Consider the following 54,300-nt stretch of genomic DNA (forward strand, 5'->3'; position numbering starts at 1 on the left):
CGTCCGGGGTGAGGTCGGGCACAGGGCTCCTTGGATTTCGGGGTCAGCGGCGGGTACGGAAGGCGCCGGATGCGGCGTGGGGGCGGGGTGTGGTGCGGGGGCGGGGGCTGCGGACGGAGTTGCGCGCCCAGGTGGAGGCGCGGGCGGCGGCGTTGCGGGCGTGCTGCCAAGCGCTGAGCTGGGAGGGCAGGACGGAGACGGACGTGGTACGGATCTGCGCGCTGTGCGGGACGCGTCCGCGTGGGCGCATCGCGGGCTCTGGACTGGCGAGCGCGGTTGAGAAGGCTTGGACGAGGTGCAGGGGGGTGGTGGGGGCGAACTGGGCGGTCCAGCCGTTGCCCTGCCGGTCCTTCGCGCCGGTCCACCACAGGGCGTTGCCGTGGCCGTCCTGGCGGTAGTGCATCCACGCCGCCCCGTCGGGGCTGGTTGCGGTGTAGTGCCTGCCCTCGGGGCGTGTCTGCCAGTGCTGCTCTTCCAGGGGCGCCCACACGTTGGGGGCGTGTGCGGAGCGGGGCTGGGTGAGGGCGTCGGTCAGTCCGGCGATGATCTCCACCGGTGCCTGCCGGCCCAGGACTGCCCACCATTCGGCCTGGTGCCCTCGTGCCGTGCCGTGGATCGTCCATCCACCCGGCTGGATGTGGGGGTCGTAGGAGATCCGGACCGCGCGGTCGGGGCTCTCCATGGCTAGGGGGCCGCCGGGCTTGGACTTGTCCCGCCAGCCGGAGGCACGCAGGAACTCGCTGACGTGGCGGATGTCGCCGCCGCCGGCGAGCGTGCGGGGCTCGACGAGGTAGTGCTGTTCGGCCTGCTCGGCCGGGCCCCAGCCCTGCCATTTGGTCTTCCTCACCGGCGCCGCCGGGCGACGAGCGGGGCGGGGGCCGGGGGTTTGGCTGTTGCCGTGCTGGTCGGTGCGCCGAACTGCGCGAGGATGTCGGTGTGGTCGTCGAGGTCGAGCCCGATGTCGTTGAGTTCGTTCGCGGTCCGGCCCAGAGCCAGCCATACCTCCGCCGGCAGCGAGCCGCGCTCGGCCTGGTCCTTGGCGATGCGGGACCCGGTGCCCACGAGCTGGGTGAAGGCGCCGAGGACTCCGTTGTCCGGGTCGAGGATGCGTGCGGTCACCTGCATGGCCTGGTCTGCGGGCAGCCGGTGAAGATCATTGGAGAGCTGTCCGAGCTGCCGTGTGATCTCGTCGGCCAGCCGGACGGCGTACGGGGTCGGGTAGGTCATGCTCCTCCAGGAGAGCGGCGTCGGGGTCAGTGGTGGTGGCGGGTCCGCCGGGCCTCGGTGAGGGCGGTCTCGGGGCGTGCACCAGCCAGTGGGGAAGTGCGGTCGGGGCCGGTGGGGATGCAGGCGCGCAGGTAGCGGCGGAACAGCGCGGTGGCGAGGCGGGGCGTGAGGTGGCGGCTCATCGACGGCGGTGTGCGGGGTGTTACGAGGTTCTCCGGGTGATCGTGTGGTGCGGGTGGCGGCGGCCCCGGCCCGGGGTGCTGGGGCCGCCCCTCTGGTCTTACGGTGAGCGCCGGGCGGACGGGTGCGCGACGCTGGGGGCGCCGGTGGGCGCGTCGGCGTGCAGCGCGGGGGGCCGTGCCCTGCGGTAGATCTCGACTTCGGTGCCGTACTCGTCAGCGCGGTTGCCTACGGGGCTCGAGTTCAGCAGCTTCGGGATGCGCCCGCAGTCGGAACTGTCGTGTCTCACGCAATCGAGTCGTCTTCTCAACGAACCGGGTCGTCTGCGCTTCTGGGCACTAATCGCGAAGCTGAGTTTCGGGGAGCATCTGGACGTGCTTGGCTACGTCGTCAAGCACATCCCTGGCCAAGCCGAGAAAAGCCTTTCGCTCCGCTATGAACCCCATGCCGGCCTCATGCACGTTGTCGCCCCCGTTGCCAAGGCTGTTCGCCGCGACTGCTTCCGCGTACTCCCGAACGTCTTGGACGAGAGAAGACAACTGATCGACGAGGTTCTGGGCTGCCTCCGCGACAGCCTGGGGACCTTCCAGGGTCACCACGAGTCCCGCGCTCTCGGCATCCTTGAACTTCAGCCTGATCGCGGCGATCCGCGTCTCGTCGAGCGGGACCGGAGCGCGCTCAGCGCGCAGCTCACGGAAGAAGGCTTGGTTGTCCCGGTCGGCAGTACCCAGCGCTTCGAGGAATGAGAGGTAGGCAGCTTGTCGGCGTTCACGACGCCACCGCTGATGCTCGACCCGCAGGTCATTCAACTGCACACGGTCCTGTGATCTTTCTCTGCGCTGTTCCGTGCGAGCTGCGACAAAGGCGGTGAGGGCGGCCCCCATGACGGTTCCCAGCACGCCCACGACCGATACGAAGATAGCGGTCATACCGAGGTTTCTTCCCCGAGGAGGCGCGCACGTACGCCCACATGGGTCGTACAGCATCAGGCGCATGGGCCTGATCTGGCCCGCGACTTGCCGTCCGTCTCATCGAACCGAGTCCACGCATCGCATTTAATCCGGTCCAAGCTGGTCAGTGCCTTGTGTTCGCCTGACTTCGTTGAGACCGGATAGGAACCTTGCCATCAAGGATGATGACCAGCCACGGTATTTGGTGTCCTGTGACAGCGGATCTTCCTTCTTGTCATTGGATCTTGACGGAAGGTTGGTCTTTGACGCCGCACTTTGCTCACGGTGAGCGCCAGCATCCCGCGTCTCTGCGGAAGTCCTTTCGACCTGTGGTTCCATGAGCCGCTGGATGCGTGAACAGGCAAGATCGGCTGTCGATGTCGGCCACCGCCGACGGCGCTCCGTCAGTCTCGGTGACGCCACTTCGCCACTCAAATTTCCTCACTGCAGGTCAGCGCCCAGCAGCCGAGGAAGATCTCAAGTCACCGGGGCCATTGCGATGGTGGTGTCTTTCAGGACGTCGAAGTAGGGCCCGTCGTGTTTCACCGCGTCCTGGATGCTGCCGCGCGGGATGCCGCGGGAACCGGCGGCATGGCTGGGGCCGTGGCGGTGGGGGCGATGCGGCCGGGGGGGTGTTGCAAGGCGGTGTCGATGCCGTGGGTGTGCAGCCGTCGGCCGGTCTCTCGGACGGCGCGGGCCTGTTCGGTGGTGTCGTCGCCGCTGAGGCGGTAGATGCCGGTCTGCTGGTCCTGGACGAAGCTGTTGGCGACCAGCACGGCGGCGGCCCTCTCGTCGGCGGGCGCGGCGGCGAGGCTGCCGTCCGGCTGCCACGTCAATACGACCCGGTCCGGCTGGGACGGCATGACGTCGTCGAGGGCGTTGTGGCGGACCTGGGCGAGGGCAGTGTCGTAGCGGGCGAGCAGGTCACCGGCGACCTGCTCGGCCCCCAGGAAGGGATCATCGCTCACTGCGATCCCGTTGGGCTCGCGCACGCTGCGGTACGCCTCGTCGGGAAGGTCGCGGGGGGCGACGGCCGCGATGAGGAAGCCGTCGCCTTCGTCGTGCCGGTCAAGGACGACGAGCTGGGCGCCGTCCGGGCGGGACAGGACGGCCGCCTGCCGCAGCGGGTGCTGTGCGAGGGACTCGGCGACGAGGTCCAGATCCCAGATGCGGTCGGCCAGTTCGGTGAGATCGTCCTTGTGGTCGGTGGGGTGGTGGGTGCTGCTCCAGGTGCCGGGGAGTTCGCCGGCGAGGACGTCGGCGAAGGAGGCGAGGCGCTCGGAGTCTTCGTGGTGGTGCATGGTGTCCTTGGGCGAGGGGTGGGGTGGTGTCATCGGCGCGGTCCGGCGGCCACAGGGGGAGGGGGGACGGGGATGGCGCGTGGCGGGGGTGGGCAGGCGCACACGGCGGAGCGTTCGACCTCGTCGGCGGGGACTTCTTCGGTGCAGGTGGCGCGGCCGGGGTGCGGGGCGTGCAGATCGGCGAGGCGGTTGCGGGTGTGGATGAGGTCGGTGCGGATGAGGTGCAGGCGGTCGTCCACGAGGTAACGCAGACGACGGGCGGTGTAGGGGGCGGAGGTGGCGTCGAGGTGGTCGTGGAATTCGGCTGCGGCAGCGAGGACTTGCTCGACGGCGGCGAGGATGCCGTCGTGAGGGGCGGTCAGTTCGGTCAGAGCGTCGGCCACCTCGTCGGTTGTGGTGGCCTGTCGGATGCACTCGGCGAGATGGGTGACCGATGCACCGAGCGGTAGATCGCGGATGGGGCGGCGGTCGGTGTCGAAGACCGGGTCGCAGTCGACGTGGTAGCCGACGGCCCGAAGCCGGGCCACGGCCTCGGTGGCGAGGCGTGTCTCCTTGTCCTCCGCGAGAGCGGATGGGGCGCGGTGGTAGGTCTCGTGGACGCGGACGACGGGCACGAAGCCTGTGCGCTGGAGGATGCTGTGGGCCTCGTCATCGCCGCCGCGGGCGAGGACCTCGGCGGAGTGTGGATCGCGGCGGATGGTCAGGAAGCGGTCGGCCAGGGGCAAGGGAAGCGTTTCTCCTACGGTGAGCGGCGGGCGGAGGCCCGGACGACGGCTGGCGCTGGCGCAGCCGCAGCGGTGGGCAAGTGGGGCTGGGTGGTCAGGCGGGTGGCGGTGGTGTCGAGGTCGTGCTGGATGCTGTGGAGGCGGCGGGCGATCAGTTCCAGGCGGTGCGCGGTGTCGGGGCCGGTACCGGGCTGGAGGGCGGCGCGGTGGGCGGTGTGTTCGATGAGGCCGCGCACGGTGGCCAGCGGTCCGGACCGTTCGTCGGCGAGCTGAGCGAGGATGTCGGTGAGTTGAGCTGACGCAGTCGGGATGGAGCTGGCTCGGCCCTGGTGGTCGGCTGTGGTGGTGACGGGGGTGAGGTGCAGGTCCTGCTCGATGCTGCGGGCCTCGTCCGAGAGCCGTTGCAGCAGGTTGGCGGGCTGGTGCTGCCAGGTGCTGTCCAGCCGGAGGAGGTTGGCGATCAGGTCCAGGCGTCCGGGCTTGGCCTGGACGGCGATCCACCGGCAGCCGTGCGCATCGCCGGGGATCTCGATGCCGGCCGCGCGGGCGAGGCGGTGGGCTACCTCGGCCCATTCCGCGCCGCTCAGGTCACGGTCGTCGGGATGGAGCCGGACATCGATGTGGGCGATGGCCTGCCGGTCCCCGCGGGGGCTGGCGGTGAACGGGTTCTCGAACAGCGGGCCTTCGAGGTGCTCGGCCCACTGGGCGGCAGTCCACACCGCCTGCTCATCGTCCAGGGTGTAGAAGTCCAGGCCCGGCCAGTAGGCGACCACGGTGTGCTCGGTGAGGCCCTCCTCCCCGGTCACCGCGCGCCCCAGCGCTTCGCTGAGCGGAGCGAGCGGGGTGCCGGCGGGTACGTTCAGGCGAGGGATCATGTCGGTGTGGCTCCGATCGCGCGGGTGTGGTGGTACAGGTCCCGGACGGCGATGGTCAGGGTGCGCTCGCGTACGAAGTCGGCGTGGACCGCGACGTCCCCTGGAGGAAGAAGATCCAGAGCGCGGTCGATGGCCGCAAGAGACTCCTCGTACCGGGCGAGTCGGCGCAGGGCACCGGCCTTGCGGAACAAGACGATGGGGTCCGTGCCGGTGTCGAAGGGCGGGCGTGTGCTGAGAGCGAGGAGCCGCTCCGCGCCCTGGTCGAGATCCTGGCCGAGCCACAAGCCGTGCAGCAGAACGTGCAGGGTTTTCGCGTGACCGCCGGCCTCGTCGAGGACCTCGTCCATCAGGGTCAGGCCCTCGGGGCGGGACTGGCTGAGCAGGGCGAAGGCATACAGGGCCCGGCTGTAGCAGTCCAGGCGCGACCGCTCCTCTTTCGGGAGCTGCTCGATGAGCTGCTGGAGGGCGGCGCAGCGGAAGTCATAGCGCAGCGTGCTCAGTTCCAAGTGGCGATAGGCGCGGGCGGTGACCGGGTCGAGGCCGATGGCGGTGATGACGTGGTCGGGACGCCGCAAGCCGAGGATGCTGTTCCCGTCGGCGCGCGCCCTCCAGGCGGCATCGGCGCAGATCTCGGCCGACTCCTTCCAGTCGGCTTGGAGTTCACTCAGATCGGCCGCCAAGCGGGCCGGCCACAAGGGGAACGAGGTGTCCTTGGTGGCCCGGGTCCGTGCACGCACCAGGGCGAGGGCGCGGCCGGGGCGGCGGAGGGGCAGGCTCACCGGCCGCCCCGGGCGTCTGCGATGTGCACGAGCTGGCCCAGGGCCGTGGTGGTGTACCAGCCGCAGTCGATGACCGCGTCGTCGTGGCCCGTGAACTTCGGCAGCAGGTGATCGGCCATGGCCCGCAGATAGATCAGGCAGTCCGGGCAGTTGCCAGAGAGGTGCACCAGGTAGCGAGGGTGGGCGGTGATGTACGTCTGGGCGCCTCCGTCAGCGTTGCGCAACCGCCAGCCGTCCTCATCAGTTGGCGTATGCCAGGACGGAGCGACAACTCGCATCGCATCCCCCCACAGCTCGCTGCCGGCCACGCCCTTGAGGACGACGATCTGGTCACCGGCGTGGAAGTGCTCGTGCGTGATGTCCCGGGCGGGTGTGAGGGGGTCGGGAGTCGGCGCGAAGGCCGGGGTCGACGGCGGGGTCCAAGAAGGCGGGAGCATGCAGATCCTTCCACGCGGTGCGGGGTGGCGGCGGGAGGATCAATGGTCCGCAGGATCGCCGGTTTGGCTAACCGGCGATCTGCGGCTATGTTCCGTCCGAATCAGCGGAACGGGTTCTCCGTCCCGCGGTCCTGCTCCGTTGCGGCGTCGAGGAGTTCGAGCAGGTCAGGGCCTTCTGCGTCGCGTTGGTCGATCCACCATCCGGGCCGGGTGATCGCGCGGGCCTTCTCTTCCAGCTCCGCCCAGTCGGCCTCGTCCCAGGTGCCCTCGACGACCAGCGCGGTGTGCGCGGCGGTCATCAACTGGTGGCGGGAACGTTCACCCCAGTCGAGGGCCTTCTCGGGGCCTTCCAGCGGCGGCATGTCGAAGCGCTTGGCCCACTCAGCGGCGGCCTGCTGTTCTTCGGCCCGCTTCGCGGCGAGCCACTGCTCCTTGGATTCGGTGTCGGCGTCGCGGGTGGCCTTCCAGCAGTCGGTGCAGTCCTTGGCCGCGAGCCAGCGGGCGAACCCGGCCCGCTTGTCGGCGGGGCGGTTGGACAGGTCGTGGACGACCTCGTGGCCGCAGTCGTGCGAGATGGCCCACTGTGTGCGGACAGCCATGAGGGGATCTCCTAGGGGTTGGGGGTACTACGGGCGGCGTGCGGGCGCCGAGGCACGGTGCGGTGGTGCCGGGGGTGTGGTGCCCAGGGCTGGCCGCGGGCGGATTCGCGGCGGCTGTGGCGTGCGGTGGGGCGGAAGGACGGCGACAGTGGCGCCGAGATCCTCCGCGGCCTCCTGGACCTCACGGGTGAGGAAGGCGAGTTGTCGGCCCAAGCCCTCGAGCCGGGCGCCGATCTGTCGTCCCCGCACGGTCTCCAGCGCGTGGGAGAACTCGGCCGCGGCGTCGAGGAGATGCTGCAGCCGGACCATGGGACCAGCGTCGAAGCCTTCCTGCGTGGCGCCGAGCAGGGCTTCGGAGACGTCGCCGGCCGACTGGCCCTCGTGAACGTCCTGGAGGAGTTCTTGCAGGGGCCGTTCCGGTGCGGGCTCCGGCCGGTTGAACCGTGAGGCGGCCTCCGGTCGCAGAACTCCAGGCGAAACCGGTCGCGGCAGCGCCTGCCCGGCCTCGTACACGTCGGCGTAGTGCCCGACGACCTCCCAGCCCGGCGCGTCCGGATCACCGGCGAGGGCGATCACGGTCGAGGTGTCGTCCTCGATGAGATCGGCAAGGGTGATACGGCGGCCGTCGGCGGCGAACCAGGACTCGATCAGGTCCAACTCCCCTCGATGCTCTGCGGCTTGGGCGAACTGAGTCCATGTCCGCCGTTCTGCACCGGTCAGTTCTGGCGCGGGCTGATGGTGCTGGTCGGCCAGGTCGGCTGCCATGGACCCGTAGTCGGCCCAGGCGGCGAGGTGGAGCCAGAGCGCGGCGTGCTGCTCGCGTTCGGCGGGTGAGCCGTGCGTGGCGGGACGGTCGAGGAATCGGAGGATCTCCGCGTGGGAGGCTCCGAGGGCGGCGAGCAGGTCTCGCCAGGCGCTGATGTGCCGCGCGGCTGGCAGCTTGTCGAGGCTGCTGTGGGCCGCGTCCAAGAGCTGGTCGGCGTGCTGTGCGAGGTATGCCGCGTACGTTTCCAAGGCCGCGGCGTTACGGCGGGTACGAGCGGTTGCTGCGGCGTGATGGTCCACGGTTCGCCCGTAGCGGTCGCGGACCGAGTCGAGCGCGGTCTCGGTCTGCCGGTCGATGACCGCCATCCGCAACCTGAACTCACGGGCTCGAGCGGCAAGTTGCGCCGCGCCAGGCATGGGTGTGTCCGGGATCGGGTTCTCCTGGTGGTCGGCGTCAGCGACGCACCCGTCGCCCAGGCGGAGCCTGCGCGGTCATGGCCGGCGAGCGGGCCGGTGCGCGGGGCGTCGACGACTCGGAGGCGCCGTGGCGCAGGTCGGGGTCGAGATGTACGGGGTAGCGGGCGGCGGTGAGCATGTCCGCGGCCCAGGTTGCGTGCTGGTTCTCCCAGTCGCGTCCCATGTCGAAGGGGAGCCGGATCCAGTGGCCGCGCAGGGCTGGTTCAAAGCGGAATCCGGCGTGGCGCAGGATGTCCGCGGCGAAAGAGTCGAAGCGGCCTTCGACTTCGACTTCACCTCCTGGGCCGCGGGTAATGCGGATCGGCTTGCTGTCGGGGTTCACCGGGACCGTCCCGCGGCGGAAGCGGCCAGATGAACGGTCGGTGCGTAGTCGGGCTTCGGCGGGATGGGACGTGCGGACGGCGGTGAGGTTGTCGGCGCCCGCCGGTGCTGCGGGGAGAGAGAAGCGGCGGCCCGCGCGATGCGGCTGCGGCGCTCGGCCAGCCCGTTCAGGCGAGTCGGCCCGGACAGCGCGGCTGTCTGCGCGGGGTCGAGGCCCACATCGGCGTACACGGCGTATCCGTGACGACGCAGGTCCTGCACGGCCTGCCGGGTGCGGCGCGGCCCGTCACGCTCGGGGTCGGTGAGCCGGAAGAGACCCGGCGTGCCAGGTACCGGTTCGAACTGCTCCCGTATAAGGAACCAGTGGGCCAGGTGGGTGGGCATCGAGGAGGTCATAGAGGCGACGAATCCGTGATCTTTGTGGGTGCCGAAGACGAAGTGCGTGCCAGGGTCCAAAAAGGAGATCTCCTTGCGGTGGAAAGCGGGGATGGGTCAGCGGCGGGGTGCGTGTTGGCCGCGCTGAAGGGCTTGGCGCGGTGGGGCGACGGCTGAGACTGTGTGCTGCCGAGGGGGAGTTGCCGCGCGAGCCTGGCGCAGGAACGGCTCGCTGTGGGTGAGCCAGGTGTCGAGGGCCGCCCAACGCTGTGCCGCCCGCTCCGCTCGCGTGAGCAACGCATCCTCCTCCAGGCCCTCGGCCTCGGTGAGTGCGTCGGCAAGCTGCCCGAGGACGCGAGCGTCCTCGGGCCAACTGGTGGCCGCAGGGCGGCAATGCTCCAGAAGGGCGGGAGCATGCTGCATGACGCTGCGGAACTCGCCCCAGGCCCGGTTCAGGAATTTCTCGCTCGCCTCGCCGAGTCCGGTGGCGCTGAGTGGGCTCGCGTCGCTGTACCGACCGGAGGCGACGATTGCCGTCCAGGTGGCGTGCTCGGCACGGATGTGGTCAAGGGCCTCGGCGACGGTTGCGATCCGGCGGGCGTGGACGGCGCTCTCGTAGGCAGGCAGGAACCGGTCCGCTATGGTCCGGGCCGCGCGGCCGGCGAACGGCGGCAGGGGCATGCTGCGCGGGGCATGCGGGTCGCCGTAGCCCTCCTGGAAGGTTTCGGGCGCGAATGCTCCTACCAGGTAGTCGAGCTGGTGGCCGGGGCGTTCGACGAGCAGCAGGCTCGTTTTGGTGGCTGTGTCGGTGAGGGTAGCGGCGTAGGGGATTCGCACGTTCTGGACGGCGTGGGCAAGTTCGCCGCTGTCCCACAGCCACGGCACCAGGTCTTCCTGCCACACGGGATGGGAGTAGATCTCGATACTTGCGTCCCATTGGCCGGGCAGCAGGCGGGCGATGTCCCGGGCGGCGTCGCCGATGAACCGCCGGCTGCTGGCTGCCACTTCCGCCCCGTGCGCCGTGGCGTGGCGGACCAGGTCGTCCACGGTGGCACGGGAGGCGTCCTCCTCCCCGGCGGTCAGGCGGTACACCCCGTCGTCGCCGCAACGGAAGCCCGACGTGCGGAGCACCGAGTTCGCCACCTTGTACTGCTTGCCGTGGCCGATAGCGACGATCCCGGTGTCGCGGCTGTAGGCGAGGACGATCTGCGCGTCAGCCACTGGCCGGTCCCTGCCGGTGGATGGCGGAGCGTAGGGCGCGCCCGTACCGCCAGGCGTGTTCCCGGGCTGCGGTTTCCAGCTGGTTGTATCCGTGCTGGGCGGTCATCTGCCCTGGGTGCTTGCGGTATCGGTAGACCGGTAGGGGCAGCAGGATCCCGGGGGAGAGGCTGGTGATGCCGACGGCCGTCATGTAGTCCTCGCCCTGGACGAGGCCGCCCATGGGGGCCGCCCGTACCAGCTCGGTGCGGGCGAGGATGGTGGTCGGGCCGATCGGGATGGTGTCGGTCGGCGCCTTCCAGTATGTCCAGACGTCTCCGGCCTCGTGTCGGCCGGGTGGAGTGGGGCAGCGCCACAGGTTGGTCGTGCCGTCGGGGTGGAGGTCTTCGCTCCACCCGGCGCACCACCCCACCCCGGTGGCCTCCAGGGTGGAGAGTCGGGTCTGCATGGCGATGTCGGTGAATTCGTCATCATCGTCGGCCCAGTTCACGTATCGGGTGCGGACTTCGTTGAGAGCGAGGTTGCGGGCGCACGCGGCGCCGACGGGCCGGGACAGGGGGAACGTGCGGACGCGAGGATCGGCGGCGAGCTGGGCCGGTAGGCGGTCGGGGCTGGCTCCGTCGAGCGCTATGACGGCCTCCCAGGGCACGGACTGCCGGGTGAGGCTGGCGTGCATGGCGGTCAGGTAGCCGATCCGGTCCTCGCGCAGGCGGCTGGCGATGACGACGGTGATCAGGGGGGTTGCGTGCGAGGGCAGGAAAAACTCCGGAGAAGGAGAAGCGGGGACTAGCGGCGCGTGGCGGGGCGCTCGGCGACCGCCTTCGCCGGCGACGCGGCGGGAGCGCTGCAAGGCGGCGTACCGCGTACGGGCCTGACGACCGGTGAGGGAGCCAGGGAGGACCAGGCCCCAGGGCGGTCGGTGAAGCCGGTGCGCGGGTCGGTGGCCCAGCCCACGACCGGGCCGATGTCCTCGTGGAGCAGGCTGATCACCTCGATTCCCCGCTCGTGCAGCACGTAGCCCCACCCCATGTCCTGCGCGCCGACGGTCGCGTCGGTGACCGTCATACGCACCGGCGGGGAGCCGTCCGGGGTGATCAGGTTGTCGAGCGTGCGGCTGGGCCACTGCTCGCCGCCGGTCAACGCGGTCACCAGCGCCGACGGGGCGCCGTCGAGGAGGTCGGTGCCCAGCTCGTCCCAGCCGACAGCGACGTCGTCGATGAGGTGGCGGGACATGGCGTCCAGATCGCGTCCGAATTTGTGCTGGTAAGCCGCCAGGAGTAGAGGCAGGTGGTGGCTGGGGAAGCCGTCGAAGCGAACGTAGATACCGCTGTAGCCCGTGTCGGCGGGGCGGGCGATGAAGGAACGTGTGGACAGGAAGGTCTCCAGGTCTCAAGTCGGCCGATGCGGAGTTCGGCGAGGCGGGTGTTACACACGGTCCGACTGCCAGGAGGCGACCGGCGGGCCGGAGGCGTCAGTGCGAGCGCACGTGTAGCCGATCAGGCGGGACGGTTCGGCCTTCGCGGGGACGGTGGCGGCGTCGTTGCACACGAACGTGTATGTGATGGACGTGCGTGGCACGTCGTGGAGCCAGGCTCGGTCGTCCTTGCCGGGGTTGATTTGCAGGCCGGAGTGGGCGACGGCGTCCGTCTGGGTATGCGTGTGGGAGAAGAGGATCAGCGCGCCACCGTCGGTGGTCTTGAGGGCGTAGGTGTCCTTGTGGCGGTTGGCGGCACCGGCGAAGACGGTGGTGCCCTGATCCCCGTAGCGGGTGCTGGCCTTGTCGTGGACCTTGACCTGCTGCTTACTCGCCTTGGTCGGCGCGAAGACCTTCGTCCCGGTGTTCGTGCCGCCGGTGGCGAAGTTGTCGAGCACCGCGGCGCGCAGCAGGTCGGCGCCGGCTGCCAGCTGCTTGTTGCCGTCGGCGGCGACGGCCGTCGCGTATCCGACTCGGTCGAGGGCGACGTCGGGCAGCGCCTGGCCGTCGAGGTCGACGACGGACACGAGCTCCCAGCGCTTGTGCTGGGGGCGTTCGGCGAACACCGCCAGACGCGAGAGAGCCTTGCCCTTGTCGTCCGAGAGCGCGGCGGCGAACCATCGACCCTGCCCGCCGACCAGCCGCGGGATGTACAGCTTGGCGCTCGCGGCGTCGTAGGACCACGGCTTGTACGGCTTGCGGTCGGCCTTGGGAAGTCCCTCAGTCTCGGTGTAGTCCGAGACGGACATCGCATACATCGGGCCGTCCTCGACCGTGTCGAGCAGGCTGCGGTCTCGGGAGGCGTTCGCCTCGTTGTTGATCTTCGAGTATCTGGTGATGACGTCCTGGGCCTGGGCGGCGGTGAGGGCCGGCGTCGGATTCGGCGCGGTGCTGGCGCTGGGTGCCTGCTTGGCGTCGGATGTGCCGTCGTCGTTGGCGCAACCGGTGAGGGCCAGGGTGAGGCAGGCGGCGCTGGCGATCAGCGGCAGGGTACGGCGGGTGATGGGGATGGAGGCTCCAAGGGTTTGCAGGAGGAGGGTGGGTCAGCGCGTACGGCCGGTTGAGGGTGCGGCCTTCGGCGACGCCGGCGGCAGGCCGGCACTGGTGGTGGGCGCCGGGTGGCGCAGGTTCACGCCGATGCCCTTGGTTGTGAGCTGCTGGACCACGGCATGGACACGAAGAGCGCGATCGCTCACCCCGTACGCGGTGGGCAGGAGAAACGCTGCCTGGTGCGGGTGGTACTGGAAGCCGTGGGCGTACAACGCCATGCGCGCATCGGGCGGCACGCTCTCGTACGGCGCGCCCAGGGCCCCGTCGCTGTACAGAGTCAGGGTGAGAACCTGTGCCACCCGCGGTGGGGCGGGCCGGTGCGGGGGGTCGGGTTTGTCCACCGCGTTGTTGAGCACCGCCGCCAGGGCCTGCTCGTAGCGGGGCAGCACCCGCCGGGAGACCTGGGCCGCCGCCCGAGCTGGATCGTTGGGGACGACGATGCCGTTGGGCTCCTCGACACCGGCGAAGTGGTGGGGCTTGATGCCGTTCTTGTCTGGGACGAGCGGGGCGATGACGAACTGGTGCGGGTGGCGGGGCCGGTCGCTGACGTAGAGCCGTTGGCTGTCCGGGCCGTGGAGGACAGCGTCGTGGGTGAGGACGTACTGGCTGACGATGTAGTCGACGTGGCCGACGTCCCAGAGCTGCTCGGCCAGGGGGAGCTGGTCCTCGTACCGCGCGTGGCGTTGGTACTCGCTGCTCCACGCGCCGGGCAGGCGGGCGGCCAGACCACTGGCGAAGTCGGACAGGTCGGTTCGGGTTGGGGTCATGGAGTCCTGGGGGGAAGTGGCGATGTGTCCGGCGGCATCAGCGTGTGCGTCCTGGCTGTGCTGGCGGGAGGACAGGCGGGGGAAGGTGTGACGTACAGGGTGGGGCAGCTGAAAGCCGAGGTGCTGGCGGTGGCGGGGACAGTGCCCGCATCCGGTCCTCGGCCACGTAAAGGACTTCCATGAGCTTGCGGATTTCGGCTGCGGTGTCGGCGAGGCCGTACGACAAGTCGAAGCCGTCGTCCTGCTCGGCTTCCTTGGCATTCTCACCGGCTGCTTCGAAGAAATCGCCGAGCCGCTCCAGAAGACCACTGGTCGGATCCGAGATCTGGTTCAGCAGGACAGCGGCGTCCGCATACGACTCTGTTCCATCGAGCCGGTCAGTGAGAGCGAGGAGCGCGTCGCCGTAGACATAGATGGAGGTCCGATCCGTGTGACCGGGAGGGGTCCGACTTTGGGCGCGTGGGGCTGCGGGGCCGTGGACACGAGCGGGGCTCCGATGGACGGAGAGGGGGCGGGCAGCGGCCCGAGCTGGGCGAGCCGCTGGCCGATTCCCTCGGGTAGATGCGTGGCAGTGCCGCCGTTGCGTGCCTCGGGTCGCTCAGGGACACCGGGGTCCGTGGAGGGGGACGAGCTGTAGATCACCTCGCACAGCGCCTGGTCATCGGGGTGAGGGTGTGTCACTGGTCAAGCGGGGTGTCCGGGCCCGTGCTCGTCAGGATTCGGGAAGGGCGGCCTGGTCGGTGTGGTCTTCTGTCCAGCCGAAGACCACACGCTCCAGGTCTTCGAGGTAGACGATGTCGGTATGGGCGCGGAAGGCGTCGAGGACTTCGTCTGTGTAGTCCTGGACCTCGTTGTCCGCCAAGTCGACGCGCGCCCGGTTTCGCCTCGATAGCCGGCGCCACTCAACGATGTCGGAGTCGGTGGCGCGGGCCATCCATACCCAGATTCCGTTGCCCAGCTTGATGACGTCCTGGGGATGGAAGAGGCGGTTGGTTCGCCTGCGGCGAGGGTTGCGCTGCTCGCCGAACCCGGTGACGAGGCTCTGGGCGAGCTTGTCCAGGGCGGCGGCCTTGATGTGCGGGTCGAGGTCTTCGCGTGCGAGCTGTTCGCGCACGGCATCGGTGAGGTGGCGTTTGTGGAACCGGCCGGTGGCATCGGTGAGAGCAACCGCGCTCTGCTCGACAATGTGCTGCAGACGGAGGTCGGCGGTGCTCGTCACGGCAAGTCACGCTCCTGCCAGACCTGGTCCATCTCGGCCAGCGCCGTCATGGCATGCGCGATGATCTCGCGGGTGATGGGGGCGCCACTGGCGAACGCGGGATCGTACCGGCTGAATGTCCGGGTGCCGCGGGCCTGGGCGAGCGGCGGGACCACCTCGTCCAGCAGGCGGGTGGCCACGCGGCGCTGCCGCTTGTCCTCCTCGACACGCTCGGTGCGCTCTGCCCATGCGCCGGCCAGGGTCAGGTGGCCCTCGACGACCCGTTCTGCCAGTTCGGGGTCCTCCTCCCGCAGGCGGGCGAGCTGGACCTCGGCGGAGTTGGCCTTGGCCTTGTTCTCTTGGGCGGCGGCGTACGCCTCGTTGAGTCCCATGGCACCGCTGATGACTGGGTCCACGAGGTCGGGTGCGTGCTGCAGGACGGTACTGGCGCGTCCCATAACGGCCAGGGCGACTCCGAGTTGTTCCTTTAGGGAACGCGCGGTCTGTTCCTTCGGGGAACGGCTGTCTTGTTCCCTGAGGGAACAAGCCTTGACGGTGATCATCGCGGCCTGTCCCTTGGTGAGACTGCGGCGCCGGAGGTTGACGGACAGGATGTAGACGTCTGGGGCATCGCCCTCGTAGGTGACGAAGGCTGGTTCGATGCCGACGCGTTCGCATGCGGTGAGTCGGGCGCGGCCGTCAAGGATTCGCTGTTGATGGTCGAGGACGATGGGCTGCAGAAGCCCGTTCTCCTGGATGTCGTTGGCAAGGGCGGTGAGGTCATCCTCGTCGAGCAGGGGCAGGAGCGAGGTAGTCGGGTGGGGTTCTATAACGGTCTCCTGGGGTTGGTGAATGGAGGAGGGGATGCGGCCGGTATGTCTGGCCAGGCTGAGGGGGATGGTCGTCCGTAGTGAGGTCGGTGCCCCAGACCTGGGGGCTACCTGCGACGTGGCTGTCGAGGTGCGGATACTGGCGGCGCTGGACGTGACACAGCGGATGGGGGACGTCCGGGTGCGGCGGAAGACGGGTGCACAGGTGTCGATGGGGTGTACTCCCAGGTGAACTCGTACTCGTCGTAGGAGTCGATGACGCCGAGTTCGACTTGGGTTTCGCGTTCGGCGACCTGAGTCATCAGATCGTCGTGTTCGGCTTGGCAGCGCTGGTATTCCGCCCAGTCCTCGTCACTGAGGTTCGGGGGCCGGATCAAGAGAGTTCCTCTTCTTCGGTGGGCAACGTATGGGTGTGTGATCGGAATTCGTGAACTCGTCGTAGTTTTCAGTGCATGCGGGCGTCTGTGTCGAAGAGCGCCAACTCGTGTGCATGCAAGAGGTGTTGAATGATGAAGCTCCTGCCTGCGACTTTCCACAGGCCGCGTCCGCGGTTGAGGTGTGCGATGGCTTCCATCTCGACGGAGGTCAGGCCGAGCAGGGACGCGGCGGCGTGGAGCTGGTCGGTCTCCTGGCGGTAGATGATGCGGGTGCTGCAGTCGGCGAGGAGGCCCTCGGCGAGAGCGCGGCCTTGGGATCCGGCGTCGCCGGCGGTGAGCAAGTCGCTGAGCCTGTGGATCACCATCAAGTTGGCGATGCCGAGGCCGCGGCTCAGCTTCCACTGTGCCTGCATGCGCTGCAGAAGTCCGGCATGCCTCATGAGGCGCCACGCCTCGTCGTACACGATCCAGCGTCGGCCGCCGTTCGGGTCGGAGAGGGCGGATTCCATCCAGGCGGAGGCGCAGGTCATGGCGAGGACGAGGGCGGTGTCGTCGCCGGATCCGCCGAGCCGTGACAGGTCGATCGTGAGCATCGGCGCGGTGGGGTCGAAGCGGATGGTGGAGGGGGCGTCGAACATGCCGGCCAGGTCTCCGTGTACCAAGCGGCGCATGGCGTGGGCGAGGTCGCGGGCTGCGTCGCCGAGTTGGTCGGACATCATTCCGGCGGCGTCGGCGAGCTGGGCGGGGCTGTTGAGGGTGGCGGTCACGTCGCCGAGCAGGGGGGTGCGGTCGGTGTCGGCGGCTCGGGTGACCACGATGTCGAGGGCGACATCGAGAGCGGTGTGTTCCATCGGCATGAGGTCCCGGCCCAGGACGGTGCGGGCCAGGGAGCCGAGCAGGAGGAGGCGCCTCTTGCGGATCTCACCCTTCCAGTCCCCCTCGGAGATGCCTGTTGGGCGAGGGGCCGCGTCCAGGGGATTGAGGCGGCCGGGAAGGCCGGGACCGAGGGCGACGGAGGCGCCGCCCAGCGCTTGCGCGACCGGCGTCCACTCGCCCTTCGGGTCGCAGGGGACGTACACGCGGTACCCGAACGCCACGGACCGAAGGGCGAACGACTTCGCGAGAGCGGACTTGCCTTGGCCGATCACTCCGGCCAGCAGGAGGTTCGGGTTGGTGAAGCCCTCGACCTTGCCGTACAGGGCGAACGGGTCGAAGACGAAGGAGGCTTCGGCGTGGACGTCGCGGCCGATGTAGATGCCTTCGGCGCCGAGTCCGCCTTCGGCGAGGAAGGGATAGGCGCCGGCCGCGACCGCGGTGGTCATGCGGTGGGCGGCGAGCTTCAGCCGGGCCCCGCGGGCGGAGGCTCGCCCGGGGCGTCCGCCCGGCGGGTATAGCGGCGGGGGCGTGTCGTGTCCGGCCGGTGTGGCGGTACCGGCGGTCGGATGAGTGATCTCGGTGCGTGCTTTCGCGGCGGCTTGGGCGAGCTGGCGGCGGGCGGCGCGCCGGGTGGCGCGGTCGGTTCCGTGCGGGGTGAACAGGGGGCTGGCGGAGGCGCGGCGTGCACGGCGGGCGGGCCGGTGATTCATCGGGGGCCCTCGTATTCGTGGTGGTGCTCATCGCACGCATGCGGTGGTGTGCGGGCGATGGAGGTCGGTGGGGGTGGTCTTGCGGCGGACGATGTGGCTGGCGGCGAGGTGGCGCTGGCAGATGGTGAGGAAGGGAGGTCCTTCCGGGGGCTGGTCGGGGCGGCATTCGGTGGAGTCGGCGGACGTGACCGGCAGGAGGTGGAAGGCCGCGTGGATTTCGGTGGCGGACTGCCACAGCCAGGTGTGCGCGGCGGCGAGATGCCGGCCCGCTGCGGGATGCGGGGGCCGGGCTGTCTCGGCCAACTGATCTATGAATAGGTGCAGTTCGGTGAGATGTGCGTGGAATGCATCGAGCTGCGCGCGGTCCACCGAATTTGGTGAGGTAGAACGGCTCAGCGCACGAGCGTGGTGGCGGATGCCGGCGGTGGCGGCGCGCAGGTAGGGGTGCGAGTCGGTCACGGTGGTACGGGGCTGGTTCAATGGGAGGTCCTTGCCGCGGGAGCGGGGGCCGGTGGTGTGCCGGTGATGGGAGCGGCGGGGCGGGCGCGGGAGGGATGCGTGGGCCCGGCCGGAGGCAGCGGGGCAGGGTTCTGCGCGCCGCGCAGGTCGACGAATTCGCCCGAGGACGGGATGCCGGCATGGCTCTGTTCCGGCACATAGACGATGTCCGCGCCATCCTCGGAACTGGCGGCGTCGGCTTGGTACCAGGCATGGAAGTCGGGGAGAGTGGCCAGCACGCGGGCGGCGTCGTCCAGGCCAGTGGCGGTGACGACGAAGCTGATCGGAGCCTGGCCGTCGTGGCGCTCACGGCCGGCGAAAGTGAGGGTGAACGCCCGGGGGAAGGATGGGTCGACGAGGGCGGTGAGACGTTCGACGACGCCATCGAGGTGGTCGCTGGCCTCGATGGCGGCACTGGTCCGGGCCTCGTCGTAGTCGGCGAAATGTTCCTCGATCACGTAGCCGTCGTCATCGCGGTACTGGCCGAGGAGGGACTGGTGGCGGGCGGTCAGCTCCTGGCAGGAAGTGAGGAGGTCCCGCAGTTCGCGTACCAGATAGTCGTGTTCGGTGATCGGTTCAGCGGATGTCCCGGTAACTGGGTGGATTACAGCGTGGTGCGGGCGAGGGGGAGAGCGGCGACGGTGAAGGCGGTGGGCTGCTGGAAGAACAGGCGGCGCAGGTCGACGCCTGCGGTGACGGCGGCGGTTTCGATCTGTGCGCACGCGGCGTCCAGGGCCGTGTCGGTGTCGGCGGTCACGGTGACCAGGCCGGTCAGTGCGACGTCGGCGTGGCCGGCGATGAGTTGCCGTTCGCGGTTCTTGACGTCGGCGTACTCGATGGAGTCCTCTTCGCTGTCGACCTGGCCGCGACGGGCGCGTTCGGAGGCGTCGGCGATGATCGCGGCCTTGCGGCGCTGGACGTCGCGCAGTGCGGACTCGAGTCCCTGGGGGACGTAGGTGAGGGAGAGGGTGCGGCGGACTCCGGCGGTGAACATCAGGCCGTGCAGGAAACCTGCGCTCATCTCGGTGCGTGGCCAGTTCTCCACCCAGTAGGTGGCGTGGGTGGCGCTGTCGGTGGTGATCCGGTCGTACCCCTCGACCTGGACGACGGGTCCGGCAGCGGCTGGGTGGGCTTCCGCGTGGCCGGTCGGGGACCACTGCTGCAGCGCGGCGAGGGACTTGGGGTCATACGACGTGCGGATGACGGCGGCGATCTCTGGGGCGGTCAGCCAGCCGGTGACCATGAGGCCGGCGTTGCGGGCGGCCTGGGCGATGGAGGAGGTGGTCTGCTGCATGACGGTGAACGCGCCGGGCAGTCCGCCGCCGGCTTGCGAGATGAGCCGCTTGGCGGCCTTCAGGTCGAGGGATATGGCGAGGTAGGTCTCGTGCGGGGCGGCTGCTGGGCCCGCGGAGGCGACCAGCTCCGAGTAGATCTGCCCTGCGACTGGGGCCTCGGGCCGCCCGTGCTGGGTCCAATGGCGGGAGAGGGTGTCACCGGAGTCGGGGACGGTGCGTTCGAGGACCTGCACGGTGGCGACGTGGCCGGTGCGGGCGATGCCCGCGAGAGCGCGCCCCCACCCGTTGACGTTGTGGTTCTGGGTGGCCGCATCGAGCAGGGCAAACGCGCGGGAGGAGACGCGGGCGACGGCGGTGAGGGTCTGCTGATGGGGGTCGTGGACAGCGGCGGCGCCGTTAGCGGAGTCGCCGGGGGTGACGACCTTGAGGGAGGCGGCGGCGCCGGGCAGATGGAGGATGCCGTCCTGCCGTGGCCGGGTGACGGGCCGGGCGAGCCACAGGGACTGCCCGCTATGGCGGCGCCGGACATAACGGGCGACGATCGGCGCCCAGTCGATCAGAGAGCGGCCCTGGCGGCGGATGGCAACCACAACGACGACCGCCGCCCACAGCGGGGACAAGGCGATGGCACCGAGCAGGCCGGTGGAGATGACCATCACCAGCAGCAGCGCCAGCGCACCAGAGACGCAGAGGAGTTGGGGGAGAGTGAGGCCGAACAGGATGCCGCGGCGAGAGCGGTGCGGGAACTTCACCGTTGCCGGGGCCGCGGCCATAGAGGGGTCAGACAAGGAGAGTGGTCCTGAAACGAGGGGCCTGGGGGCGGAGAGGTGAGGAACCTCCCCGCCCCCGGGGATCGGGCATCGGGTAGGGGGTCAGAAGCCGGCCGGTGCAGGCGGCGGCGAGGCCGACCCGTTCGTGCTGGAGTTCTGCATGCCGACGGACTGCGTACCTGCAGAGGGCGGAGCGCCCTGCGGCGGCGGAGCCGTCGTCGGCGAAGACGACTGCCAACCGCCCGCCTGGCTGCCGACTGCGGCACCTTGTCCGAATCCACCGCCGGTGTCGGGGCTGCCACCGCTGTTGGGGCTGCCTCCCACCTGGCCGCTGGTGTCGTCGGCGACATGGGTCGGTGGCGGCTGGACGGCCTTCTCCAGGCCGGACTTGGCAGAATCTGCGCCCGGCGGCATGCTCGAGCCACCGGACTGCCCGCTTTCCTGGCTGCTGCCTTGGCTGTTTGAGCTGGAGGCGATGTCGCCGGGGAACCCACCGCTACCGGGGATCGAGTCCGGTCCCTGCGGAGCGGCCCCGGCTACCGCGCCTGCTCCGGCTGCCGCACCGCCGCTTCCGGCGGTGGCAGCCATCGCGGCGGCCCGTTTCCAGGTGCGTTCGGCGTGCTGCTTGGCAAGCTGCGCACCGGCGCCGCCGGCACGGTGCAGCGTCTCGCCGTCGGACCCCTCGGCTGCCCAGTGCACGAACTTGAAGGTCGCGTAGGGGCAGAGAAGCACCAAAATCATGATCACGATGCCCGCGAGGACATCGGCGAGCGCGGACAGGCCGTCCTTGGCCTCGGTCTTGCCCATGGCAGCGATACCGAGGACGAAGACGATGGTCATCAGGAGTTTGGAGACGACCAGGGTAGCGGTGGCCTCGATCCAGCCCTTGCGCCAGCGCCGTGCGACTTCCCAGCCGCCTCCGGCCCCGGCGAAGACTGCCAGAGTGACCATGACCAGGATGCCCACCTTGCGGACCATCATCACGCACCAGTACAAGACGGCACCGATGGTGGCTCCCAGGGCGACGAAGACGGCGACGAGCCAGCCGAGCCCGGCCAGCCCGGGTATCTCGTTGATCTTGATAATGCGTCGGACCGCGGAGGCGATGTCCGTGTTCGCGGCTTTGAACAGGCCAGCGGACAGGGCATCGACCACCTCGATCGCGACGGTGGTCAGGGCGATGGCGGCGAAGGCGAAGATCACACCAGACGCGGTGCCCGTGAACGCCTGGGTCAGGGCTTGTCCGTCGCGCCGGATTGCGGCGCGGACGAGCTGGGCGCAGAAGGTGGCGACGAGGACAACCAGTCCGATCGGCAGGATGGTCTCGTAATTGTCGCGGAACCAGCCCGCGTTGAGATCGACTCTGGTCGTGATGTCGACCGCCTTGGACGCGAGGTCGGCGGCTGCGGCGGCGAGTTCGCCGGTGCTTTTGGCCATCCAGTCGCCGATCGCCTTGCCTGGGTTGGAGGCGAAATCCACGGCTTCGCCGACCGTGCAGACCATGTCCGCGAGGGGAAGGTCACAAAACCCCATGGGGACTCCTTTCGGTCAGGGCGCGACGTTCGGGGCGATGGCGACAAGGGAGCAGTCGGCCGAGGGACGGCACTGCACGGCGAGGGTGATCGAGCGGTCCTCCGCGCCTTCGCCGCCCTTGGCCCAGGTGATGGTCTGCTTGCCCGTGACGGTCACGGCGTAGATGTACGCCTTGGTGATCGCGGAAGGGTCCTCGGCCAGGGCTTGCTTGAAGGCGGCCGGGTAGTGCCCCTCGGTGGCGATCGCGTCGGCGTGCTGCTTCTGGTCCGCCATCCGCGACCACAGCACGGGGTCGGGTATCTGTGCCGAGACCGATGCCCAGTCGCCGTACTCGCTCTCCTTCGTCATCCACGCCTTCATGCCGGCCAGCTGCTGGGCCTGGCTGGTGGTGCGGGTGTCGTACGACCAGAGCATCTTCGCGGCGGCCTTGGCGAACTCGACCGGGTCGGAGATCCTCGGCGGCCGGGGTACTGGGTCAGTCCCGGAGAACGGCTCGCCGGTCTCGGAAAGAGCGCTGTGTGTCGGCGACGGGGCCGGGACAGCGGCGCGAGGGCGGTCGCTGCGGCCGGTGAAGAAGGCGGATGCAGCGGCCAGGGCCAGCAGGCAGGCCAGGGCGATCGCGATCACGGTAATGCGGCGATTCGGTGACCAGCCGAGGCCGTACTCGAAGGGGCGTTTCAGCATCAGTGGACCTGCGACCCCAGGCTGCTGAAGAAGGCGACGATGCCGTTGGCCGCTCCGAGGCCGAGGGCGGCGCCGGCGGCCACGGTGGCGCCCTTTTTGCCGTTGGCCTCGGCCTGGTGGCCACCGGTGTGGTGGCCCCACGCCCAGACCGCGAGACTGACGGCGAGGGCGCCGACGACAGCGATGATGCCGAACAAGTTGATCGAGTTGACGACGTTCTTCAGGACGGACAAGCCCGGCAAACCGCCGCCCTTGGGGGAGATGCCCGGATCGTAGGCGAGTTGGATGACACGGTCAGTCAGTGAGGACATGGGTATGGCAGGCTCCTTGCGTGCGCAAGCCCAAAGGCGCGGGCAATAGGCGGAAGTTCAGGAAGAGGGGAAGGCGCGCGAGCGGGGTGAGAGCGGCTGGCGTCAGACGACGCGGCGGGCGGCGAGGACGTCCCAGTCCTTGATCGGCGTGATCCGCACGGGCTTGCCAGTGCGAGGCGCCTCGATCACCAGGCCCTCGCCGAGGTACATGCCGACGTGATCCGGGCGGGCCGCGGTGCCGCGACTGAAGAGCAGGTCACCGGGGCGGAGGGCCTTGGGCGAGATGGCCTTGCCCTCGCCGACCTGTGTGTACGTGGTGCGGGTGAGGGTGATGCCGGCGTGCATGTATGCCTGTTGCATCAGTGAGCTGCAGTCACAGCGGGCCATGGCGTCGGGACCGTGGGGGTTGGTGCAGGACCCACCCCACTGGTACATCGTCCCAAGCTGCTGCATCGCCCAGACGATCGCCTTCCGGGCCCGCGGATCCGTGCCGTTGGGGATCTTGTATCCCTTCGGGACGGCGCCCTCGGGGATCGGCCCGAAGGACGAGCCGTCGGCGGTATCGCATCCGGTCGTGGTGGCCGGCTTCTCGTCGTCCTTGCCTGTGTCCTTGTTCCCGGTGTCGGGGAAGGTGGCGGCGATCGCCTTTTGCAGCGCGGTCGCCAGCGGTTCCCACTTGGCGTAGGCGGTCGGGTAGCCGGACTTCTGTACAGCCTGCGCGGCTTGAGTGACGGTCAGCTGCTGCCAGCCGTCGACTTTGAGTAGCGCCTTATAAAACTGTTCGGAGGCGTAGACGGGGTCTTGGATCTGCTCGGCGGTGCCCCACCCCTGGCTGGGCCGCTGCTGGAACAGGCCAAGAGAATCGCGGTCGCCGCTGCCGAGGTTGCGCAGCCGGCTCTCCTGCAGGGCGGTGGCCAGCGCGATGACCTGCCCGCGCTTGGGGACGTCGAGGCTGATGCCAGTGGCGACGATGGTCTGCGCGTTCGGGATCTGTTCGCCGGGCCGGTCCAGGTCCTTGATGTGCACCTTGGAGGCGTCCGCGCCGTCGAGGATCTTGGTGACCTGCTCGGTGATCTTGCTCGTGTCCACGTCGGACACGCAGTCAAGCGGTGAGGCGGCGGTTTGGGCGGCTTCGCTGGAGGTGGCCATCATCATGGCGGTGCCGCCGAGGAGAAGGGGAGAGAGGAAGACGACGCCGATCCCGGCGGCGAGCCCCTTCAACCGGTGCGGCCCGCTCGCAGGTCACTGATTTCGGGCAGGGGCGGGTAACGAGACGTCATGCAGGGGTCCTTCGGATGCGGTGTCCGGCATGCCGCGTGCGCGGGTCGTGGTGGAAAGGGACTGCGGCGGCCGGGGTGGGCGAATCGGGAGGGTGGCTGGCGCAGGCGAGTAGCCGCTCGCCGTAGACGGCCTGGAAGTGAGCTAGGTGTGCCGGGGCACAGGAAGCCTCCACGGGGCAGAGGGGGAGTGAGCCAGCGGCGGTGTGCGCCGGTTCAAAAACAGTAGGCCCAGATTGGCGGTTGACCAAAAAGCCGGCGTGAGGTGCCGGAATCCGGCCCCCCTGGCGGGCACTTCTTGGTCGTCGGCCGATTCGCATCTACAGTTTTTGAACCGCCCTCGCCGTCCCCGGGCCGTGGCCACGGGTTTCCCCATGCCCGATTTCCGGCCTGCGTGAATTCCCTTGTGCGAGGGCTGCTCTCTCAATCCCTCACTCCCGAATCGGGGTACCTCTTTGCCTTTTTCCCTCCATCAGGGCGATGCCCTGCGCGTTCTCTCCACGCTGCCGGACGACTGCGTCGACTCCGTGATCACCGACCCGCCGTACAACAGCGGTGGCCGCACGGGGAAGGAACGCACCTCCCGCAGCGCGAAGCAGAAGTACACCTCTACCGACGCCAAGCACGCCCTGCCGGACTTCACCGGCGAGAACATGGACCAGCGCAGCTACGGCTTCTGGTTGACGCAGATCATGACCGAGGCCCACCGGCTCACGAAGAGCGGCGGCACCGCGCTGCTGTTCACCGACTGGCGCCAGCTCCCCATCACGACGGACGCGATCCAGGCAGCCGGCTGGCTGTGGCGCGGTGTGCTGGCCTGGCACAAGCCGCAGGCCAGACCTCAAAAGGGGCGCTTCACTCAGAACTGTGAATTCGTCGTCTGGGCGTCGAAGGGCGCGATCGACGGCTCCCGTAACCCCGTCTACCTGCCCGGCCTGTACTCCGCCTCGCAACCGTCAGGGAAGGCGCGGCAGCACATCACGCAGAAGCCCGTCGAGGTGATGCGCGAGCTGGTCAAGATCAGCCCCGAAGGCGGCACGGTGCTCGACTTCTGCGCAGGCTCCGGCTCCACCGGCGTCGCAGCCCTCCTGGAGGGCCGCGATTTCATCGGCGTGGAGAAGACCGAGCAGTACGCGTCCATCGCGGCCGACCGGCTCGCCGAGACCGCTTGCCAGACCCTCACCCAGGACGACGTCACTCTGACCGCCTGACATCCCAGAGCCCGCCAGGCGGCCTGGCCCGCTGGTGCCGCATTCCCCCGTCGGCAATGGCTTCAAGGAGGCCCTGTCTACCCATGTCCGAGTCCGTAACACCGCCCGACAAGGGCGAGTTGGATCCCATTCGCATCCCTGGACCCCACCTCGAAGGGATCGAGGCCAGTGTGCGCAGACTGATGGAGCAGTCCGCCGTGCAGGCCAAGCAGCTCGACCACCTCGCCTCAGCCCCGGCACCGGCTTCGTCGCCCTCTCCGTTCGCTGCCTTCGGCATGCCCGGTTTCGGTAAACCACCAACGGTGGTTCAGCCGGAGCCGCAGCCGATTCTGGAACTGGACGGCGAAGCGTACGAAGACGAACTCGACGCCCTGTCGGACTGGGTCGACGACTGGCTCATGCCGGTCTACGGGGCTGAGGTCACCACGGCGGCGCCCTGGTGCCTGCAGTGGCAGGAGCACGACGATGTCGTCGCCTGGCTCCACGCCTTGTGGCTCGCCTACCAGCAGCACAAGGATCCTGAGGCTGGATTGAGCGGCCTGTTCGTATGGCATCGGGACTTCCTCACCCATGCCATCGCAGCGATCCGCGCGCCGGGTGGTCCGCTGTCGGCCTGCATGACTTCTCCCGAACGGCCTGCGCACCGCCTCCTGCCTGGGCCGCCCCCGTCAGTGCGTACGGAGAAGGCGACCACGCCGGAGGCTGCCGGGCCGGACGAGCTGACGGCATGAATGCGGGAGAGCAGCGGCCGGCGTTCGGCCTGAGCTTCGATCCCCGTGCCCTGACCGATCTCCTTCAGGCTCCCAGCGATGTCCGCGACCTCACCCTCGCCTACTTGCAGGAAGTCGTGAACGCGCAGCGCTTCGGGCTCCGCCTCACAGGCGACTTGGAGGGCTACCGCAAGCTGTTCGTAGATTCCCGCAAGGACTGGCGCGTCGTCTACGGCGTCCGAGCGGCACCAGAGGCCTCCACGCACAGGCGGGAGATCCATGTCGTCGCAGTACGGCCGCGTGCGGGCAACGACGTCTACGACGAGGTCGGCCGCCGCCTGGGGATGACCCGTCGGCCGCTGAGCGCCCGCACACACGCGGCACGCTCCCGCTCCCCGCAGCTCACCACCCGCGGCCCCGTACCCAGGCCAGGACCCCTGCCGTCCGCGACGCCGGGCCTGCCCCACCCCGCGCAAAGCCCTTCACAGCTTCACACCCGCTGATCTCAAGGAGCTGCCTATGCCCCCAGATACCGCACCGAGATCTGCCCGGCGCGCTGTATCCCAGCTCGACCTGCGTATCGAAGCGGTGATCGGTCAGAGTATCGACACCCTGTGGGCCCACCGCGACCGCGGCGCCCTTAAGGAACCGCACGCCGAGCTGGCCGACCGGCACCGCGAGCTGGCCCATGCCGAGACCGGCGTGACCTTCTACCGCACCCTCCTGCACCGACTGTCCTCGGGGGAGTTCCTGGTCGATGCCGCTTTGCTCGAACGGATAGACCGCGCCGTGGACCAGCTGGAGGAGGCTGCCAGCGCCCGGGACACCGCCGCGCAGAGGGTGCTCGACGTGCTGCAGCCGATCGAGGCCGCCGCCCGATCGACCCCGAGTCCGGGGGAACAGCAGATCACCGCGCACGACCAGGCGGCGCTACTGGCCATCACCGGCGGCGCCAAGCTCTACGAGCACCTCCTGACCGGTCGACTGTCGGTGACTACCGCGTCCGGAACCCGTATCCCCTACGCCGAGCTGCAGCGGCTCCAGTCCGCCGGTCTCGTCGCCCGCGACACCAGCCACCCTGTCCACGCGGGCCAGCCAGTCAGCGTGACCGACGCCGGCCGAGCTGCACTGGCCGCCAACCGCCGCCCTAAGCCGACCGAGGTGCCGAAACCGGCGACGAGGCCCGGAGCGTGGCCATCCACCCCCGCACAACGGCGCTGACCTGCACCCAATCCCCATCGAGAGACTCAATGTCTTCCCCCGAACCGACCCCATCCGCCGGCCTGAATCGGCTCCCCGAACTGGACTTCCGGCTGGACGGCCTTGACGCCGACGAGAAGACCAACGACGCGTTCTTCGACCAGATCGGCGTGAGCGACGACATGCTCGTCCCGCTCGCCGAACACCACAGCGCCGATGGCGTCCGCAGCTTTTACGTCCTGTACGACACAACGGCCACCTACGACCACCCTGGCGTCCCCCACTACATCGCCCTCTACCTGCAACGGGACCAGGAGAAGCGGACGTTCCGCTTCGAACATGCGCCACTGCCGCTGCCAGCGATGGCGCAGTCCTGGCTGATCCACCGCGGCTGCCCGCCGGATTCCATCGGACTCGCCCCCGAGCTGCGCACTGCGCCAGCGGACGAGGCGACGCGGGCTCTGGAGCGACGGCTCATGGGGGACGGCGATCACCACGCACTCGGCTGGTCCTACACCCAGGACGACCCGGAGGACTGGGTCACCCTGGCGGCACTGCGAGCCCTCGACGAGCACGCTTCGTCTCCGTTCCGCGTCGTGATCGAGGAGGTTGCTATCAAGGCAGGGACGCACACTCTGCGCGAGGGCGGCTTTGAAACGGCCGAAGAAGCCCTGACGTGGTGCCATGACCGTCTACGCGGCACGGAAAGACCGCTCCCGCCTGTCCGCCCGAAGCCCTCCCGTTCCCGGCCGGCCGCCGTGCCGAAGACGGCCGCTTCCCACCCGCCGGGCCGTTCACGCTGAGCCTCAATCCCGGCCGGCGAGGCGCAACATAGCCGACGATCGCCGGTTGGCCAAACCGGCGATTCTCCGGACTCTTATACGGCCGCCGGGACAACCCCGCATCGGTGCTCCAGCATCCCCCTACCCGAACGGAGGGTACTTCCGCATGCGCGCAACCCGAATTGCCGTATCCGCCGTAATACTCAGCGCACTTGCCCTGCCGATGGCGCCGGCGGCCACCGCCACGGCTGCTCCGGCAGCCGCGCCGACGGGCGACCTAACCGCCCACTGCTGCAACGACCTGGGGTCGTGGGTCATCGGAGCCAAGGCCATGACCATCCGCTCCACGGCTTCGGCCAAGTCCGCCAGTGTCGGCGTGTCCTTTACCTCGGCCGCAAGTTCACCGTCCACAAGGCCAGCGGCAACTGGCATTACATCAAGGACATCACCAGCGAAGTGAAGGGCTGGGTGCCCGGAACCTACGTCTGCCGCGATACCCGCATGCGCCTGGACTGAGAAGCAACTGGCAGCAACTCGCCTCCATCACAAAGCAATTAGCCCTTCTCACTCGCAGCAACCCTGCCCTCCAGAGAGGAGTTCTCCATGTCCGACATCCCACTCGATGCGATAGACGATGTCGTAGGCGTGCTCACCGAACAGGTCGAAGCCCGATTCGGAATGAATATGGACCAGTTGAAGGCCGCCGTTGCCGCAGCGCCGACCGCCAATGCCGACGCCACCGGTCTGGTCAAGTGGCACGGCCTTCTCCTCGAATCGCAGGCAGCACTCGAACGTGCGGAAGACGCCCTCCTCGCCTCGCTGGATACCCAGCCCAGCGAGGTCGACGATCCGACGATGGCGTTGGCGCACCGCGTCAACGCGGCCGTCACCGCCCGCGACGGGCGGGCCATGGTCGTTCGCTGGCTTCTCGACCCGAACGCTACGGGTAAGCAGAACCTTGCCACCGAGCGGCTGGCCCGGGTCCGCGGGCGCCGGGGCCCGGCAGTACCGACCAGCGCTCCGCCCCGGCCAGCGTCTCAGCCGGGAAGGAGCCTGTCGCGGTGAGTGCCCAGCTCAAACTCAGCTCCTCGGACGACCGGCTGAACCGCGTCTTCGGCGCCCCGGTCCCCGACCTGTACACGCAAGCCGTCCGTCCCGAGGCTTCCCCAGCGTTGTTCCGCGCGCTGGAGCTGCGCTCCTTCCTCGCCCTGGCCGAAGAACAGGTTGCACAGGTCCGCGACCGCGTGCACGAGGCGATGGCCGCCGACCGCGACATGGACGAGCTGTCCGCTGAGGACCTGCGGATGGACGCGCAGTGGCTGGAGGCGGCGCTCGATGCCCGCGACGGCTACCGCGCCGCGCTCGATGACCTGCTGCGCACCATGCCCCCACCTGGCCAGCGTGCCCGGCCCGCCCGTACCACGCAGCGGCTCGCCACCGCCCTGCCCCCGGCCGTGGCCGCCCCGGTACCCAAGAGTGCTGGGGCGGCCCGGACCCACCGACCGTGAAAGCCCCCTGATTGCCCCACCCGACGTCCACCGAAATAGCCGGACGGATCGAGGACCTCTACGGCGCCCCGCTCGCCGCCCTTGAATCCCACGCCCAGGACCGCCCGCCCGGCATGCTCTCCGCCCTCCTCGGCATGCATGACACGCTCGCCTTCGCCGAGCGCAGCATCACCGTCCACCGCGCCCGACTCGCCCAACTTGTCCAACCCGAGCGCCAGATCGGCACACACGAGGCCTCACACCTTCTCGACTGCGCCCGCCGCCTCGCCGAGGCGGTCGCCGTACGGGACGCCCAGGCCAGCTCGGCTTCGGCTGTTCTGCAGAGCCTGGGGCGCGTTGAGTCGCCCGAGCCATCCTCCGCTGCCGCGCCCGCCGTGGTGCCCACACTCCCCGCCCCGGTCACAAGCGCCGCACCGAGCCGCTGACCCGCCGGGGTCACCCGTCACTCACCCAGGAGTTGCTCCCCTTGGCCCTCACCGGTCTGCCTCCCGATACCGATGCCGACATTGCCCGAGTCACCGAGGCGCTCGCCATGATCACTCCGCGCTGGAACGTGCGGATCCTGCTGGCCCTCTCCGGCTCGCCGCTGCGGTACAGCGAGATCGCGGCCAAGGTCTCCTGGCTGCAAAACGGCCAGCTCCACCCCAAGCTGCAGTCCCTGTGCGACGCCGGTCTCGTCCAGCGCACCGAGCACACCCCACGGCATGTCACCTACGGCCACACCGACCGCGCCACCACGCTGCTGCCGGTCCTGCCGCTGATCGTCGCCTGGGCCGAGCAGTACCTGGAGAAACCGGAGAGGCCGCTTCCCGTGATCGAGCAGGTCGAGGACAGCCTCACCCTCCTGACCCGGCGACACGCCGCCGCGATCCTGTGGGCGCTCAAGATCCGGGGCGAGGCCAGCGGCCGGGCTCTGGCCCAGAAGGTCATGCCCGGCAGCGACTGGACCAACGTGTACCCGCCGCTTCGGCAGCTCGTCGAGGACGGTCTCGTCGAAACCGCCGGTACCGGGCACCCCTACCGCCTGTCCATTGCCGGTGATGGTCTCGGGCCCGTCCTGGGCGCACTGTCCGCATGGTCTGCCGGACAGCCCCTCGCACAGGCCGCGCAGCACCCGGTCTGGGGTCATCCCAAGACCGCGCCCGATCAGCGGATGTGGCTCAGCAACCCGCCGCGGATGCCAGCCCCGACGACCACGCCCGCACCCCACAGGACCGGCCAGACCGCGCCACCGTCCTGGCAGCGCAACGCCCTGTTCTCCCACGCCACCCCCACCCGCCCACTGGCGGCACTTCCGACCGGAGGCCCGCGCCGATGACCACCCTCACCCAGACCGGAGTCCGGCACGCCTGCACGGTGCTGTCCACGCCGGCCCTGATCCGCCTGGTCACCGAGATCGACGACAACGGCCCCATCCCGCCGCGCGGACTGACCGGCACCCTCGCCAACCTCCCTGTCCCGCAGCTGCGTCAGGCCGTCGAGCAGGCCCGAGCTCTGGGGCTGATCCACCACCGGCCCGGTGCCGGCCTTTGCCTGACGGCGTCCGGATCCGACCTGGCCGACGTGTACGACGCAATGGCGCGCTGGGCTCGCCACCATTGCGTTCCGGCGCCGGTCTGCAACTTCACCAGTCGTGTCCGGCACACCCTCTCTCTCCTCACCGTCCCACTTGCTGTGGCTTCGCAGGGCGTTACTGAGGGATCCGGAAGTGCTCCCCTGGCAGGTGCCGAGGCCGACGAGGACCTTGCCACGCCGCGCGGCCTACTTCACCAGTGGCTGCACGCTAACCCGCAGCTGGTCCAAGGCGTAGAAGACGAGCTAGCCGCGTGAGGGCAGACAGAGGCCGGCCCGTCCGCCGTTCCTTCCTTTTCCGCGACGTCTACCTGCCCCGCTCGGCCGACGGCGCAGCGTCCGCGGTGGCCACCTACGGCATTCCGCTCAGCGTGGCCGCGACGACAAGGTCGGCCACGCTGACGGGACTCGCGTTCGCACTGGAGTGGCTGCCCCGCCTGGTGGCGTTCACGATGGCTGGCACCTTCGTCGACTGCCACGGAACCGTCCGCGTCTTCCGCATGGCGTGCCTCGCACGCACCCTGGCCGCGCTCATGGCGGCCCTGCTGCTGGCCGTCCCCGGTACAGGGGTGCCGGCGGCGGTGACGGTGATGGCGCTCGCCCCGCTGACCGGCTTCCTCACCGAGTGCAGCTTCATCGCGGCGGAGACCGCCGGCAGCGAGGCGAGCCGGACAGCCGGAGCCCGGACGCACAGGGTCCAGTCCGTTCTGCTGGGCATCGACCAGACCGCCATGCTCGCCGGCCCCCTGGCCGCCGGCCTGCTGCTGACGCACGGCGGACCCGCCGTCATGCTCAGCGCCCTCGCCGCTCTCTCTCTGCTCGCCGCCGCCCTCGTCCCGCCCCAGCCGACCGCGCCAAGCGGTTCCCCAGAAGGCCAGAGCGGTGTACGGGCCGGCTGGGGCACTCTACGCGCCCTACCCGCCCTGGCCTGGCTGGTCGGCGGCCTGATCGTCTCCAATACAGCCATCGCCCTGCTCCAGGCGGCCATGCCGGTCATCGTGGTCACCGAACTGGGCCGCTCCAGCGCCGATGCCGGACTCATCTGGTCTGCCGCAGCCGTCGCCTCCCTGCTCGCCATCGCCGGCGCCCGCCGCGCAATCGACCGATGGGGGCTGTGGCCCGTCGGCGCCACGGCCGCCGTCATCGCAGCCGGAGCAACCCTCGCCATCGCCCAGGCCCACACCTATCGCGGATACGTCCTGCTGATCGCCGTCCTGATGGCCGGCGAGGGCGGCCTCACCGTCGTCCTGCGCTCCCTGCGCTCCCACCTCATCCCGCGCGAGGTATTCGCCAGCACCCTGAGCCTGACGATCCTGCTGCTCCTGGCGCCCTTCCCCGCCGCCGGACTGCTCGTCGCAGCGCTCCCGCCCGACCTGATCGGGCACGCCATCACCGCCGCCGCCCTCCTGCAAGCCCTCGGCCTCTTCGCCGCCTTCACCCGGCTGCGCACCCTGCACAGCATGCCCGCCTGAGCCCCGCCCCGAAAAGAACCGTTGCGTTCCTGCCCCCACTCGGCAGGACGGACTGCCCGGCCTTGGCCTCCCGTTGCCCGGACAGCCCCACGATCACCGACCAGTTCCGCGACTTCGACGCCCAACACCGTGGAGCTACCGAGCCCTGGAACGGCTCGTCGAGGAACGCCTCGCCGCCGGAGCCGGGCCGGTCGGGATGAAGGCACTCTTCGAGGCCCTGCGCCGGCGCCAGCCGGACGGGGTGAAGGGCCTGAACAACAACTACACGGCTCTGTATGCCAGGCGGCTGCTCGCCGTCCATCCGGAGTGGGCGTCCGTGATTGAGGTCCGCCGCCGGCGCAGCCCGTGAAGCTCACCTCCCCCCTGCCCCCATATTTGATCATTGAGGAGTTCGTTCTTGTCCGACCGTCCTGTCGTCCTGGTCGTGTCCGCCGCCGACAAGGAAGCCGAGGCGTACCGGGGCTACTGCCTCGAAAGCGTCGCTGCCGTCTACGACGTCGTCCTCATTACCAGCGAGGAGCCGTCGTGGGAGGTGCCCTATATCCGGGACTGCGTGGTCGTGCCCGACCCGACCGACCAGGCGGCGTTGTCGGCCGCAGGCCGAGCCCTGGCCGAACGCCACGATGTCATCGGGGTATTCACCTGGACCGAGTGGTATCTCGTCCCCGTTGCCCGCCTCGCACGCCAGCTCGGCCTGCCGACCACCGCCCCGGAGGCGATGCAGGCATGCCGCAACAAGGCAACCGCGAGGAGCCTGTTCGCCCGCCACAGAGTTCCGTCGGCCTCATCCGTGAGCGTGCGCACCCTTCAGGAGGCGCAGAGGGCTGCTGATCGGATCGGCTACCCGGTCGTCCTGAAGCCGGCCGCCCACGCCGCCAGCATCGGCGTGATCCGCGTCGACACCCCCGACCAGCTCACGGCCGCCTATCCGTTCGCCGCTCGGGCCGCCGGCCTGGGCCTGGAGAGCACCGACATTCTGGTCGAGGAATACCTCGACGGACCCGAAGTCTCGGTCGAGTGCGTCACCTATCGGGGCGAGACCACCGTCGTCGCCGTCACCCGCAAGACCGTCAGCGACCCGCCGTACTTCGAGGAACTGGCACACTCCGTCGACGCCGCAGACCCACTCCTTACCGAGGTCGCCCCCGCCGCGCGGGCCGCGATTCGCGCCCTGGGGATCACCGACGGTGTCAGCCACGTCGAGATGCGCCTTGTCGGCGGACAGCCCCGGCTCGTCGAGGTCAACGGCCGACTCGGAGGGGACATGATCGGCCACCTGGTCCGCCTCGCCACCGGCATCGACCTGCCCCGCGCGGCAGCCGACATCGCCTGCGACCGCGCACCCGACCTCACCCCAACCAGAGCCTCTGCCGCCGCGATCCGCCTGATCTACCCCGACACCTCGGGCACCCTCACCAGCCTCCACCTCGACGGCCCCCACCCGCCGTGGCTGGAACGCGTCCACTTCCAGCACCACCCGGGCGACGAGCTCATACTGCCCGCCGAGGGCGGCGACATGTTCACCGCACGCATCGGCTACGCGATCACCACGGCGCCCACGGCAGACCTCGCCCACTCCCGCGCTGAACAGGCCGTTCGCACCCTCGGCCTCAAGATCTCTCCCCGCGCCGTGAGCCAGAGCGCCCGCATCGGGCCCAACGCATGAGCCAGGCCGTTATGTCCGTGCGCCGCAGCCGCGGTCTGCTAGCCGGCTACTTCCTCGGCCTCGGGGTGATCATGGCAGTCTGGGGCGCCCGGATGCCGGCCGTTCAGCAGGCTGCCCACCTGAGCACCGGGCAACTGTCCCTGGTCCTGCTGGCCGCCGCGCTCGGCATGGTGGCCGGCCTGCAGGCCGGAGGACGACTCGCCCGGCCCGAACGCCTTCCCGCTCTGCTCACCTGGGGCGCGGCCAGCCTCGCTGGCTGCCTCGCCCTTCTCGGCCGCTGCGGCAGCCTCCCCTCGCTGTTCATGGCCGCGCTCGCCTTCGGCATCGCGCATGGCGTGCTGGACGTCGCCGTCAACTCCGCGGCGGTGCGCTGCCAGAACGCCTCAGGCAGGCCCATCATGTCGTCCCTGCACGCCGCCTACTCCCTCGGCGCCCTGGCCGGTGCCGCTCTGGCTGCGGCCACCGCCCACACCACGCACCGCACCCTGTTTCTGACGACCGGCCTGCTCCTTGCCGCAGCCACGCTGACCGCCGCCCCGGTGACCCGGAAGCTGACGGGTACCGACCAGCCGTCGGCCACCGCCGATCAGGACGAGCCCAGAGCCTCTCGGCCGCCCGCCAAGCTGTGGCTGCTGGGAGCGCTGGCTGCGGCCACCCTGCTGGGAGAAGGAGCAGCCGCCGACTGGTCGGCCGTCCATCTGCACAGCCTGGACGCTTCCGCTGCGGTGAGCGCAGCCGCCTTCGCCGCCTACAGCGCGGCCATGGCCACCGGACGCCTGACCGGCGACCGGCTCACCGCAACCTTCGGACCCGCTGCCGTAGTGCGGGCCGGCGCCGTTCTCGCGGCGGCCGGGCTCACCACCGGCGTCCTCGCCTCCAACACCTCCGTGGCCCTGGCCGGCTGGGCACTCTTCGGACTCGGCCTGTCCACCACCGTTCCCAGCCTGATCAGCGCCGCCGGAGCCGACGGCCCGAGCGCCGTAGCCACCGTCGCCGTCACCGGCTACCTGGGCCTGCTCGCCGGACCCGCCCTCATCGGCGCCATCGCCAGCATCACCACCCTCCCCACGGCACTGCTGCTGCCCGCCCTGCTCGCAGCCACCGTAGCCGCCCTCGCCCACAAAGCCCTGGAGAAGCAAACCCCTTGAGAACCGACACCACCACCGGCCTCGACGCCGTCATCCTCGACTACAACGGCGTCATCGGCCTCCAGCCCACCCGCGCCCACTGGCTTCGACTGGCCCGCACCGCCTCCTGGCCCGAAGACGATCTCGCAGGCTTCCAACGAGCTTTCTGGAACGCCCGCGACCTCTACGACGCCGGCCAGCTCAGCGACCTGGCGTACTGGGCGCGCGTCCTTGGTGCCCACCCCGGCTCCCGCCTGCTGCGCGAACTCCTCGCCGCGGACACCGCCATGTGGACCGAGACCGACGAGAGCGTCCTGGCCGTCCTACGCCGCGCCCACGCCACTCCACTGCGAATGGTGCTGCTGTCCAACGCACCCGCCCATCTCAGTACCGTGCTCGACACCCACGGGTGGCGACGCCTGATGACCCACGCTCTGTACTCAGCCCGACTTGAGGTGTGCAAGCCAGACCCGGCCGCCTACCACCACGCCCTGCGAGCCACCAGAGTTCGCGATCCACGACGCGTCCTGTTCGTTGACGACCGCGCCGACAACTGCCAGGCCGCCGCCCGCTTGGGCCTGCGAACGCTGCACTACACCGGCTCCAGCGATGCCCTCCAAGACGCCCTGGCGCTCGCTGCCTGACCCGCCTTCACCACTCAGGAATCTGTGACCTCTCACGACGACCTGCGCACGATTGACGGAGACGTCTTCGTCTCTCCGCGCCACCTCGCCTCTACCACCGGAATCGGCGATCCAGCTCTCGCCCCGCTCATCGACCTCGGCTGGGACCTCCATCACGACGACCTCGGCAACGCCTACGTCAACGCCCCCGACCGCAAGATCCGCCTGGGCTACCTCCCCGAGGGCGAGGACGACGGGCTCTGGCGCATCAACGCCTACCGCGATCCGTTCGGGCCACCGACCTGGGGCGTCTGTTTCAACGACCGCGTCCCGACCGAGTTCGTCCAGGCGTTCACCACCGTCCTCGCCACGGCGTACCAGCAGGGGCCGGACACCTACCTCGCCCGGCCGGTCTCCGGGACTGACGAGCACGATCCCTTCCTCGCGGTCGTACCCCTGCTGAAACAGGGTTGGGAGATCGACCGCCCGCGCTGGGGCGTCTTCGCCATCCAGGCCCCGGACGGGCTCGCCGGCCTGGAGTTCACCACCGGCGATCTCGACCCGGATGCCGAACTGACCACGCGGGACGCCCGCTGGCAGCTGTGGGCGGGCAACTCCATCGACCGGCCCGTCTGGTACGCCACGGCCAGCACCGACACCCCCGTCGACCTGCTCACCGCCGTCACCCAGTGCGTCGCCGACCCGGCCCCGTTGCCCCGCTGGCGCGAGGAGACCTTCAGCTACATCAAGGGCATGGCCCAGCTCACCCCGATCCTTCCGCCCGGACCGCCGGCCCCCACCCCGCTCGATGTGCAGCGGGCCGTCGCGTCCCGCCGCCCGGCCACGCTTCCCGCGGCCAGCGTCCCGCGCTGGAGCACCACCAGCCGACCGGCCCTGCCCGGCCCCCGCCGATAGGACCAGCCCGACCCCGACCGGAGACCCCTCTTGCCCCTGCAAGCCGCCGAGTTCTTCGCCGAGCTGTGCCTCCCCTTCCACGACAGCACCGTTGTGGGCAACACCTACTTCGCCGCCCCCGTCCCGGAAGCTCCGCTGCGGCTGCGGATCGATTTCACCGGCACCATCCACACGGACACCTACGGAGGGCTGCGCCTGGCGGTCGTCCACCCGGACCGCGGCGAGATCGACGTGGTGGCGCTCAGTTTCGTAGATCACGGAACTTTCCACCGCCGCGACGAAGCCACCAACACCCGGCCGAACACCAAGCAGTACGGCACCTTCGGCAAGCACCACCGCCCCGGCCGACCCCCGTGGGACGGGGCCGTCACCACCGGGCTGCGCGACGCCATCGAGCAGTACACCGCCGTCTGGTTCCCCGGCGCCTGGACCGCGTCCGCGTCGAGGCGCAAGGCCGGCCGTACACCGCGCAGCACTCCCGTCCCGTCGGCCACTCCCTCCGGGGCCCGCACCCGCTGAGCCCTCGTACCGATCCCCGCGCACCGCAGTTCCGCGCAACCTTCCCGGCAGGAGCCTCTCCCTGTGTTGCCCGACCCGCTCCCCGACCCCTTCAAGGACCTCGACCCTGCCCAGACCGTGAGGGTTCTCCCACGCCACCTCGCCGGTCCCGGCCCCATGGACCTTCAGACGATCTGGCCCTTCCCGTTCGACCAGGACTGGACGCTGCACCAGCCCGACGAAGGAGCGGCCTACGCCACCAGCCCGTGCCTTCGGCTGTGGATCCGCCTCCTCCCCGAACCCGACACGTGAGGGAAGGGCACATGGACCATCGGTGCGAACCGCGCCCCATTCGGCGAGACGGCCTGGCGCATCACCTTGGACGCCACCACCCCCGCCGAACTCCTGCACGACGTCCACGCCGAGCTGCTCGACCTCTACCTCGAAGACCGCCACAGCGACCAGGACCGCCTGTTCGAGGACGCGACGGCCCCGCACGAGGTGTACACGCCGCTCCTCGCCCGCGGCTGGAGCCACAGCATCAAAACGGACGGCACGCAGACCTTCCACGCACCGGAGGGCGAGGGCGCCGTGCGACACCGGTACGCCACCACCGGTTCGGACGGCTGGCGGGCCCGGGCCGGATACTCGCGCGAGCCGCTCTGACAGGTCCGCTTCTCCCTCGGCGCGCCCACCACACTCGCCGCAGCCTTCACCGCCTCGCTGGTCTCAAGCGAGCCACTGCACCGAGCCGTCAAGGACATCCCCTTCTTCACCCGCCGTCACCTCTACGTCGCACCAACTGCGGCCAAGCAGCCCCCAGTTATCCGACGCCCGCTCTGCCACCCGCGACGCACGCCGCCGGCCGCACTCGCTGACCTTCCCCCAACTGATCAAGGAGCCCTCTTCCTCGTGCACGCACGTCTCGTCCGATCCGCCGCCGTAGCCGTCGCGGCGGCCGGCACCCTCACCTGGGCACCGGCCGCGAGCGCCCAGCCCTCCGAACCGACCCCCTCGGCCTCTGCCGCCACCGCCGAAACGCCGGCCCCGGACGCGGGCAGCGTCGAGATCACCGCAAAGGACGCGGCCGGGGATGTCCTCCCCGACGCCGCGTTCCTGCTGCTCAACTCCACCGGCCAGGAAGCCGGACGCGGGAAGACCGACGCACAGGGGAAGCTGACCTTCCCCAACCTCACCCCCGGGGTCTACCGGCTCAAGGAGACGGCTTCCGGCAGCCCGCTCCACGAGGTCGTCACCGACCAGGACGTCATCGTCACCCCGGGCGCGACCACACGGCTGACCATCACCGACCCGTTCAAGGCCGCCAAGGTCCTTCTACAGGCCAAGGACGACAAGACCGGCAAGCTCCTGCCCGGCGCGACCGTGAACATCGGTTCCGGCGACAAGTCGCTGCTCACTCTCACCACCGGCTCCGAGGGCACAGCCTCCGGAGAGCTGCCGGTGTCGAGCCGGAAGGCGCAGTTCTGGGTCAAGGAGATCAAGGCCCCCGCCGGCTACGACCTCTACAAGCCGACCAAGACGTTCACCGCGGGCCCCGGCGCCCCGGTGACCGTGACCGTCACCAACGCCAAGACCGCGACCGACCCGAAGCCCGACCCCTCGGACAAGCCGACGCACAAGCCCACCCCCACCCCGTCCACCCCGGGCAAGCCGAGCAGCGGTACCGGCGGGGCCACGCCGTCCCCGTCGGGCAGCGACACACCGGATCCCGACTCCTCCACCCTGGCCGCGACCTCGGTCGGCGACTCCACACCGAAGGCGCCGACGGGCTCCCTCGCCCACACCGGAGCTGACGCCACACCGTGGCTGATCGGGGGCGCGGCAGCGCTGATCGCAGCAGGCGGAGGCGCCCTTGCCCTGGCACGCCGCAGCCGCACGGACAGCCCCACCGACGACTCCACCGAGAGCTGACCCGCACTCCACCCCTCTTCACGACACAGAGCCCCCGAATTCCACAGGCTGGAATCCGGGGGCTCTGTCGTCTACGAACGCGCGGATGGCTCATTACCCTGCCGCAGTGATCGAGCCCTTCCCGCTGCCCGGCGATCCCTCAGAGCTGCGCCTGCGCATCTCCTGCGACGACGAACTCTCCCGCAGGCTGACACGCTGGAGCGCTGGAACGCGGCCATCCTGCACCGCCGACGCACCCCCGGCGCAGGGCACGAGCCGGTCAGACCCAGCGGTTGCGTGGCCCCCGACGGCCCCTCGTGCACGGTCGAGGACGTTGCCGTCGGGTCCATGACGTTCTACCGGGTGCACCTCGACCGAGGCCGCAACGCGTTCTGGGCCATGGAGGAGGAATCGGAGGAGCTGTACGAGACCGCCCAGGTACTCCTCGATCCCGAAACGGGCTTCTTCACCGACGAAGTCAGCGAACGACTGGAATACGTCGGCTCAGCGCTGCTCGTCATGGATCGAGTGACGCTGGATCCCCCATGGCGCGGGCACGGCCTGGCGGCCGTACTCGCTTGTGAGGCGATCACCGGCTCATGGCCGGCTGCCGGGCCATCACCTGTTCGCCCGGCATCACCGACCTCAGCAGCCGACGGCTGACGGACAGGTCTGAATGGGACCGCGTGAACTCCAGGATCGCCAGAGGGTGGGAGAGTCTGGGCTTTCGTCCCTACCGAGACAACGTCTATCTCCTGTCTCCCGCCTCGCAGGACCTTGAGGAGCAGCGCGGCGCACTTCGCCGGCATCTTGCCGAACTCGGTGCGTCCTGGCGGAGCGGCGCTTCATGATCGGCCTCGCCAGCGCGTGAGGCGAGCACTCCAGAAAGCCTGCGAACCCCGGGGGCGGGCCGGTGGCCCCTCTCGTTCCGGCTGTTTCGGAGGCGGGGCGATCCTGTCGGGCTCCAGGTTGATCTTGTCCGGGTGCACGCAGGCCGGAACTCCCTCGTCGAGGGTGTAGCGGTGCCCGTTCACCGGGTTGAAGGGGCACTCCCAGGAGGGCCTGCTGTAGACGACGAACTGCTCTCGTGGGTATTGCGTGGCGGGGCAGATTCCGCAGACCGGCCGCTCTGGGTCCCCTCGGTCGGGGTCGAGGTATGGCGGGCCGGTGGGTTCCGGGATCTCCATAGCAGGCATAGGGTAGCGGCAGTCGCTCTGCTATCCGTGTCCTTGGCCGAGTTCGAGTGCCGGGACTAGCACCGCCGCCGCGTCACAGTCGGTGCAGGCACGAGCGCCGTCCCGCATCAGGGCGTCCACGGCTTCCTGCGTGCCCAGCTCCGTTCCGCCGCCCGCTGCGTGGCGGCAGGCGGCATCGTGCACGACAGTCCGTCCCCGGTGCCCGGGCACGGGGCGGACCACCCAGCCGGGGGCCGGCTGTGGCGGGGGGCCGGGCAGACGCCGGGTCGGTACGCCGGAAAGATCCACTCCTTCGACGGGCGTCAGCTGCCGATCGGTCACCCAGACGGTGTACTCGGCCGCCTCAACCCCCTCCGGACGCGCGACCCAGGAGGGGACGCCCACGAGGTAACGCCACGGATGGGGGCCGGTGACCTCCTGACGTGCGTGGAGCCGGACCCGCACGGTCTGTCCGCCCGGCAGCGTCAGCGCGATGGCGGCCGGAGGGGAGCCGGCCGCTCGCCGGTCACCGCACGGGCTGGTCACCTACCGGGCCCCGGGTTCCAGCTCCCGCGCCGAGGAACGCAGCGCTGCCCGCTGCCGGCCTGCTGCCAGTAGGGATGCCACCACACCTGGACCGACAGCTCCAGCAGGCGGCGGCGGAGGGCTGTCGTCCGCTGCCGGTTGGCCGGATCGGCAAGGCTCCGATAGGTCCGTTCCCAGGCACACTGCGCGGCGACCAGGTCCTCGGGGATAGCAGAACAACGCATACCAGCTACAGCTATTGCATCATGCGTTCGATTTTTGGTGCGTCTATGCAGGTGAGCCGATGGAGGTAGCTGTCCCGTGCCACTGAACCTTGACCAATTGACGCCGAACCTTGACCAGCGGGCGTCTCTGTCACGGAATGTTGACCAACCTGGATGAACGGGCCGGACGCTCGCGCAGTCCCTGGGGTCCACGTGACTCCGCCTCGACCAAGTTCGATGGACGGGATGCACCCCGTCAGTCGGAGTCAAGGACGATGTGTCTCATGGGGTTGCGTCATCATTCCCACGGTTCGCGGGGTCAGGGCTGCACAGCCAGCCGTTGATGGCGAAGCGGCTGTCTGCGTGCTGCTTGCTCGGGCAACTGACCGGCCGTACCTCGTGCCAGGCGGTGGGCAGGAAGAACACGATGCTGTCGTGCTCGGGCTCCCAGTCCCGCCAGGTGCGCTCCTGCCACTTTCCGGCTGTCCCGGTGTGCAACGGCAGGGCGGCGTCGAACATGCGCAGCTCGCCGCCGCCGAATGGCCGAGGTGTGCGATGCAGGTAATACACGAACGTGAGCAGACGCCGGGGGGCAAGCCTCACATCGGTGTCCTGATGCGGCCGATAGAAGTCGCCGTCGTTGTGCACGTTGAGGCTGTATTCGGGTTCCGTGTGCTGGCAGGAGACTCCAAGAGTGTGCTCGACCGCCTCCAGTACCTGGTCGATGGCTGCCATCAGCTCAGGCGCGGCGAAGTCTCCTCGTGACCGGGACCGGCGATAGTCGGGGACCACCTCCCGGTCGCGAATCGTGGAGGGCTTCAACGTGTTGCCGATGGAGGCGATGGCGCGCTCCAGCAAGGCGTCGGCCTTCTGCTCGCCCAGGAACTGGGTGATGCGGCAGACCGTCACCGGAAGCCGCCAGACCGCGTCCGTCGACCACTGCTCCATCGTCTCGGGTGTTCCCGTCATGGTGTCGTGTCGAGCCAAGGTGTCCTGCCTTCTGGATTGCGATGAGTGGTGCCCGGGGCCTTCTCAAGCCCCCTCGGCTCAGGGAGTGGGCGGTGGGTCGCGCGCGGCCGGGGACGCTTCCCTGACCCTGTTCAGCTCGCGGCTTCTCGCAGACGATCCACTTCGGCCGTGAGCTCTTCCACGCGGCGGTGCAGCGCCTGGACGCATACCAGGGCGACACCGAGGCCGTCGACTACGGGGATGGTGGTGTCGTCCTGGTTGAAGCCGAAGGCGGCGTGCCAGTCCTGGGCCATCGGTCCGAGGTGACGCACGTCTTCGGGCTCCCAGAGGTAGCGCCAGGTACTGATGGGCAGCGCGGCCACCGTTTCCAGAACCGCGTAGCCGTTGACCGGGCTGACCGGTATCACACCGCTGGGCTCCCGGACCCCAACTCGAAGCCCTGCCGGGGCACCGCTGTCAGCCGCCCGGGACCGCCGACGGAAGATCCTCACCACTACCGGCTCCAGTCGACCGGGACCACGTCTTGCTTGAGCGCACGGTCGCTGCAGACGGAGCAGGGGTTACCCGGGAGACCGGGGCCCTGGTCCGTGCCGATCGTGATCGCTCCGTGGGCCCCGGCCGGGGCGTGAATGCCGTCGCCGACCATCGCGGCTTCATAGCCGCCCAGCAGCTCCTGGAGGGTTCCGGGGCCCAGGTTCTCCGGAGCGGCGATTGCGGCGATGCCGTCGTAGTCCGTGTAGGCCGTCCCCAGCGTCCTGCCGCCCATGGTGGCGAACACGATCTTCGCACCGCGAATAGGCTCCCCGGTCACCGCGTCGGATGCCATCGCGTTGATGTTCTCCAGTTGCATCTGCGTGACGTTCAAGCTGGCCTGACTGGCCGTGAGCCTGGTCGGCTTCAGGCTGGGACATTCCGACCCGCTGCACGACGGCGCCGCCGTGGAGGCGGCGGATGCGGGGGCCCCGCCTCCCACACCCAGCGCCGCCATAGCCGCAGCCATTGCCGAGACGGCCATACGCCCCGAAGACCTCATGTGTACTCCTGATCACCAGCGCCGGATGCCGTCCCATCCGGACGGCACGGCAGACTCTAGGTACCGCCGGCTGGCGGGCGGCGTGAAAATCGGAGATGCCTCCTATCGGGTGAACTGCGCTGAAGGGGTGGGCAACGGTCAAGGTTCAGTGGCACGGGACAGTAGCCCCTCGGCTCGTTCCTCGCCACGGTCGTCGCGTGAGGAAAGCTAGGCGAGTGCGGGGGGCAGGTCGTAGCGGCTGACGGCCACGTAGGTTTCCGGCGTCGCCGCTTCGAGGAGACCCTCGTCGCCCTCCAGGTCGAGTTCCGGCTCCTGGGGACGGCGGAGAAGGTCGCTCCAGTCGCTCGCTGCACCTCGCTCGTAGGCGTCGCGGAGCAAGGGACGCAGCCGTGGGCGGGCTTCCTCTTGCTGTTCGCGGAAGATACGCCGCTGGGTGAGTCGCTGTTCTTCCTGGGCTTCGTCGCTGAGTTCCAGGTCGGCGGGCGGCTGGTCCTCGGCGCGCAGTCCTGGGGTGCGCCGGGCGATGGCGAGGTCCTCCTCGTGGAGGCGCTCGCAGGCGGCGAACAGCTTCCGGGACATGCCGAGGCGGACCTCCGTGCCGGGGATACGGCAGCTCAGGAAATCGTCGAGGCCCATGGAACGGATTCCGGCGCGCAGAGTGTGCTGTTCCGTGCCGGTAGCTGCTCCCCGGGCGTCGGCCCGCATGGCGAGAGTGAGGCTGTCGTCTTCCAGGGGCGTGGTCAACCCGGAGCGCCGGTGACGGGAAGCGCGGTCGGCGGGAACGGGCACGGTGCGCAGCTGCGAGGCGGGAGCCGAGCGCAGTGCCAGGTAGGCGAGCATCTGGGCGCGGGCGGCGCCGATGAGCGCATCGTCGCTGTCGCCGAGGTGGTCTTCCAGGTTGCCCGGACCCGCCGCCTCGTCGGCGGCATCGGATCCGGCGGGGGCGAGCGGCGGCTGGCCGGGGTGCAGGTCGTGATCGATCGTGAGGAAGAGGTCATCGCCGGGCCGCACTGACGCCCCGACCAGGACGGTGCGGTGCCCGTACGCGCCGAGGACCTTGCTGCCGGCCGTCAGCTGTGCCCACCCCTTGCGCAGCGTGCCGAGTCCCACGTCGCCGCCCTTGGCCTCGATCAGCCAGTACAGCTCCTCTGTCTCGTGGCGCCCCCACAGGTCGGGCAGCTTCTTCTTCGGATCCTTGAACGTGTCGTACAGAGCAGGGACGGGGCCGCCCAGTTCGAGGTGCTCGGTCTGGCCGAGGCCCAGCAGCGAGCGGCAGGCCCACTCGGTCATGGTCATGCCCAGCCGGTAGCCGGCGGCATTCTTCGCGCTGCGCTCGGTGCCGTGCGCGTAGACCGGGTTCCAGGTCAGGCGCCGGCCCTTGGCGCCCGGTAGGGGATGCCGGGGTGTCACAGAGTGCGCGCCGAGGTAGGCGTACAGCGGGGAGACCCGGGCGACGAGTTCCCCGTGTGCGTAGCGCGGCTGATTCTGCAGGTGCGGGGTGACGTCACGGCCGACTTCGGTGGCGGCCTTGATGATCTCCCGCCACGTGGTGGTCGGCGCGTACCAGCCGTCGGCGGCTGGGAATCCGTCCGATCCGGTCCACGCCTTGTGCTTGGCCGTCCGCCACTGACGCCGGGGCTTCTTCGCGGGCCCGTTACGGAACAGGACCGGTATGTCGAAGCTGTCGGCGTAGGTCAGCGGCGGCTCGTCGGGGACGTGTGCGGGGATCATGCGGATCACTCTGGCACGGGCCCAGGCCGCTCCCGGCGCCGGGTATCGAGCTATCTGTGGAGCCGCGACGGGCAGTTCGCCGGGGGCAGACAGGAAAGATCGCGGAAAGACTGGCCAACGAGTGCGAGGGCATGTCAACGTAGACGACCTTGCAAGAAACCCCAGGTCAGAGAGGTGATTGCCCGTGACCGTAGCCCCTGCGGGTCCCGGTTTCTCCACCACCATCGAAGCCCTGCGACTGCGGGAGTGGCAGCTCGGCCCCGGTCAGCCGACCCTGGTCATGGACCAGTTCTCCGCCGAGGACTTCCACCTGATCGTCGATGATCGCGCGGACGTGCACGTCAGCTCAAAGGACGGCCGGTTCTACCTCGGCTGGTTCCCGCTCGGCCGCCCCGGCACGGACGGCGAGGGATGGAAGATCGCCGTCACCGGCACTGCCAAGGTCCGTGGCTACCACCTGTCGTTGGACACCGAGACGCCGGCCGACATCGTCGCCGCCGCCGTAGCGCGCGTGCTGGAGACCTCACGCCGCCTCTGACAGCGCGGACACCGACAGGTAATGCCCGCCCTGTGAGCGGCTGGCCGTACCGAAGGTCGGCTCGTTCCACCGCCACCCGTTTCCCCACACCCCAGGAGACTGTTCGTGACGTCCCCGGAGATGACCGTCGGCGATCTCATCGACCTGCTGTCCGGCTGCGACCGGAGTGCTCCGGTCCGCCAGGCCATGAACCCGTTCTTCCCGATGGCCCACCGCTTGGCGCAGGTCGTGCAGTCGGTGGACGAGACCGGCCAAACCATCGTCTACCTCGCTGAAGGGCGCGACGAGGACGCACAGCTCGGCCACCTGCCGCCCGAGGTCGCCGTCGCCCTGACGTGGCAGGGCCCCGTCCAGGCACCCCCGCGCCGCCCCCGCCGCCGCGCCGGCGGCAACTAGACCCGCACCGAGCCCTTGGAGGCGCCCCTGTACCCCGACATCCCGCTCGACCCGTCCACTCCGCGCGGCGGCCAGCCCGCGTTCTGGGTCGGTCCCCGGCATCTGGCCGGTGATGATGGGCGCCTCTACGACGCCATCGCCGACACGCTCGCCGGTCTGGGCTGGACCTGCCTGACGATCGTCCGCGGACGGCACGAGCCGGACGAGACGCCCGAGGACCGCCAGGTCCTGCGCAGCACCGTCCTGCACATCAGTCCCGACGCCCTGCGCTGGGCCCAATGGAGCCTGGCGGACGAGCCGTTCCACCTGGGAGAGCTACCGATCGCCTGGCAGATCTCCGCCCGCGCCGAGACGAGCAGCCCGCTCGCTCAATGGTCGGCCTACTTCACCCTCGATGTCCCCGGCGAGGCCGTGTCCGAATTCCTCGTCGCGCTCGACGCCCGCGACCAGCCTGCCGTGCCGCTCGCCGGACCCGAGCTGGTCCTCGACGCTGTCGTCGCCCATGGATGGTTCCGCGACATCGACCAGCCCCAGGCGGCAGCGACGGACCCGACGTTCACCTCGCACCTCAGCCTCGGTGAAGTGCCGCCCCTCATCCAGGACGCCGACCCGCGCGCCCTGACCACCGAGGCCGACGAGGCGGGACCGGTCGGATGGCAGGCATGGGCCGAGCCCGCGCTCGGCGCACCGTGCCTGTGGGCGGCCTCCTTCTCCGCCAGTGCCCCGCACGACCTCGTTGCTACCTTCGCCGCCTCCCTCAGCTCGACCGCACCGGTCCTGCGCCGGGTGCTGCCCGAGGCCACCCAGGAGCGGCTCCTGCGTGCGCCGGCCATGTAGCACCTCGTTCCGCCACCCGACCCGCTCAGCCCGGCTCCTCCTTCATGGAGGGCCGGGCTTTCTGCTTCTTGGGTCTGGACCGTACGTGCGCCGGATGCACTGCTGCCCCCGACCGAGATGGTCAGGGGCAGCAGTGCATCCGGGTCGTCAGTTGGCTGCGGTCGCCTTGGCGAGGGCCTTGTCGAGGTGGCGGTCGACGAGGGCCGGGGAGCCGGAGACGATCAGCAGCAGACTGCCGTCGCGGATCGCGGTCTGCTTGACCACGGTGCTCCGTTCTCCGGCGGAGAACGTCAGGAGCTGGCTCCACTGCTCATCACCGAGGTCGTGCGGTGCGGGCAGCTTGTGCGAGGCCATGTCGATCGGGGTGCCGCCCGTGACGACCTGATAGGTCGGGCAGCCGGTCATGGCGTCGAAGACGCGGTCGATGCCGCCAGAGAGCTTCTTCGCGCTGTCGCTGTACAGCTCCTCGGAGACCTCCGAGGAGCTGCCGCCGTAGGTGAAGGTGGCCTTCGCCTTACGGGGGAAGGTGAGCGTGCCACCGGTGGCCGCGTCCCCGCCCAGCTCGCTCAGGGCAGGGCAGCCGATGACGGTGACGTCATCGTGCTGGGCGGGGCGCTTTGGCTTGCGCAGGTAGCCGCTGCCGAGGTCGTGCTCGTCGAGCAGGCGGGCCTCCAGTGCAGCCGAGGAGAGCGTGGCGGGCTTCTGGACCGCGTCGGCAGGCTTCTCGGTCCGGGCGGAGGAGGTGCTCTGGTGCTTGGCCCCGGTGGTGTCGGTGGAGCAGGCGGGCAGGGCGAGGAGGGCGGCGGTGATGCCGAGGGTGGTGGTGGCGACGCGAACGCGCATGACGGAACTGACCCCTTGGTGCTCGGCGACGGGTGGTCAGTGCGGGCCCGCGGGCCCGTGGGGTCGTAGGGGTAGTGGGTCAGTGTCCGAGGTGGCGCAGGCAGTCCTCGAAGGTGGCGTGCGTCGCGTCCGCCGGCCCGCTGTTCCGGTTGTACCAGGCGGTGTCGAGGCGGGTCTCCTGCTGCTGGTGGCCAGCCCGGCACCGCAGCCAGATCTGATCGTGGGTGGAAAGGATCAGCCAGTCCCGGTACGCGCCGCACTCGGCGCAGGTGCCTATCTCGCCGTCAAGGACAAGTGGCTGCTTCCACGGCATCATCTTGCCGTCGACCTGGTCGTGGCTCGGCACGCGCAGCTCCGGTGGAAGGAAGTCGTCCACTGCGGCGGCCGGCTCGGCGGGCTCCGGCTCAACCGCGGGCGCTGCGAAGCCCGGCGGGACCTGGTTCTGCAGCCGCGCTGCCAGCTCGGCGAACTGGCGCTGAGCTTCGCTCGGCCCCTTGGCCCGGCGGCGTATCCGGTGAAACACCCTGGCGTCCTCCTTTACCTCGGCACCTCGTCCTGCTCGCTTCATGATCGTGCCCTACGCCCCTGGGCTTCAATTCACAAAGTCCACAGTCTACTTCGGCCTGGTCATCAGGGGTATTCCTCCTTCTCGGTTGCGGAGATGAAGAGTTGGCCACGGAGCGTCTCTCCGCGAGACAGGTGACGTCGCCATGGTGTGCCCGAACACATGCCACCTGCTGCGAGCACGTAACTTTGCGACGCCTACTGGCTCGACTCGCCGCATCTACGCCGTGGCCTTCCGTCTTGCGTGTGTACTGATGCCGGCGAGCTGCAACGCGGACCTGTGCGCCGCCAAGGGCCGGTGTGGCGAACGACCATGCTGTGGGTTGCGAGCACAGCGGTGGCACTGTCCCTTCTCTCGGCGATGCGCTGAGACCGCCTGTCGGCACCCGGCAGGCTCATCGGGTCTTACGCGATGTCTCCTCCCCGCTGCGCCGCTTGCCGGGCGCGGAGGGTCTGGGCGCGGTCCTGCGCATTGTCAACCGGCCCCCTGCGGTGCTGGTCTCAAGAAGGCTGGAGGCGTCGGCGGGCAGGTCGGCCGTTCGCCGCATCCGCCACACGAGTACGTCGCTGACTGAGTCCGCGGTATCGAGTTCGCGGCCTTCTGCGGCGTTGGACAGGAGGGCGGCCGGGTCGTGGCCGGCGGCTTCGGCCTCTGCGATGGTTTCGGCCAGGGCGTACCAGCCGGGCTCGGCGAGGATCTGCTCGGCCAACTCCGGCAATGCCTTGCGCAGCGTCACCGTCTGCCGTTGAAGCATCGGCCGGTTCAGGCGACGGCCACGCTGGTAGAGCACGCCGAGGGGCTGGGCGGCGGCCTCTTCATAGGCGGCGCGCAGATGCTCGGCGGCCTGACGGGCGGCGGCGGCCTGCTGAGCGTGTCCCTTCTTCGCGTGCCAGTGCATGGTCGCGGTGATGAGGAAGAACAGCATGTCGATCGCCATCGCGGTGCTCGCGCCGTCTTCGCCCCGGCCCAGCGCGGGACCGCCGTGGACGAGGTCGCGGGCGGCCTGCCGCAGGGCGCGGTCGTGCCCGCGCTCGGCACGTATGTGAGAGCGGGAGGCCCGCTCGAACGCGAAGGCGGCGTCCCGCAGTTCGCGGCGGGTGTGCGCGGCGGACGTCTTCGCGAGTGCGTCCAGGACCTCGCCGGCCGCAGCGATGTGGGCGGCGGCGACCGCGTCGTCACCATGCTCGACGACCGTGATGGCGGTCCAGGCGGCCGACGCTGTCCGCCGACGGACGGCAGACGGGCTGGCCGCAGTGGCACGGCCGGGAGTATCTGTCGATGACGTCGGGTCGGCGGACCAGCGCTCACGGATCCGTGGCAAGGACAGGTCCGGGGCAAGGCGGACCCCAGGGTAGAACACGGGCTCGCCGTCCTTGTTGCGGTCGTCCGGCAGAGCCACCTTGTAACCGAGCAGGTCACCGGAGGGAGCCTCACGCGTGCGGATCAGGAGGCCGGCGGCGGCGAGGCGGTCGAAGAACTCCGCCTCACTTCGGGCGCCGGTCACCGCTCGGCGTACGGTCTCGCGCAGTTCCTCCCGCGCAGTGCGCTCGCGGCCCTGGCGCTGAGCCTTGTGGCGCTCGGCGCTGGTGGGGCGCTTCGCGGCGGTGCCGTCACCCTTGTTGAGGCGGCGCAGGCCCAGCTCTGCTTCGAGGGCACGGGCCTCGGCCTGGACGCGGGCGGCGTCGTTGTCGAGGTCGGGTTTATACCCGTCCTCGCGGACGAGGGTGGCGACGATGTGGATGTGGTCGCCGGCGTGCCGCACGGCCGCCCACCGGCAACCCGCTCCCGCCTCGGGGTCGTCGATCCCGGCAGCGGCAACCATGCGGCGGGCCACGTCGCCCCATTCCTCGTCCGTCAGGATCCGGTCCTCGCCGCCGTTACGTACCGACAGATGCCACACGTGCTTCTTCGGCCGCTGGGCCTCGTCGACGTTCTCGACTGGCTGGTCCAGGAGCTGCTGGAGCTGCTTGAGAGTCGCGGCGGGGTCCCGTCCGGGATCCGGAGCGTTGTGATCCCAGGAGGCGACGAGGTGCGGGTCGGTGTGCTCCTCGAACTTGCCCGGCCCGTACAGGTAATACAGGAGGCCGATGGTGCGCTGGCCGCGCTTTTGGATCCGGGGAATCACGCTGCTGTCCTCGACGGGTTGATCAACGGGAATGGGCAGTGGGAAGAGGGCGTTCCACGCGCGCGGTGCGGGAAGTGCTCACGGATGAGCTGGATATCGCCGCTTTCCGCGCTGCTGGGAGTTCTGCTGGGGGCCGGCGCGACGGCGCTGGCGGACCGGCGGCGTTGGCGTCGGGAGGCGGTCACGCGCCTGCTGGAGCTGCGTACAGAGGTGTACGCCGAGTACCTTCTCGCGATGGAGGACACGGGCAGGGACCTGCTGCGCGTGCTGCGGACCACGGCAGTCGAGGAACGTGAGACGGCGGCTGCATCTGCGTTCGCCGGCTTCAATCTCGGTGGCACGCGGCAGCGGATCCATGTCCTGGCTCCGCTCGACGTCGTTCGGGCAGCAGACGAGATCTTTCGAGGTCTGCGACGCGCGAGCGACTACGTGATTACTGCGGACGCACAGGACACCCTGGCGCTCCTTGCACTGAAGGACGAGGTCGGCACGCTGCGGGACCGGTTCCAGGAAGCTGTCCGGCGCGACATCCGAAGCCTGCTGGCCGGCAGAGCCTCGTGGTCTGCCTGAGCCGCTCGGTCAATGCTGTTCCAGCAGCCGGTCCGTGACCGCCTGCACGCGAGCGACCGCTCGCTGAACCGCCGAAACGACAGCGTCGAGTTCCGCGGGTTGTCCACCGCTGTTGACGGCACGGGCGACCTGATTCAAGTTGTTGCCGACCTGCCCGAGATGACGGCGCGCGGCGAAGAGTTCAGCTATCAGGTCTCGGTGGCCTGCGATGGCCGCAGCGGTGTTCTCGGCGTCGTCGGCGGCAGCGAGACCGGCGCGCACGAGGTAAGCGGGCAGGCTCTTGCGTGACGTACGGGCTGCGGTGGTCAGCCGATTCCACTCGTCGTCGCTGAGACGGATGTTGCAGATGCGTGCGCGCTTGTTCTTCTGGGGGGAGCGCTTACGCGCGGTGGATGTTGGAGCGGTGTCCACGCGGCTTCGTCGCTGCTCCTCCGCCCCTGGCTGCGATCCGCCCTCGGTCGCCGCCTGATGGTCCAGCGCCCCCCGGTGCTGGACCGCTCCTGCCACCCCTGGGGCCGGAGATGGCCAAGCTGCCTTCCCCGACGGGGAAGAGTAGCTTGGCCGATAACTTGCTCGCCCCGAGACCGAGTTGGAGTCGCGAGCAGGTTCCGGGGTGTTGCCGTTCTGGGGTGGGTTCGTCATCGGGATTCGGGCCTCGTGGAGCGGATGTGGTACTGGATGGTGGCGGCCAGTTCGACGACGTCGCCCGGTCCCATGAGGACCTGGATGGGCCCGTCGGGCTGGTGCTGGACGAGCCACTGGCCGGTCGGCGCGAGGACTGCGGCGTGCAGGAGCCGGTGGCTGACCAGAACGTTCGCCCAGGCGCTGGCCTCGGCGGTCGTGGGGCTAGACTGAGCGAAGGGGACGCGGAATCACGGCATGCCTCCTTAAACCGGGACGGTGGCCCGGCGTGCAGCCGCACCACCCGATACGGATAGGAGCGCTGGGCTGGGGCTTTGCTGGTTCAGCCGCATTCGGTGCAGTGCCCGACGTGGCTGTTGAGCGCCCGGGCCATCCGCTGCTTCGTCGATGCGGCCTGCTTCGCGCTGGACTTAGCTGCGGGACTGCCGTCGTGCCGATTGGAGTGGGCGACCATGAAGCCGATCTCCCGCTCATACTCCGCACGGATGGTGTTGAACTGGTGGCAGGTCTTCATCGGGCGGTGCTCCTAGTCTTCGTGGTGTCGTCGCTCCGCAGTCTTTGGAGGACGAGGCTCAGCCGGTCGTTTCGGCCGCCTGGGAGGCCCTCCCGGCGGAGGATCTCCCGCAGCTGGACTCGGGTGATCGACTCGTTGCCGTCCCGTTCGAGCAGGGCGCGGACGTGGGGGCGCACCTGCTGGACGAGCTGGTCCATGGACTGCTCAGGCTCCCGGGGCGGATGCTGCGTCTGCGGGCTGCGGGACCGGCTGCTTCGCTCCTCCTTGCCCTTGGACTTGGCCTTCGTGGTCGGCTTCCGCCGGACGGGGACCTTGTGTCCCCGGTCCCCGGTGGTGTCGGTCCCCGTGTGGGTCGGTCCCCGGTCCCCGGTGGTGTCGGTCCCCGTGTGGGTCGGTCCCCGGTCCCCGGTGGTGTCGGTCCCCGACTCGGCGGCTCCCGGCCCCCGGTGCGATCCAGGGCCCTGGGCAGCCACTTCAGCCACAGGGAGGTCGGTCCCCGCGCAGACTTCCTGCACCTCACTGGATCCCGGCTTCACGGCCTCGGCCCCGGAATCATGGGTCCCGAGACTCGAGTTACGGTCCCCGGCCACGTTTCCCTCCTCGGTATCCGCCCTGTGGTCCCCGGTCCCCGACGTGTGCTCGGCATTCACGGTCCCCGGTTTCCTCTCGGTCCCCGGTCCCTGACCGCGCGTCGATCCGATGCCGGCGTGGGGACCGGCGATGGAGAGCGTGCTGCTCTCGGCGTGCGAGGTGGGGACCGCGATGGTCGTTTCACTGGTGTGGTGTGGGGACCATGGAGAGGCCAGTGGGACCGTGGCGAGCGCGAGTGCGTGACGTCGGGCTGCGAGCTGGGCGAGTAGTTCCGCGCGCTGGGCCGGGTCCGTGCCCACCGAGGCCCGGCCGATCGCTTTCGACAGTTGCTGCGTCAGGTGCCGTCCGCGTCGACTCAGCCGCTGCTGCGGTGTCTGCTCGGCGAGCCGGGCGGCGAGGGTGACGGCGCGGGCTGTGGCGCGGTCGCGGGTGATCTGCGCGGCGTCGCGGTCCCGCGCGGCGATGCCGAGTCGGGACAGCAGCCGTTCGCGTGCCTCGCGCCCGAGGGTGGCGATCAGGCCGTGGGAGGCGGCGCCGGGGGTGCGCTGGCGCAGTTCGAGGCCCATGGCGAGGTGCCAGAGCATGGCCGCCATGACCGGGCCGACGAAGGCGCGGACGGTGCCGCCGACGAAGCCGCTCTCGGCGTAGGCGGGGATCACCTGCACTCCGGTGATGACCCATACGAGGGTGCCCGGCAGCCCGGGGGCCCCTTGGGTGGTGAGGTTCTGGCGGGCCATCAGCGCGGTGGCGAACAGGCCCAGTTCGGCGGCGGCGAACATGCTGGCGCGTTCGGCGGTGCCGGCGATGTCGAGGTAGTCGGCTGCGAAGCGCCAGCTCGTGTGCGCGCTGTAGGCGGTGCAGCCGAGCGCGGCCAGGGCGGCGGCAGCGACCGCCCCACTGCTGAGACGTTTCTGCGTACGTGTCGCCCGGCGCCGGAACGCCCAGCCGGTCAGGGCCAGAACCATGGCTGCGCCGGGGACGCCGAGGATGAGGAGGAGGGAGGGATCGTGGCCGGCACCGAGGGACAGGGCAGGGTGGGTCATGCGGCCTTTCCGAGAGGGGCGTGCGCCGAGGCTGACGTCACTGGGCGGGAGACAGGCTGCTGTGCGGCGGGTCGGGCGGTCGGAGGCTGGCTGTTCGTCTTGGCCGGTGTGCCCTGCTTCTTCGTGTTCTTGCGCCTTGGCACGCCGAGGGTCCGGTCGCGGTCGAAGACCTTGTTGGCAGCCTGCCGCAGCAGGTCTCGGGCGTGCTTGTAGCTGATCTGCAGGGCAGCGGCCAGCCGGTCCGGGCGCCATCCACGGACGTAGGCGTGGTCGACGATGACCTTCCGCTCGGCCTCGGTCAGGTGGACGTCGCGGCCGTTGAAGAAGGCGACCACGCGGCTGTAGTCGAGGCGCTGGGGCAGGCCGTCGTGCCAGGGGCGGCGTTCTGCGGCGGTCAGTCCGCCCCAGATGCCTTCCTTGAGGTCGTTGTCCAGGGCGTAGGTGAAGCAGTCGCGGCGGACCGGGCACAGGGCGCACAGTTCCTTGGCGTCGGCGATGGCCTCGTGGTCCCGGGGCAGCGGGAAGAAGGTGGCATCGGCGTCCTCGGGGTCCATGCCGTGGCACACGCCGCGGGGCTGCCAGCTGGTGTCACCGATCCCTCGCAGACCGGTGGCGGGTGAGGTGTGGGTGGTGATGTGGCGCAAGGGGGGCTCCGATGTGCTGCCGCGTCGATCGGATGGGGGCTGGTGGTGGGCGGACGCGGCGTCGGGTGCCTGCTGCGGCGCGGGACGGGGGCCGCAGCAGGGGCGGGTCGGTTGTGTTGTGCGGGTGCATCGGATGGGGTGCACCGCTGGGCGGACGGGTCAGGCCGTCGCCGACTGCCGGGCCTGCTGGGCGGCGGCGAGGTCCTGGCGGCAGTGGTGCGGGGTGGCCCGCGGGGTGTTGCCGCGCGCGAAGCCGTCGGG

Annotated in this window: 70 protein-coding genes (1 of these 70 only partly in view); 27 read left to right on the forward strand and 43 right to left on the reverse strand. The window is 69.8% G+C overall.

Going from position 1 to position 54,300, the window contains the following annotated elements; genetic code table 11:
* Positions 1-43: 43 nt before the first annotated feature.
* From BIV24_RS15250 to BIV24_RS35385, 21 genes are all read right to left on the reverse strand, one after another.
* The gene (locus BIV24_RS15250; RefSeq protein ID WP_071366838.1) at positions 44-847 is read right to left on the reverse strand and encodes an SPDY domain-containing protein; all 804 of its coding nucleotides are present in this window, start codon (positions 845-847) and stop codon (positions 44-46) included.
* Entirely contained in the window at positions 844-1,227 is a 384-nt protein-coding gene (locus BIV24_RS15255) for a hypothetical protein (protein WP_071366839.1), read from the reverse strand. The genes BIV24_RS15250 and BIV24_RS15255 overlap by 4 nt, the downstream gene beginning before the upstream one ends.
* Before the next feature lie 26 nt (positions 1,228-1,253).
* A complete protein-coding gene (locus BIV24_RS34425; protein ID WP_177198728.1) occupies positions 1,254-1,409 on the reverse strand; it encodes a hypothetical protein in 156 nt (51 codons plus the stop codon).
* 98 nt (positions 1,410-1,507) lie between these two features.
* Positions 1,508-1,696: a hypothetical protein gene (locus tag BIV24_RS15260; protein WP_071366840.1), complete on the reverse strand. Its 189-nt coding sequence runs from the start codon at positions 1,694-1,696 to the stop codon at positions 1,508-1,510.
* Between the two features lie 49 nt (positions 1,697-1,745).
* On the reverse strand, positions 1,746-2,336 hold the full coding sequence (locus BIV24_RS15265; RefSeq protein WP_071366841.1) for a hypothetical protein: 591 nt from the start codon (positions 2,334-2,336) through the stop codon (positions 1,746-1,748).
* Between the two features lie 563 nt (positions 2,337-2,899).
* Positions 2,900-3,658, reverse strand: coding sequence for a hypothetical protein (locus BIV24_RS15270; RefSeq protein WP_071366842.1), 759 nt, complete (start codon positions 3,656-3,658; stop codon positions 2,900-2,902).
* Positions 3,659-3,687: 29 nt separating this feature from the next.
* Positions 3,688-4,383: a hypothetical protein gene (locus BIV24_RS15275; protein WP_071366843.1), complete on the reverse strand. Its 696-nt coding sequence runs from the start codon at positions 4,381-4,383 to the stop codon at positions 3,688-3,690.
* Positions 4,384-4,397: 14 nt separating this feature from the next.
* Positions 4,398-5,258 carry a relaxase/mobilization nuclease gene (locus BIV24_RS15280; RefSeq protein WP_071366844.1) on the reverse strand — a complete coding sequence of 287 codons (861 nt, stop codon included), beginning with the start codon at positions 5,256-5,258 and terminating at the stop codon, positions 4,398-4,400.
* Positions 5,255-6,037: a tetratricopeptide repeat protein gene (locus BIV24_RS15285; RefSeq protein ID WP_071366845.1), complete on the reverse strand. Its 783-nt coding sequence runs from the start codon at positions 6,035-6,037 to the stop codon at positions 5,255-5,257. Before BIV24_RS15285 ends, BIV24_RS15280 begins: the two co-directional genes overlap by 4 nt.
* Positions 6,034-6,474 carry a hypothetical protein gene (locus tag BIV24_RS15290; protein ID WP_071366846.1) on the reverse strand — a complete coding sequence of 147 codons (441 nt, stop codon included), beginning with the start codon at positions 6,472-6,474 and terminating at the stop codon, positions 6,034-6,036. The genes BIV24_RS15285 and BIV24_RS15290 overlap by 4 nt, the downstream gene beginning before the upstream one ends.
* A 101-nt stretch (positions 6,475-6,575) precedes the next feature.
* Entirely contained in the window at positions 6,576-7,073 is a 498-nt protein-coding gene (locus tag BIV24_RS15295) for a hypothetical protein (protein WP_177198729.1), read from the reverse strand.
* 27 nt (positions 7,074-7,100) lie between these two features.
* On the reverse strand, positions 7,101-8,204 hold the full coding sequence (locus BIV24_RS15300; RefSeq protein WP_071366847.1) for a hypothetical protein: 1,104 nt from the start codon (positions 8,202-8,204) through the stop codon (positions 7,101-7,103).
* An 88-nt stretch (positions 8,205-8,292) separates the two neighbouring features.
* A complete protein-coding gene (locus tag BIV24_RS15305) occupies positions 8,293-8,637 on the reverse strand; it encodes a hypothetical protein (RefSeq protein WP_071366848.1) in 345 nt (114 codons plus the stop codon).
* Positions 8,634-9,092, reverse strand: a complete 459-nt coding sequence (locus BIV24_RS15310; protein WP_071366849.1) for a hypothetical protein — start codon at positions 9,090-9,092, stop codon at positions 8,634-8,636. Before BIV24_RS15310 ends, BIV24_RS15305 begins: the two co-directional genes overlap by 4 nt.
* A 36-nt stretch (positions 9,093-9,128) precedes the next feature.
* Complete coding sequence (locus BIV24_RS15315; protein WP_071366850.1) at positions 9,129-10,232, reverse strand: hypothetical protein; 1,104 nt, start codon at positions 10,230-10,232, stop codon at positions 9,129-9,131.
* A complete protein-coding gene (locus BIV24_RS15320) occupies positions 10,225-10,965 on the reverse strand; it encodes a glycosyltransferase family 2 protein (protein WP_107459482.1) in 741 nt (246 codons plus the stop codon). The genes BIV24_RS15315 and BIV24_RS15320 overlap by 8 nt, the downstream gene beginning before the upstream one ends.
* A gap of 50 nt (positions 10,966-11,015) precedes the next feature.
* Positions 11,016-11,462 carry a hypothetical protein gene (locus BIV24_RS15325; RefSeq protein WP_342745252.1) on the reverse strand — a complete coding sequence of 149 codons (447 nt, stop codon included), beginning with the start codon at positions 11,460-11,462 and terminating at the stop codon, positions 11,016-11,018.
* A 192-nt stretch (positions 11,463-11,654) separates the two neighbouring features.
* Positions 11,655-12,734 (reverse strand): DUF8094 domain-containing protein, encoded by a 1,080-nt coding sequence (locus BIV24_RS15330; RefSeq protein WP_483883274.1) that lies wholly within the window; start codon positions 12,732-12,734, stop codon positions 11,655-11,657.
* A 12-nt stretch (positions 12,735-12,746) separates the two neighbouring features.
* The gene (locus BIV24_RS15335) at positions 12,747-13,520 is read right to left on the reverse strand and encodes a hypothetical protein (RefSeq protein ID WP_071366852.1); all 774 of its coding nucleotides are present in this window, start codon (positions 13,518-13,520) and stop codon (positions 12,747-12,749) included.
* A 712-nt stretch (positions 13,521-14,232) separates the two neighbouring features.
* Positions 14,233-14,739 (reverse strand): hypothetical protein, encoded by a 507-nt coding sequence (locus BIV24_RS15340; RefSeq protein WP_071366853.1) that lies wholly within the window; start codon positions 14,737-14,739, stop codon positions 14,233-14,235.
* Positions 14,736-15,176 carry a hypothetical protein gene (locus tag BIV24_RS35385; protein ID WP_245766819.1) on the reverse strand — a complete coding sequence of 147 codons (441 nt, stop codon included), beginning with the start codon at positions 15,174-15,176 and terminating at the stop codon, positions 14,736-14,738. The genes BIV24_RS15340 and BIV24_RS35385 overlap by 4 nt, the downstream gene beginning before the upstream one ends.
* Before the next feature lie 69 nt (positions 15,177-15,245).
* On the opposite strand from BIV24_RS35385, the gene BIV24_RS36660 reads away from it, so the two are divergent.
* The gene (locus tag BIV24_RS36660) at positions 15,246-15,629 is read left to right on the forward strand and encodes a hypothetical protein (RefSeq protein ID WP_483883273.1); all 384 of its coding nucleotides are present in this window, start codon (positions 15,246-15,248) and stop codon (positions 15,627-15,629) included.
* Positions 15,630-15,993: 364 nt separating this feature from the next.
* On the opposite strand, the gene BIV24_RS15355 is transcribed toward BIV24_RS36660, so the two are convergent.
* The 8 genes from BIV24_RS15355 to BIV24_RS15390 all read right to left on the reverse strand — a co-directional run bounded on the left by BIV24_RS15355 (position 15,994) and on the right by BIV24_RS15390 (position 23,823).
* A complete protein-coding gene (locus BIV24_RS15355) occupies positions 15,994-17,511 on the reverse strand; it encodes an ATP-binding protein (RefSeq protein ID WP_071366856.1) in 1,518 nt (505 codons plus the stop codon).
* Positions 17,512-17,538: 27 nt separating this feature from the next.
* Positions 17,539-17,991 (reverse strand): DUF6238 family protein, encoded by a 453-nt coding sequence (locus BIV24_RS15360; RefSeq protein WP_071366857.1) that lies wholly within the window; start codon positions 17,989-17,991, stop codon positions 17,539-17,541.
* Entirely contained in the window at positions 17,988-18,467 is a 480-nt protein-coding gene (locus BIV24_RS15365; protein WP_071366858.1) for a hypothetical protein, read from the reverse strand. Before BIV24_RS15365 ends, BIV24_RS15360 begins: the two co-directional genes overlap by 4 nt.
* 146 nt (positions 18,468-18,613) lie before the next feature.
* Positions 18,614-20,077: an SCO6880 family protein gene (locus BIV24_RS15370; protein WP_425442568.1), complete on the reverse strand. Its 1,464-nt coding sequence runs from the start codon at positions 20,075-20,077 to the stop codon at positions 18,614-18,616.
* A 99-nt stretch (positions 20,078-20,176) separates the two neighbouring features.
* On the reverse strand, positions 20,177-21,607 hold the full coding sequence (locus tag BIV24_RS15375; protein ID WP_071366860.1) for an SCO6881 family protein: 1,431 nt from the start codon (positions 21,605-21,607) through the stop codon (positions 20,177-20,179).
* Positions 21,608-21,622: 15 nt separating this feature from the next.
* Positions 21,623-22,291: a hypothetical protein gene (locus BIV24_RS15380; protein ID WP_071366861.1), complete on the reverse strand. Its 669-nt coding sequence runs from the start codon at positions 22,289-22,291 to the stop codon at positions 21,623-21,625.
* Complete coding sequence (locus BIV24_RS15385; protein WP_107459466.1) at positions 22,291-22,602, reverse strand: DUF6112 family protein; 312 nt, start codon at positions 22,600-22,602, stop codon at positions 22,291-22,293. Before BIV24_RS15385 ends, BIV24_RS15380 begins: the two co-directional genes overlap by 1 nt.
* 102 nt (positions 22,603-22,704) lie before the next feature.
* On the reverse strand, positions 22,705-23,823 hold the full coding sequence (locus BIV24_RS15390) for a C40 family peptidase (protein WP_071366863.1): 1,119 nt from the start codon (positions 23,821-23,823) through the stop codon (positions 22,705-22,707).
* 511 nt (positions 23,824-24,334) lie between these two features.
* Between BIV24_RS15390 and BIV24_RS15395 the strand changes: the two genes are divergently transcribed.
* From BIV24_RS15395 to BIV24_RS15495, 22 genes are all read left to right on the forward strand, one after another.
* Positions 24,335-25,090 carry a DNA-methyltransferase gene (locus BIV24_RS15395; RefSeq protein ID WP_071366864.1) on the forward strand — a complete coding sequence of 252 codons (756 nt, stop codon included), beginning with the start codon at positions 24,335-24,337 and terminating at the stop codon, positions 25,088-25,090.
* Between the two features lie 182 nt (positions 25,091-25,272).
* Complete coding sequence (locus BIV24_RS15400; protein ID WP_071366938.1) at positions 25,273-25,821, forward strand: DUF4913 domain-containing protein; 549 nt, start codon at positions 25,273-25,275, stop codon at positions 25,819-25,821.
* Positions 25,818-26,303: a hypothetical protein gene (locus tag BIV24_RS15405; protein ID WP_071366865.1), complete on the forward strand. Its 486-nt coding sequence runs from the start codon at positions 25,818-25,820 to the stop codon at positions 26,301-26,303. The genes BIV24_RS15400 and BIV24_RS15405 overlap by 4 nt, the downstream gene beginning before the upstream one ends.
* Positions 26,304-26,319: 16 nt before the next feature.
* On the forward strand, positions 26,320-27,021 hold the full coding sequence (locus BIV24_RS15410) for a hypothetical protein (protein WP_071366866.1): 702 nt from the start codon (positions 26,320-26,322) through the stop codon (positions 27,019-27,021).
* Between the two features lie 29 nt (positions 27,022-27,050).
* Positions 27,051-27,803 carry a hypothetical protein gene (locus BIV24_RS15415; RefSeq protein ID WP_071366867.1) on the forward strand — a complete coding sequence of 251 codons (753 nt, stop codon included), beginning with the start codon at positions 27,051-27,053 and terminating at the stop codon, positions 27,801-27,803.
* A 288-nt stretch (positions 27,804-28,091) separates the two neighbouring features.
* Positions 28,092-28,298 carry an SH3 domain-containing protein gene (locus BIV24_RS36245; RefSeq protein ID WP_342745253.1) on the forward strand — a complete coding sequence of 69 codons (207 nt, stop codon included), beginning with the start codon at positions 28,092-28,094 and terminating at the stop codon, positions 28,296-28,298.
* An 87-nt stretch (positions 28,299-28,385) separates the two neighbouring features.
* A complete protein-coding gene (locus BIV24_RS15425) occupies positions 28,386-28,847 on the forward strand; it encodes a hypothetical protein (RefSeq protein ID WP_071366868.1) in 462 nt (153 codons plus the stop codon).
* A complete protein-coding gene (locus BIV24_RS15430) occupies positions 28,844-29,290 on the forward strand; it encodes a hypothetical protein (RefSeq protein WP_071366869.1) in 447 nt (148 codons plus the stop codon). Before BIV24_RS15425 ends, BIV24_RS15430 begins: the two co-directional genes overlap by 4 nt.
* An 11-nt stretch (positions 29,291-29,301) precedes the next feature.
* Positions 29,302-29,715 (forward strand): hypothetical protein, encoded by a 414-nt coding sequence (locus BIV24_RS15435; protein WP_071366870.1) that lies wholly within the window; start codon positions 29,302-29,304, stop codon positions 29,713-29,715.
* A 41-nt stretch (positions 29,716-29,756) separates the two neighbouring features.
* Positions 29,757-30,608 (forward strand): winged helix-turn-helix transcriptional regulator, encoded by an 852-nt coding sequence (locus BIV24_RS15440; RefSeq protein WP_071366871.1) that lies wholly within the window; start codon positions 29,757-29,759, stop codon positions 30,606-30,608.
* Positions 30,605-31,120, forward strand: a complete 516-nt coding sequence (locus BIV24_RS15445; protein WP_071366872.1) for a hypothetical protein — start codon at positions 30,605-30,607, stop codon at positions 31,118-31,120. Before BIV24_RS15440 ends, BIV24_RS15445 begins: the two co-directional genes overlap by 4 nt.
* Complete coding sequence (locus BIV24_RS15450) at positions 31,117-32,334, forward strand: MFS transporter (protein ID WP_071366873.1); 1,218 nt, start codon at positions 31,117-31,119, stop codon at positions 32,332-32,334. Before BIV24_RS15445 ends, BIV24_RS15450 begins: the two co-directional genes overlap by 4 nt.
* A gap of 196 nt (positions 32,335-32,530) precedes the next feature.
* Entirely contained in the window at positions 32,531-32,683 is a 153-nt protein-coding gene (locus BIV24_RS36250; RefSeq protein WP_342745254.1) for a hypothetical protein, read from the forward strand.
* 48 nt (positions 32,684-32,731) lie between these two features.
* Positions 32,732-34,000 carry an ATP-grasp domain-containing protein gene (locus BIV24_RS15460; protein ID WP_071366874.1) on the forward strand — a complete coding sequence of 423 codons (1,269 nt, stop codon included), beginning with the start codon at positions 32,732-32,734 and terminating at the stop codon, positions 33,998-34,000.
* Positions 33,997-35,148 (forward strand): MFS transporter, encoded by a 1,152-nt coding sequence (locus BIV24_RS15465; protein ID WP_071366875.1) that lies wholly within the window; start codon positions 33,997-33,999, stop codon positions 35,146-35,148. The genes BIV24_RS15460 and BIV24_RS15465 overlap by 4 nt, the downstream gene beginning before the upstream one ends.
* On the forward strand, positions 35,145-35,771 hold the full coding sequence (locus BIV24_RS15470) for an HAD-IA family hydrolase (protein ID WP_071366876.1): 627 nt from the start codon (positions 35,145-35,147) through the stop codon (positions 35,769-35,771). The genes BIV24_RS15465 and BIV24_RS15470 overlap by 4 nt, the downstream gene beginning before the upstream one ends.
* A gap of 24 nt (positions 35,772-35,795) precedes the next feature.
* On the forward strand, positions 35,796-36,665 hold the full coding sequence (locus BIV24_RS15475) for an SPDY domain-containing protein (protein ID WP_071366877.1): 870 nt from the start codon (positions 35,796-35,798) through the stop codon (positions 36,663-36,665).
* A 30-nt stretch (positions 36,666-36,695) separates the two neighbouring features.
* Positions 36,696-37,184, forward strand: a complete 489-nt coding sequence (locus tag BIV24_RS15480) for a hypothetical protein (protein WP_071366878.1) — start codon at positions 36,696-36,698, stop codon at positions 37,182-37,184.
* 63 nt (positions 37,185-37,247) lie between these two features.
* Complete coding sequence (locus tag BIV24_RS35395; RefSeq protein ID WP_245766820.1) at positions 37,248-37,475, forward strand: hypothetical protein; 228 nt, start codon at positions 37,248-37,250, stop codon at positions 37,473-37,475.
* 60 nt (positions 37,476-37,535) lie between these two features.
* Positions 37,536-37,829, forward strand: coding sequence for a hypothetical protein (locus tag BIV24_RS35400; protein WP_245766830.1), 294 nt, complete (start codon positions 37,536-37,538; stop codon positions 37,827-37,829).
* Positions 37,830-38,075: 246 nt separating this feature from the next.
* The gene (locus BIV24_RS15490) at positions 38,076-39,095 is read left to right on the forward strand and encodes a SpaA isopeptide-forming pilin-related protein (protein ID WP_071366879.1); all 1,020 of its coding nucleotides are present in this window, start codon (positions 38,076-38,078) and stop codon (positions 39,093-39,095) included.
* Between the two features lie 327 nt (positions 39,096-39,422).
* Positions 39,423-39,737 carry a hypothetical protein gene (locus BIV24_RS15495; RefSeq protein ID WP_143064612.1) on the forward strand — a complete coding sequence of 105 codons (315 nt, stop codon included), beginning with the start codon at positions 39,423-39,425 and terminating at the stop codon, positions 39,735-39,737.
* A 554-nt stretch (positions 39,738-40,291) separates the two neighbouring features.
* On the opposite strand, the gene BIV24_RS15500 is transcribed toward BIV24_RS15495, so the two are convergent.
* From BIV24_RS15500 to BIV24_RS15520, 6 genes are all read right to left on the reverse strand, one after another.
* The gene (locus BIV24_RS15500; protein WP_079168276.1) at positions 40,292-40,795 is read right to left on the reverse strand and encodes a DUF6233 domain-containing protein; all 504 of its coding nucleotides are present in this window, start codon (positions 40,793-40,795) and stop codon (positions 40,292-40,294) included.
* Positions 40,792-41,019, reverse strand: coding sequence for a hypothetical protein (locus tag BIV24_RS33875; RefSeq protein ID WP_079168277.1), 228 nt, complete (start codon positions 41,017-41,019; stop codon positions 40,792-40,794). The genes BIV24_RS15500 and BIV24_RS33875 overlap by 4 nt, the downstream gene beginning before the upstream one ends.
* 261 nt (positions 41,020-41,280) lie before the next feature.
* On the reverse strand, positions 41,281-41,967 hold the full coding sequence (locus BIV24_RS15505) for a 2OG-Fe(II) oxygenase (protein WP_245766821.1): 687 nt from the start codon (positions 41,965-41,967) through the stop codon (positions 41,281-41,283).
* Positions 41,968-42,098: 131 nt separating this feature from the next.
* The gene (locus BIV24_RS15510; RefSeq protein ID WP_245766822.1) at positions 42,099-42,374 is read right to left on the reverse strand and encodes a tail fiber domain-containing protein; all 276 of its coding nucleotides are present in this window, start codon (positions 42,372-42,374) and stop codon (positions 42,099-42,101) included.
* Between the two features lie 86 nt (positions 42,375-42,460).
* Positions 42,461-42,832, reverse strand: coding sequence for a hypothetical protein (locus BIV24_RS15515; RefSeq protein ID WP_245766823.1), 372 nt, complete (start codon positions 42,830-42,832; stop codon positions 42,461-42,463).
* A 375-nt stretch (positions 42,833-43,207) separates the two neighbouring features.
* Positions 43,208-44,731, reverse strand: coding sequence for a gamma-glutamyltransferase (locus BIV24_RS15520; RefSeq protein ID WP_071366942.1), 1,524 nt, complete (start codon positions 44,729-44,731; stop codon positions 43,208-43,210).
* A gap of 184 nt (positions 44,732-44,915) precedes the next feature.
* Here BIV24_RS15520 and BIV24_RS15525 point away from each other — a divergent pair, with 184 nt between their 5' ends.
* The 3 genes from BIV24_RS15525 (at position 44,916) to BIV24_RS15535 (ending at position 46,502) form a co-directional block, all read left to right on the forward strand.
* A complete protein-coding gene (locus BIV24_RS15525; protein ID WP_071366882.1) occupies positions 44,916-45,269 on the forward strand; it encodes an SPDY domain-containing protein in 354 nt (117 codons plus the stop codon).
* A gap of 105 nt (positions 45,270-45,374) precedes the next feature.
* Positions 45,375-45,665 carry a hypothetical protein gene (locus tag BIV24_RS15530; protein ID WP_071366883.1) on the forward strand — a complete coding sequence of 97 codons (291 nt, stop codon included), beginning with the start codon at positions 45,375-45,377 and terminating at the stop codon, positions 45,663-45,665.
* Between the two features lie 15 nt (positions 45,666-45,680).
* Entirely contained in the window at positions 45,681-46,502 is an 822-nt protein-coding gene (locus BIV24_RS15535; protein ID WP_071366884.1) for an SPDY domain-containing protein, read from the forward strand.
* A 147-nt stretch (positions 46,503-46,649) separates the two neighbouring features.
* Here the strand turns inward: BIV24_RS15535 and BIV24_RS15540 are convergent, their stop codons facing one another.
* The 3 genes from BIV24_RS15540 to BIV24_RS15550 form a co-directional block, all read right to left on the reverse strand.
* Positions 46,650-47,345: a hypothetical protein gene (locus BIV24_RS15540; protein ID WP_071366885.1), complete on the reverse strand. Its 696-nt coding sequence runs from the start codon at positions 47,343-47,345 to the stop codon at positions 46,650-46,652.
* A gap of 79 nt (positions 47,346-47,424) precedes the next feature.
* Positions 47,425-47,868, reverse strand: a complete 444-nt coding sequence (locus BIV24_RS15545; RefSeq protein WP_071366886.1) for a hypothetical protein — start codon at positions 47,866-47,868, stop codon at positions 47,425-47,427.
* Between the two features lie 436 nt (positions 47,869-48,304).
* Entirely contained in the window at positions 48,305-50,035 is a 1,731-nt protein-coding gene (locus tag BIV24_RS15550) for a relaxase/mobilization nuclease domain-containing protein (RefSeq protein ID WP_071366887.1), read from the reverse strand.
* A gap of 84 nt (positions 50,036-50,119) precedes the next feature.
* Here BIV24_RS15550 and BIV24_RS15555 point away from each other — a divergent pair, with 84 nt between their 5' ends.
* Entirely contained in the window at positions 50,120-50,605 is a 486-nt protein-coding gene (locus BIV24_RS15555) for a hypothetical protein (protein WP_071366888.1), read from the forward strand.
* 9 nt (positions 50,606-50,614) lie between these two features.
* On the opposite strand, the gene BIV24_RS15560 is transcribed toward BIV24_RS15555, so the two are convergent.
* From BIV24_RS15560 to BIV24_RS15585, 5 genes are all read right to left on the reverse strand, one after another.
* The gene (locus BIV24_RS15560; protein ID WP_107459474.1) at positions 50,615-51,247 is read right to left on the reverse strand and encodes a plasmid mobilization protein; all 633 of its coding nucleotides are present in this window, start codon (positions 51,245-51,247) and stop codon (positions 50,615-50,617) included.
* A 322-nt stretch (positions 51,248-51,569) separates the two neighbouring features.
* Positions 51,570-51,761: a hypothetical protein gene (locus BIV24_RS15570; protein ID WP_071366891.1), complete on the reverse strand. Its 192-nt coding sequence runs from the start codon at positions 51,759-51,761 to the stop codon at positions 51,570-51,572.
* Positions 51,758-53,395, reverse strand: a complete 1,638-nt coding sequence (locus BIV24_RS15575) for a hypothetical protein (RefSeq protein ID WP_071366892.1) — start codon at positions 53,393-53,395, stop codon at positions 51,758-51,760. Before BIV24_RS15575 ends, BIV24_RS15570 begins: the two co-directional genes overlap by 4 nt.
* Entirely contained in the window at positions 53,392-54,039 is a 648-nt protein-coding gene (locus BIV24_RS15580; RefSeq protein ID WP_071366893.1) for a WhiB family transcriptional regulator, read from the reverse strand. Before BIV24_RS15580 ends, BIV24_RS15575 begins: the two co-directional genes overlap by 4 nt.
* A gap of 159 nt (positions 54,040-54,198) precedes the next feature.
* Positions 54,199-54,300: the 3' end of a zinc finger domain-containing protein gene (locus BIV24_RS15585; RefSeq protein ID WP_071366894.1), read on the reverse strand. Its footprint extends 594 nt past the window's final position; the window shows 102 of its 696 coding nt (coding positions 595-696); the start codon falls outside the window, past its right edge — the gene reads right to left on this strand; the stop codon is at positions 54,199-54,201.

The organism is Streptomyces colonosanans (assembly GCF_001866645.1).
GTDB lineage: Bacteria > Actinomycetota > Actinomycetes > Streptomycetales > Streptomycetaceae > Streptomyces > Streptomyces colonosanans.

Excerpts from the sequence above, each read along its gene's own strand:
- BIV24_RS15495 (WP_143064612.1), top strand. The coding sequence starts at position 39,423 with ATGACGTTCTACCGGGTGCACCTCGACCGAGGCCGCAACGCGTTCTGG.
- BIV24_RS15295 (WP_177198729.1), bottom strand. The coding sequence starts at position 7,073 with ATGGCTGTCCGCACACAGTGGGCCATCTCGCACGACTGCGGCCACGAG.
- BIV24_RS15370 (WP_425442568.1), bottom strand. The coding sequence starts at position 20,077 with ATGGCCGCGGCCCCGGCAACGGTGAAGTTCCCGCACCGCTCTCGCCGC.
- BIV24_RS15445 (WP_071366872.1), top strand. The coding sequence starts at position 30,605 with ATGACCACCCTCACCCAGACCGGAGTCCGGCACGCCTGCACGGTGCTG.
- BIV24_RS15505 (WP_245766821.1), bottom strand. The coding sequence starts at position 41,967 with ATGACGGGAACACCCGAGACGATGGAGCAGTGGTCGACGGACGCGGTC.
- BIV24_RS15520 (WP_071366942.1), bottom strand. The coding sequence starts at position 44,731 with ATGATCCCCGCACACGTCCCCGACGAGCCGCCGCTGACCTACGCCGAC.
- BIV24_RS15425 (WP_071366868.1), top strand. The coding sequence starts at position 28,386 with ATGTCCGACATCCCACTCGATGCGATAGACGATGTCGTAGGCGTGCTC.
- BIV24_RS15540 (WP_071366885.1), bottom strand. The coding sequence starts at position 47,345 with ATGCGCGTTCGCGTCGCCACCACCACCCTCGGCATCACCGCCGCCCTC.
- BIV24_RS15385 (WP_107459466.1), bottom strand. The coding sequence starts at position 22,602 with ATGTCCTCACTGACTGACCGTGTCATCCAACTCGCCTACGATCCGGGC.
- BIV24_RS36250 (WP_342745254.1), top strand. The coding sequence starts at position 32,531 with ATGAAGGCACTCTTCGAGGCCCTGCGCCGGCGCCAGCCGGACGGGGTG.
- BIV24_RS15300 (WP_071366847.1), bottom strand. The coding sequence starts at position 8,204 with ATGGCGGTCATCGACCGGCAGACCGAGACCGCGCTCGACTCGGTCCGC.
- BIV24_RS15355 (WP_071366856.1), bottom strand. The coding sequence starts at position 17,511 with ATGAATCACCGGCCCGCCCGCCGTGCACGCCGCGCCTCCGCCAGCCCC.
- BIV24_RS15265 (WP_071366841.1), bottom strand. The coding sequence starts at position 2,336 with ATGACCGCTATCTTCGTATCGGTCGTGGGCGTGCTGGGAACCGTCATG.
- BIV24_RS33875 (WP_079168277.1), bottom strand. The coding sequence starts at position 41,019 with ATGCGTTGTTCTGCTATCCCCGAGGACCTGGTCGCCGCGCAGTGTGCC.
- BIV24_RS15555 (WP_071366888.1), top strand. The coding sequence starts at position 50,120 with ATGAGCTGGATATCGCCGCTTTCCGCGCTGCTGGGAGTTCTGCTGGGG.
- BIV24_RS15410 (WP_071366866.1), top strand. The coding sequence starts at position 26,320 with ATGCCCCCAGATACCGCACCGAGATCTGCCCGGCGCGCTGTATCCCAG.
- BIV24_RS15380 (WP_071366861.1), bottom strand. The coding sequence starts at position 22,291 with ATGCTGAAACGCCCCTTCGAGTACGGCCTCGGCTGGTCACCGAATCGC.
- BIV24_RS15255 (WP_071366839.1), bottom strand. The coding sequence starts at position 1,227 with ATGACCTACCCGACCCCGTACGCCGTCCGGCTGGCCGACGAGATCACA.
- BIV24_RS15560 (WP_107459474.1), bottom strand. The coding sequence starts at position 51,247 with ATGACGAACCCACCCCAGAACGGCAACACCCCGGAACCTGCTCGCGAC.
- BIV24_RS15570 (WP_071366891.1), bottom strand. The coding sequence starts at position 51,761 with ATGAAGACCTGCCACCAGTTCAACACCATCCGTGCGGAGTATGAGCGG.
- BIV24_RS35385 (WP_245766819.1), bottom strand. The coding sequence starts at position 15,176 with ATGGGACGCGCCAGTACCGTCCTGCAGCACGCACCCGACCTCGTGGAC.
- BIV24_RS15405 (WP_071366865.1), top strand. The coding sequence starts at position 25,818 with ATGAATGCGGGAGAGCAGCGGCCGGCGTTCGGCCTGAGCTTCGATCCC.
- BIV24_RS15575 (WP_071366892.1), bottom strand. The coding sequence starts at position 53,395 with ATGACCCACCCTGCCCTGTCCCTCGGTGCCGGCCACGATCCCTCCCTC.
- BIV24_RS15415 (WP_071366867.1), top strand. The coding sequence starts at position 27,051 with ATGTCTTCCCCCGAACCGACCCCATCCGCCGGCCTGAATCGGCTCCCC.
- BIV24_RS15325 (WP_342745252.1), bottom strand. The coding sequence starts at position 11,462 with ATGTCCCGCCACCTCATCGACGACGTCGCTGTCGGCTGGGACGAGCTG.
- BIV24_RS15290 (WP_071366846.1), bottom strand. The coding sequence starts at position 6,474 with ATGCTCCCGCCTTCTTGGACCCCGCCGTCGACCCCGGCCTTCGCGCCG.
- BIV24_RS15270 (WP_071366842.1), bottom strand. The coding sequence starts at position 3,658 with ATGCACCACCACGAAGACTCCGAGCGCCTCGCCTCCTTCGCCGACGTC.
- BIV24_RS34425 (WP_177198728.1), bottom strand. The coding sequence starts at position 1,409 with ATGAGCCGCCACCTCACGCCCCGCCTCGCCACCGCGCTGTTCCGCCGC.
- BIV24_RS15335 (WP_071366852.1), bottom strand. The coding sequence starts at position 13,520 with ATGACCCCAACCCGAACCGACCTGTCCGACTTCGCCAGTGGTCTGGCC.
- BIV24_RS15465 (WP_071366875.1), top strand. The coding sequence starts at position 33,997 with ATGAGCCAGGCCGTTATGTCCGTGCGCCGCAGCCGCGGTCTGCTAGCC.
- BIV24_RS15375 (WP_071366860.1), bottom strand. The coding sequence starts at position 21,607 with ATGGGGTTTTGTGACCTTCCCCTCGCGGACATGGTCTGCACGGTCGGC.
- BIV24_RS15280 (WP_071366844.1), bottom strand. The coding sequence starts at position 5,258 with ATGATCCCTCGCCTGAACGTACCCGCCGGCACCCCGCTCGCTCCGCTC.
- BIV24_RS15400 (WP_071366938.1), top strand. The coding sequence starts at position 25,273 with ATGGAGCAGTCCGCCGTGCAGGCCAAGCAGCTCGACCACCTCGCCTCA.